At 64.5% G+C, this 56,852-nt stretch carries 55 protein-coding genes and 1 tRNA gene (2 of these 56 cut by a window edge); 32 read left to right on the top strand and 24 right to left on the bottom strand.

What is annotated here, in order from left to right:
- The 8 genes from murG to lpxC form a co-directional block, all read left to right on the top strand.
- On the top strand, positions 1-549 hold the 3' portion of the coding sequence (murG, locus tag HDG32_RS11875) for an undecaprenyldiphospho-muramoylpentapeptide beta-N-acetylglucosaminyltransferase (protein WP_184022864.1). Its footprint begins 576 nt before the window's first position; 549 of the gene's 1,125 nt are visible here — the last part of the coding sequence; its start codon lies off the left edge, out of view; its stop codon occupies positions 547-549.
- A complete protein-coding gene (gene murC / locus HDG32_RS11870) occupies positions 546-1,949 on the top strand; it encodes a UDP-N-acetylmuramate--L-alanine ligase (RefSeq protein WP_184066906.1) in 1,404 nt (467 codons plus the stop codon). The genes murG and murC overlap by 4 nt, the downstream gene beginning before the upstream one ends.
- 1 nt (position 1,950) lies before the next feature.
- Positions 1,951-2,892 carry a D-alanine--D-alanine ligase gene (locus tag HDG32_RS11865; protein ID WP_090801962.1) on the top strand — a complete coding sequence of 314 codons (942 nt, stop codon included), beginning with the start codon at positions 1,951-1,953 and terminating at the stop codon, positions 2,890-2,892.
- 23 nt (positions 2,893-2,915) lie between these two features.
- Positions 2,916-3,668: a cell division protein FtsQ/DivIB gene (locus tag HDG32_RS11860; RefSeq protein WP_184066903.1), complete on the top strand. Its 753-nt coding sequence runs from the start codon at positions 2,916-2,918 to the stop codon at positions 3,666-3,668.
- 27 nt (positions 3,669-3,695) lie between these two features.
- Complete coding sequence (gene ftsA / locus HDG32_RS11855; protein ID WP_008921172.1) at positions 3,696-4,928, top strand: cell division protein FtsA; 1,233 nt, start codon at positions 3,696-3,698, stop codon at positions 4,926-4,928.
- A gap of 116 nt (positions 4,929-5,044) precedes the next feature.
- The gene (gene ftsZ, locus HDG32_RS11850; RefSeq protein ID WP_184006597.1) at positions 5,045-6,247 is read left to right on the top strand and encodes a cell division protein FtsZ; all 1,203 of its coding nucleotides are present in this window, start codon (positions 5,045-5,047) and stop codon (positions 6,245-6,247) included.
- 265 nt (positions 6,248-6,512) lie between these two features.
- Positions 6,513-7,016 carry a peroxiredoxin gene (locus HDG32_RS11845; RefSeq protein WP_184051040.1) on the top strand — a complete coding sequence of 168 codons (504 nt, stop codon included), beginning with the start codon at positions 6,513-6,515 and terminating at the stop codon, positions 7,014-7,016.
- 286 nt (positions 7,017-7,302) lie between these two features.
- Positions 7,303-8,220, top strand: coding sequence for a UDP-3-O-acyl-N-acetylglucosamine deacetylase (lpxC, locus tag HDG32_RS11840; protein WP_090801955.1), 918 nt, complete (start codon positions 7,303-7,305; stop codon positions 8,218-8,220).
- A gap of 65 nt (positions 8,221-8,285) precedes the next feature.
- Here lpxC and HDG32_RS11835 read toward each other — a convergent pair whose 3' ends face one another.
- A complete protein-coding gene (locus HDG32_RS11835; RefSeq protein WP_090801953.1) occupies positions 8,286-8,768 on the bottom strand; it encodes a DciA family protein in 483 nt (160 codons plus the stop codon).
- A 285-nt stretch (positions 8,769-9,053) separates the two neighbouring features.
- On the opposite strand from HDG32_RS11835, the gene secA reads away from it, so the two are divergent.
- From secA to HDG32_RS11815, 4 genes are all read left to right on the top strand, one after another.
- A complete protein-coding gene (gene secA / locus HDG32_RS11830; RefSeq protein ID WP_184066900.1) occupies positions 9,054-11,870 on the top strand; it encodes a preprotein translocase subunit SecA in 2,817 nt (938 codons plus the stop codon).
- A gap of 153 nt (positions 11,871-12,023) precedes the next feature.
- Positions 12,024-13,265, top strand: a complete 1,242-nt coding sequence (argJ, locus tag HDG32_RS11825) for a bifunctional glutamate N-acetyltransferase/amino-acid acetyltransferase ArgJ (protein WP_184022870.1) — start codon at positions 12,024-12,026, stop codon at positions 13,263-13,265.
- Between the two features lie 37 nt (positions 13,266-13,302).
- Positions 13,303-14,172 carry an ATP-binding protein gene (locus tag HDG32_RS11820; protein ID WP_184058562.1) on the top strand — a complete coding sequence of 290 codons (870 nt, stop codon included), beginning with the start codon at positions 13,303-13,305 and terminating at the stop codon, positions 14,170-14,172.
- Positions 14,169-14,615, top strand: a complete 447-nt coding sequence (locus HDG32_RS11815) for an NUDIX domain-containing protein (RefSeq protein ID WP_184066897.1) — start codon at positions 14,169-14,171, stop codon at positions 14,613-14,615. The genes HDG32_RS11820 and HDG32_RS11815 overlap by 4 nt, the downstream gene beginning before the upstream one ends.
- 87 nt (positions 14,616-14,702) lie before the next feature.
- On the opposite strand, the gene yacG is transcribed toward HDG32_RS11815, so the two are convergent.
- The 7 genes from yacG to HDG32_RS11780 all read right to left on the bottom strand — a co-directional run bounded on the left by yacG (position 14,703) and on the right by HDG32_RS11780 (position 21,411).
- Positions 14,703-14,906 carry a DNA gyrase inhibitor YacG gene (gene yacG / locus HDG32_RS11810; RefSeq protein WP_090801947.1) on the bottom strand — a complete coding sequence of 68 codons (204 nt, stop codon included), beginning with the start codon at positions 14,904-14,906 and terminating at the stop codon, positions 14,703-14,705.
- Positions 14,907-15,029: 123 nt separating this feature from the next.
- The gene (zapD, locus tag HDG32_RS11805) at positions 15,030-15,785 is read right to left on the bottom strand and encodes a cell division protein ZapD (RefSeq protein WP_008921182.1); all 756 of its coding nucleotides are present in this window, start codon (positions 15,783-15,785) and stop codon (positions 15,030-15,032) included.
- 188 nt (positions 15,786-15,973) lie between these two features.
- Positions 15,974-16,588 (bottom strand): dephospho-CoA kinase, encoded by a 615-nt coding sequence (gene coaE / locus HDG32_RS11800; RefSeq protein ID WP_184066894.1) that lies wholly within the window; start codon positions 16,586-16,588, stop codon positions 15,974-15,976.
- A gap of 3 nt (positions 16,589-16,591) precedes the next feature.
- Positions 16,592-17,533, bottom strand: coding sequence for an A24 family peptidase (locus HDG32_RS11795; RefSeq protein ID WP_184066891.1), 942 nt, complete (start codon positions 17,531-17,533; stop codon positions 16,592-16,594).
- 27 nt (positions 17,534-17,560) lie between these two features.
- The gene (locus HDG32_RS11790; RefSeq protein WP_184066888.1) at positions 17,561-18,799 is read right to left on the bottom strand and encodes a type II secretion system F family protein; all 1,239 of its coding nucleotides are present in this window, start codon (positions 18,797-18,799) and stop codon (positions 17,561-17,563) included.
- Positions 18,796-20,052 (bottom strand): GspE/PulE family protein, encoded by a 1,257-nt coding sequence (locus tag HDG32_RS11785; protein WP_184066885.1) that lies wholly within the window; start codon positions 20,050-20,052, stop codon positions 18,796-18,798. Before HDG32_RS11785 ends, HDG32_RS11790 begins: the two co-directional genes overlap by 4 nt.
- Positions 20,053-20,199: 147 nt before the next feature.
- Positions 20,200-21,411 (bottom strand): HlyC/CorC family transporter, encoded by a 1,212-nt coding sequence (locus tag HDG32_RS11780; protein WP_409340022.1) that lies wholly within the window; start codon positions 21,409-21,411, stop codon positions 20,200-20,202.
- 199 nt (positions 21,412-21,610) lie between these two features.
- Here HDG32_RS11780 and HDG32_RS37230 point away from each other — a divergent pair, with 199 nt between their 5' ends.
- On the top strand, positions 21,611-21,724 hold the full coding sequence (locus HDG32_RS37230; RefSeq protein WP_409340021.1) for a hypothetical protein: 114 nt from the start codon (positions 21,611-21,613) through the stop codon (positions 21,722-21,724).
- Positions 21,725-21,741: 17 nt separating this feature from the next.
- Here HDG32_RS37230 and HDG32_RS11775 read toward each other — a convergent pair.
- Together HDG32_RS11775 and HDG32_RS11770 are read right to left on the bottom strand one after the other, a co-directional pair.
- Positions 21,742-21,818 (bottom strand) — tRNA-Pro (locus HDG32_RS11775).
- 49 nt (positions 21,819-21,867) lie between these two features.
- On the bottom strand, positions 21,868-22,860 hold the full coding sequence (locus HDG32_RS11770; RefSeq protein ID WP_184066879.1) for a polyprenyl synthetase family protein: 993 nt from the start codon (positions 22,858-22,860) through the stop codon (positions 21,868-21,870).
- Positions 22,861-23,145: 285 nt separating this feature from the next.
- On the opposite strand from HDG32_RS11770, the gene rplU reads away from it, so the two are divergent.
- From rplU to proB, 4 genes are all read left to right on the top strand, one after another.
- Positions 23,146-23,457, top strand: coding sequence for a 50S ribosomal protein L21 (rplU, locus tag HDG32_RS11765; protein WP_007180329.1), 312 nt, complete (start codon positions 23,146-23,148; stop codon positions 23,455-23,457).
- Positions 23,458-23,482: 25 nt separating this feature from the next.
- Positions 23,483-23,743, top strand: coding sequence for a 50S ribosomal protein L27 (gene rpmA, locus HDG32_RS11760; protein ID WP_008923994.1), 261 nt, complete (start codon positions 23,483-23,485; stop codon positions 23,741-23,743).
- Between the two features lie 237 nt (positions 23,744-23,980).
- The gene (cgtA, locus tag HDG32_RS11755; RefSeq protein ID WP_184051016.1) at positions 23,981-25,102 is read left to right on the top strand and encodes an Obg family GTPase CgtA; all 1,122 of its coding nucleotides are present in this window, start codon (positions 23,981-23,983) and stop codon (positions 25,100-25,102) included.
- Positions 25,103-25,171: 69 nt separating this feature from the next.
- The gene (gene proB / locus HDG32_RS11750; protein WP_184066875.1) at positions 25,172-26,290 is read left to right on the top strand and encodes a glutamate 5-kinase; all 1,119 of its coding nucleotides are present in this window, start codon (positions 25,172-25,174) and stop codon (positions 26,288-26,290) included.
- Positions 26,291-26,423: 133 nt separating this feature from the next.
- Here proB and HDG32_RS11745 read toward each other — a convergent pair whose 3' ends face one another.
- The gene (locus HDG32_RS11745; protein ID WP_184058542.1) at positions 26,424-26,981 is read right to left on the bottom strand and encodes a CNP1-like family protein; all 558 of its coding nucleotides are present in this window, start codon (positions 26,979-26,981) and stop codon (positions 26,424-26,426) included.
- A 76-nt stretch (positions 26,982-27,057) separates the two neighbouring features.
- On the bottom strand, positions 27,058-27,807 hold the full coding sequence (locus HDG32_RS11740) for an RNA pyrophosphohydrolase (protein ID WP_184066873.1): 750 nt from the start codon (positions 27,805-27,807) through the stop codon (positions 27,058-27,060).
- Positions 27,808-28,107: 300 nt separating this feature from the next.
- Here HDG32_RS11740 and HDG32_RS11735 point away from each other — a divergent pair, with 300 nt between their 5' ends.
- Both HDG32_RS11735 and HDG32_RS11730 read left to right on the top strand, forming a co-directional pair.
- Positions 28,108-29,844, top strand: coding sequence for a proline--tRNA ligase (locus tag HDG32_RS11735; protein ID WP_184066870.1), 1,737 nt, complete (start codon positions 28,108-28,110; stop codon positions 29,842-29,844).
- A 12-nt stretch (positions 29,845-29,856) separates the two neighbouring features.
- Positions 29,857-30,456, top strand: coding sequence for a MarC family protein (locus tag HDG32_RS11730; protein WP_184066867.1), 600 nt, complete (start codon positions 29,857-29,859; stop codon positions 30,454-30,456).
- A 96-nt stretch (positions 30,457-30,552) separates the two neighbouring features.
- Here HDG32_RS11730 and HDG32_RS11725 read toward each other — a convergent pair whose 3' ends face one another.
- Both HDG32_RS11725 and ffh read right to left on the bottom strand, forming a co-directional pair.
- On the bottom strand, positions 30,553-31,104 hold the full coding sequence (locus tag HDG32_RS11725; protein WP_008923084.1) for a hypoxanthine-guanine phosphoribosyltransferase: 552 nt from the start codon (positions 31,102-31,104) through the stop codon (positions 30,553-30,555).
- 157 nt (positions 31,105-31,261) lie between these two features.
- Entirely contained in the window at positions 31,262-32,629 is a 1,368-nt protein-coding gene (gene ffh / locus HDG32_RS11720; RefSeq protein ID WP_090801921.1) for a signal recognition particle protein, read from the bottom strand.
- A gap of 81 nt (positions 32,630-32,710) precedes the next feature.
- On the opposite strand from ffh, the gene HDG32_RS11715 reads away from it, so the two are divergent.
- The 7 genes from HDG32_RS11715 (at position 32,711) to HDG32_RS11685 (ending at position 40,991) form a co-directional block, all read left to right on the top strand.
- Positions 32,711-33,634, top strand: coding sequence for an inner membrane protein YpjD (locus HDG32_RS11715; protein ID WP_184066863.1), 924 nt, complete (start codon positions 32,711-32,713; stop codon positions 33,632-33,634).
- 8 nt (positions 33,635-33,642) lie between these two features.
- Positions 33,643-33,954, top strand: a complete 312-nt coding sequence (locus tag HDG32_RS11710) for a PP0621 family protein (protein ID WP_090801917.1) — start codon at positions 33,643-33,645, stop codon at positions 33,952-33,954.
- On the top strand, positions 33,951-34,547 hold the full coding sequence (gene ampD, locus HDG32_RS11705; RefSeq protein WP_184066860.1) for a 1,6-anhydro-N-acetylmuramyl-L-alanine amidase AmpD: 597 nt from the start codon (positions 33,951-33,953) through the stop codon (positions 34,545-34,547). The genes HDG32_RS11710 and ampD overlap by 4 nt, the downstream gene beginning before the upstream one ends.
- A 533-nt stretch (positions 34,548-35,080) precedes the next feature.
- The gene (locus HDG32_RS11700) at positions 35,081-38,104 is read left to right on the top strand and encodes a ribonucleoside-diphosphate reductase subunit alpha (RefSeq protein ID WP_184066857.1); all 3,024 of its coding nucleotides are present in this window, start codon (positions 35,081-35,083) and stop codon (positions 38,102-38,104) included.
- 590 nt (positions 38,105-38,694) lie between these two features.
- The gene (locus HDG32_RS11695; protein WP_090805471.1) at positions 38,695-39,930 is read left to right on the top strand and encodes a ribonucleotide-diphosphate reductase subunit beta; all 1,236 of its coding nucleotides are present in this window, start codon (positions 38,695-38,697) and stop codon (positions 39,928-39,930) included.
- A gap of 87 nt (positions 39,931-40,017) precedes the next feature.
- Positions 40,018-40,335, top strand: coding sequence for a hypothetical protein (locus HDG32_RS11690; RefSeq protein WP_184066854.1), 318 nt, complete (start codon positions 40,018-40,020; stop codon positions 40,333-40,335).
- 29 nt (positions 40,336-40,364) lie between these two features.
- The gene (locus HDG32_RS11685; protein ID WP_184066851.1) at positions 40,365-40,991 is read left to right on the top strand and encodes a histone H1-like DNA-binding protein; all 627 of its coding nucleotides are present in this window, start codon (positions 40,365-40,367) and stop codon (positions 40,989-40,991) included.
- 224 nt (positions 40,992-41,215) lie between these two features.
- Here HDG32_RS11685 and HDG32_RS11680 read toward each other — a convergent pair whose 3' ends face one another.
- The 10 genes from HDG32_RS11680 to HDG32_RS11635 all read right to left on the bottom strand — a co-directional run bounded on the left by HDG32_RS11680 (position 41,216) and on the right by HDG32_RS11635 (position 49,588).
- The gene (locus tag HDG32_RS11680) at positions 41,216-41,692 is read right to left on the bottom strand and encodes a glycine zipper 2TM domain-containing protein (RefSeq protein ID WP_184006573.1); all 477 of its coding nucleotides are present in this window, start codon (positions 41,690-41,692) and stop codon (positions 41,216-41,218) included.
- A gap of 25 nt (positions 41,693-41,717) precedes the next feature.
- The gene (locus HDG32_RS11675) at positions 41,718-42,656 is read right to left on the bottom strand and encodes a carbohydrate kinase family protein (protein WP_090801910.1); all 939 of its coding nucleotides are present in this window, start codon (positions 42,654-42,656) and stop codon (positions 41,718-41,720) included.
- A gap of 95 nt (positions 42,657-42,751) precedes the next feature.
- Complete coding sequence (gene tpx, locus HDG32_RS11670; RefSeq protein WP_090801909.1) at positions 42,752-43,252, bottom strand: thiol peroxidase; 501 nt, start codon at positions 43,250-43,252, stop codon at positions 42,752-42,754.
- Positions 43,253-43,324: 72 nt separating this feature from the next.
- The gene (locus HDG32_RS11665; RefSeq protein WP_184066847.1) at positions 43,325-44,707 is read right to left on the bottom strand and encodes a zinc-ribbon and DUF3426 domain-containing protein; all 1,383 of its coding nucleotides are present in this window, start codon (positions 44,705-44,707) and stop codon (positions 43,325-43,327) included.
- 47 nt (positions 44,708-44,754) lie between these two features.
- Positions 44,755-45,657: a 50S ribosomal protein L11 methyltransferase gene (prmA, locus tag HDG32_RS11660; protein ID WP_184066844.1), complete on the bottom strand. Its 903-nt coding sequence runs from the start codon at positions 45,655-45,657 to the stop codon at positions 44,755-44,757.
- Between the two features lie 3 nt (positions 45,658-45,660).
- Positions 45,661-47,025, bottom strand: coding sequence for an acetyl-CoA carboxylase biotin carboxylase subunit (gene accC, locus HDG32_RS11655; protein WP_184006568.1), 1,365 nt, complete (start codon positions 47,023-47,025; stop codon positions 45,661-45,663).
- Positions 47,026-47,141: 116 nt separating this feature from the next.
- Positions 47,142-47,615, bottom strand: coding sequence for an acetyl-CoA carboxylase biotin carboxyl carrier protein (gene accB, locus HDG32_RS11650; RefSeq protein WP_090801903.1), 474 nt, complete (start codon positions 47,613-47,615; stop codon positions 47,142-47,144).
- Positions 47,616-47,693: 78 nt separating this feature from the next.
- Positions 47,694-48,149, bottom strand: a complete 456-nt coding sequence (gene aroQ, locus HDG32_RS11645; protein ID WP_090801901.1) for a type II 3-dehydroquinate dehydratase — start codon at positions 48,147-48,149, stop codon at positions 47,694-47,696.
- Positions 48,150-48,357: 208 nt separating this feature from the next.
- On the bottom strand, positions 48,358-48,918 hold the full coding sequence (locus HDG32_RS11640) for a TlpA disulfide reductase family protein (protein WP_184066840.1): 561 nt from the start codon (positions 48,916-48,918) through the stop codon (positions 48,358-48,360).
- 19 nt (positions 48,919-48,937) lie between these two features.
- On the bottom strand, positions 48,938-49,588 hold the full coding sequence (locus HDG32_RS11635; protein ID WP_184066837.1) for a UDP-N-acetylmuramate--alanine ligase: 651 nt from the start codon (positions 49,586-49,588) through the stop codon (positions 48,938-48,940).
- A 188-nt stretch (positions 49,589-49,776) separates the two neighbouring features.
- On the opposite strand from HDG32_RS11635, the gene mpl reads away from it, so the two are divergent.
- The 6 genes from mpl to HDG32_RS11605 all read left to right on the top strand — a co-directional run.
- Positions 49,777-51,171 (top strand): UDP-N-acetylmuramate:L-alanyl-gamma-D-glutamyl-meso-diaminopimelate ligase, encoded by a 1,395-nt coding sequence (gene mpl, locus HDG32_RS11630; protein ID WP_184066834.1) that lies wholly within the window; start codon positions 49,777-49,779, stop codon positions 51,169-51,171.
- Complete coding sequence (locus HDG32_RS11625; RefSeq protein ID WP_184066831.1) at positions 51,168-51,782, top strand: YqiA/YcfP family alpha/beta fold hydrolase; 615 nt, start codon at positions 51,168-51,170, stop codon at positions 51,780-51,782. The genes mpl and HDG32_RS11625 overlap by 4 nt, the downstream gene beginning before the upstream one ends.
- Before the next feature lie 216 nt (positions 51,783-51,998).
- On the top strand, positions 51,999-54,131 hold the full coding sequence (locus HDG32_RS11620) for a ribonuclease catalytic domain-containing protein (RefSeq protein WP_184066828.1): 2,133 nt from the start codon (positions 51,999-52,001) through the stop codon (positions 54,129-54,131).
- Entirely contained in the window at positions 54,128-54,991 is an 864-nt protein-coding gene (gene aroE, locus HDG32_RS11615) for a shikimate dehydrogenase (protein ID WP_184022896.1), read from the top strand. Before HDG32_RS11620 ends, aroE begins: the two co-directional genes overlap by 4 nt.
- Positions 54,992-55,016: 25 nt before the next feature.
- Positions 55,017-55,751 (top strand): monofunctional biosynthetic peptidoglycan transglycosylase, encoded by a 735-nt coding sequence (mtgA, locus tag HDG32_RS11610; RefSeq protein ID WP_184022897.1) that lies wholly within the window; start codon positions 55,017-55,019, stop codon positions 55,749-55,751.
- Positions 55,752-56,114: 363 nt separating this feature from the next.
- On the top strand, positions 56,115-56,852 hold the 5' portion of the coding sequence (locus HDG32_RS11605) for an IclR family transcriptional regulator (protein ID WP_184066825.1). Its footprint extends 291 nt past the window's final position; the window shows 738 of its 1,029 coding nt (coding positions 1-738); its start codon is at positions 56,115-56,117; its stop codon lies off the right edge, out of view.

Raw genomic sequence — 56,852 nt, 5'->3', positions numbered from 1 at the left:
CTCGGCGCCGCGGCGTTGAACGAAGTCGTGCCGCGCGCGCTCGCGCTGCTTGGCTCCAACGAGAGACCGCGCATCGTGCATCAGGCGGGCGCGAAGCATATCGACGCTCTGCGCGAGAACTACGCGGCGGCTGGTTTGCAGGCTGGTGCGGATGTCTCGCTCGTGCCGTTCATCGACGACATGACGAGCGCCTACGAAGCAGCCGATCTGGTGATCTGCCGCTCGGGCGCGATGACCGTGTCGGAGATCTCGGCGGTCGGCGTCGCGGCGCTGTTCGTGCCGTTCCCGTACGCGGTCGACGATCACCAGACCACTAATGCAGCGTTCCTCGCCGACAACGGCGCGGCGCTGGTCGTGCAACAACGCGATCTGTCGGCGGAAAAGCTCGCCGACTGGTTGCGCAGCCAGACGCGGGAAAGTCTCGCGGAAATGGCGGAGCGTTCGCGCTCGCTCGCGAAACCGGATGCCACCGAACAGGTCGCGCAGATCTGCGCGACGGTGGCGGCTGCGGGTTCGATGGCGGGCGTGAGCCCAGAAGGAAAGCAATGAAACACATCGTCAAACACATTCATTTCGTCGGCATCGGCGGCGTGGGCATGAGCGGCATCGCCGAAGTGCTCGTCAATCTCGGCTATCAGGTGAGCGGCTCGGACCTGTCGGGCAACGCGGTCACCGAGCGCCTCGCCGGGCTCGGCGCGCGCATTTCGATCGGGCACGCGGCGGAGAACATCGAAGGCGCGAACGCGGTGGTGGTGTCGACCGCGGTGCGCAGCGACAACCCGGAAGTGCTGGCCGCGCGTCATCGCCGCATTCCGATCGTGCCGCGCGCGGTGATGCTCGCGGAGTTGATGCGTCTGAAGCAGGGCATCGCGATTGCCGGCACGCACGGCAAGACCACGACCACGTCGCTGGTCGCGAGCGTGCTCGCCGCGGGCGGGCTCGATCCGACCTTCGTGATCGGCGGCCGGCTGATCAGCGCGGGCGCGAATGCGCGCCTCGGCACCGGCGACTTCATCGTCGCCGAGGCGGACGAATCGGACGCGTCGTTCCTGAACCTGTTCCCGGTGATCGAGGTCATCACGAACATCGATGCCGATCATATGGACACCTATGGTCACGACTTCGCGCGTCTGAAGCAGGCCTTCATCGAATTCACGCACCGTTTGCCGTTCTACGGCATCGCGGTGCTGTGCGTCGACGATCCGAACGTGAAGGAGATCCTGCCGTTCGTGTCGAAGCCGATCATCCGCTACGGTTTCGCGGCCGATGCGCAGGTGCGCGCGGTCAACGTCGAAGCTCGCGAAGGCCGCATGCATTTCACCGTGATGCGCGAAGACGCGGCGCCGCTCGACGTCACGTTGAACCTGCCGGGCGAGCACAACGTGCAGAACGCGTTGGCCGCAATTGCAATTGCGACTGAACTTGAAGTGAAAGATGCCGATATCCAGCGAGCGCTCGCGGATTTCAACGGCGTCGGCCGACGCTTCCAACGCTATGGCGAAGTGCCGGTTCTCAGCGACGGCCAGGCCGCGGGCTCCTACACGCTGGTGGACGACTACGGTCACCACCCGGTCGAAATGGCCGCCACGTTGGCGGCGGCGCGCGGCGCATTTCCGGGCCGGCGTCTGGTGCTGGCGTTCCAGCCGCACCGCTTCACGCGCACGCGTGATTGCTTCGAGGATTTCGTGAAAGTGCTGTCGACCGTCGACGCGCTCGTGCTGACCGAAGTCTATGCGGCCGGCGAAGCGCCGATCGTCGCCGCCGACGGCCGCGCATTGGCGCGCGCGCTGCGCGTCGCGGGCAAGGTCGAGCCGGTGTTTGTCGATACGGTGGATGAAGTGCCGGACGCGCTGTCCACGGTGGTGCGCGACGGCGACGTGGTGATTACGATGGGCGCGGGTTCGATCGGCGGTGTGCCGGTTCGACTCGCTCAGGAACAGAAGGTGTGAGATGAGCAGTATCGACCCTAAACAATTCGGCAAGGTGGCAGTGCTGCTCGGCGGTAATTCCGCCGAGCGCGAGGTGTCGCTCAATTCCGGGCGCCTGGTGTTGCAAGGCCTGCGTGACGCGGGCGTCGACGCGCATCCGTTCGATCCGGCCGAGCGTCCGCTGTCCGCGTTGAAGGATGAAGGCTTCGTGCGCGCGTTCAACGCGCTGCATGGCGGCTACGGCGAGAACGGCCAGATCCAGGGCGCGCTGGATTTCTATGGCATCCGTTACACCGGTAGCGGCGTGCTCGGCTCGGCGCTCGGTCTCGACAAGTTCCGCACCAAGCTCGTGTGGCAGCAGCTCGGCATTCCGACTCCGCCGTTCGAAGCGGTGCTGCGCGGTGACGACTACGAAGCGCGCGCCAAGGAGATCGTCGCGAAGCTCGGTCTGCCGCTGTTCGTGAAGCCGGCGAGCGAAGGTTCGAGTGTCGCCGTGATCAAGGTGAAGAGCGCGGACGCGCTGCCGGCCGCGTTGATCGAAGCCGTGAAGCACGACCGTATCGTCGTGGTCGAGAAGAGCATCGAAGGCGGCGGCGAGTACACCGCGTGCATCGCCGGCAATCTGGACCTGCCGGTGATCCGCATCGTGCCGGCCGGCGAGTTCTACGACTACCACGCGAAGTACGTCGCCAACGACACGCAGTATCTGATTCCGTGCGGTCTCGGCGCCGAAGAGGAAGCGCGCCTGAAGGTGCTCGCGCGCCGCGCGTTCGATGTGCTCGGCTGCACCGACTGGGGCCGCGCGGACTTCATGCTCGACGGCGAAGGCAAGCCGTACTTCCTCGAAGTGAACACGGCGCCCGGCATGACCGATCACTCGCTGCCGCCGAAAGCGGCGCGCGCGGTCGGCATCAGCTATCAGGAACTGGTGGTCGGCGTGTTGGCGCTGACGCTGCAGGATTAACCAAGGCAACCGCAAGCGACACCATGTGGAACAACGTTCGCCAGCTCAATCTCACCACCAACGCGTTGCACGCGTTGCTGGTGCTCGTGCTGCTGGCGGCGGGCGCTTACTGGCTGATCCAGCGCCCGAATTTCGCGCTGCGCGAGATCCGGATCGACGGCGATACCGAGCACATCAATTCGCCGACGGTACGCGCCGGCGTGGTGGGGCGACTGAAGGGCAACTACTTCACGGTCGATCTCGACGCCGCACGGCAGGCGTTCGAGCAGATGCCGTGGGTGCGTCACGCGAGCGTACGGCGCGTGTGGCCGAATGCACTGGCTGTCACGCTCGAGGAGTACAAGCCGCTTGGGACGTGGGGCAGCGATCAGCTGGTGAGCGTCGACGGCGAACTGTTCACCGCGAACCAGGGCGAGCTCGACGGAGACCTGCCGGCGTTCGACGGCCCGGACGGTACGGCGAAGGAAGTCGTCGCGCGTTATCACGACTTCCAGAAGTGGTTCGCGGCGATCCACGAGACGCCCGAGGAAGTGACGCTGTCGCCGCGCTACGCGTGGACGGTGAAGCTGTCGAACGGCACGCAGGTGGAGTTGGGCCGCGAACGCAATCAGGACACGCTGGCCGATCGCAGCAAGCGCCTGACCGCGGCATGGAGCGCGGTGACGCAACGTTGGGGAAAGGATATCGAGAATGCGGACTTGCGCTATCCGAACGGTTTCGCGATTCGTGCCACTGGCATGCGCTTCATCAGCGAACCCGACAAGGGCAAGAAGTAAACGGACATCACACGCACTGAGCACGCTATGAGTAAAGACTATAAAGATCTGCTGGTCGCCCTCGACATCGGAACGTCGAAGGTAGTGGCCATCGTCGCCGAGTTGAAGGGCGAGGGTCACTACGAGGTGATCGGTCTCGGCCAGAGCGAATCGAAGGGGCTCAAGAAGGGCGTGGTGGTGAATATCGAAGCCACCGTGCAGTCGATTCAGCGCGCGCTCGAGGAAGCCGAGCTGATGGCCGACTGCAAGATCACGAACGTGTTCACCGGGATCGCCGGCAGCCATATCCGCAGCTTCAATTCGAGCGGCATGGTCGCGATCAAGGAGAAGGAAGTCACGCAGGCCGATGTCGCGCGCGTAATCGAAACCGCGAAGGCGATCAACATTCCGACCGACCAGCAGGTGCTGCATATCCTCACGCAGGAATTCATCATCGACGGTCAGGAAGACGTGCGCGAGCCGATCGGCATGAGCGGCATCCGCCTCGAAGTGAAGGTGCATATCGTGACCGGTGCCGTGAGCGCGGCACAGAACATCGTCAAGTGCGTGCGTCGCTGCGGCCTCGAAGTGAACGACCTGATTCTGCAGCCGCTCGCGTCGTCGCTTGCGGTGCTGACGGAAGACGAAAAGGAACTGGGCGTGGTGCTGGTCGATATCGGCGGCGGCACGACGGACATCGCGATCTTCAGCGAAGGCGCGATTCGCCACACGGCCGTGATTCCGATCGCCGGCGACCAGATCACGAGCGACATCGCGATGGCGCTGCGAACGCCGACGCCGGATGCCGAGGACATCAAGGTTGACTACGGCATCGCCAAGCAGGCGCTCGCCGATCCGGACGAGATGATCGAAGTGCCGGGTCTCGGCGAGCGCGGGCCGCGCACGCTGTCGCGCCAGGCATTGGCGGCCGTGATCGAGCCGCGCGTCGAAGAACTGTTTTCGCTCGTGCAGCAAGTGGTGCGCGAGTCGGGTTACGAGGAACTGCTGAGCTCGGGCGTCGTGCTGACGGGCGGCGCGTCGATGATGATCGGCATGGTCGAGCTCGGTGAGGACATTTTCCTGAAACCGGTGCGCATCGGCGTGCCGGAGTATGCGGGCGGTCTCGCCGACGTCGTGCGCAATCCGCGCTATTCGACGGCGATGGGTCTGCTCGTCGAAGGACGCTCGCAGCGTATGCGCGGGCGCAAGGTTGCGGTGCAGTCGGGGTCGATGGGACAGGTGTTCTCGCGCATGAAGGACTGGTTCCTCGGCAACTTCTGACTACGGGTTTCGAGAAATTCGCGCTGGTGCCGGCGGCCGGCGCGTGACAGGGGGTTGCCCGATCTCCTGCCGGATAACGCCGAGTGGCGGTAACTTTTTATCTTGACGGAGGCAACATGGAATTCCAGATGCTGGAAACCGAAACGAGCGGCACGATCATCAAGGTCGTCGGAGTCGGTGGCGCTGGCGGCAATGCCGTTCAGCACATGATCAACAAAGGCGTGCAAGGCGTCGACTTCATCGTGATGAACACGGACGCGCAGGCGCTGTCGCGTTCGCGTGCCACCGCGGTGATCCAGCTCGGCAACACGGGTCTGGGCGCGGGCGCCAAGCCGGAAATGGGCCGCGCCGCCGCTGAAGAAGCACGCGAGCGTATCGCCGACGCACTGCGCGGCGCGCACATGGTGTTCATCACCGCCGGCATGGGTGGCGGTACCGGCACGGGCGCGGCACCGGTCGTCGCGCAGATCGCGAAGGAAATGGGTATTTTGACCGTTGGCGTCGTCAGCAAGCCGTTCGAATTCGAAGGCGGCAAGCGTATGCGCGTGGCGGAAGCCGGTTCGCAGCAACTGGAGGATCACGTCGACTCGCTGATCGTCGTGCTGAACGACAAGCTGTTCGAGGTGATGGGCGACGACGCCGAGATGGACAAGTGCTTCCAGTGCGCTGACGACGTTCTGAACAACGCGGTCGCAGGCATTGCGGAAATCATCAACGTCGACGGTCTCGTCAACGTCGACTTCGAAGACGTGAAGACCGTGATGGGCGAGCAGGGCAAGGCGATGATGGGCACGGCGACGGTTGCCGGCGTCGATCGCGCGCGTCTTGCGGCCGAACAGGCCGTCGCGAGCCCGCTGCTGGAAGGCGTCGATCTGTCGGGCGCGCGTGGCGTGCTGGTCAACATCACGTCGAGCCGCTCGCTGCGTCTGTCGGAAACGCGCGAAGTGATGAACACGATCAAGAGCTATGCCGCGGAAGATGCCACGGTGATCTTCGGCGCCGTGTACGACGACGCGATGGGCGACGCGCTGCGCGTGACGGTCGTTGCGACGGGCCTCGGCCGCGCGGCGAAGAAGCAGCAATCTGCACCGATGACGCTGCTGCGCACCGGCACCGACAACCAGCCGATCGGCGCGATGGCGCATGCGGCGTACGCACCGGCGGCAGGCCACGCCAGCACGGCCGACTACGGCGCGCTCGATACGCCGGCAGTGTGGCGCACCTCGCGCGACACGGCGGCCTCGCACGTGCAGGCGCTGCAGGAAAAGGGCGTCGATACGTACGACATTCCGGCATTCCTGCGCAAGCAGGCGGACTGAGCGCACGGGCAGGCTTCGTTGCCGCGTTGCGAGTAAGGTCGCAGATGCAGCGCTGGCGGACGAATGCACGAGCGTGGCGGGTGAACGGCAAGCAGGTCGCTTATCGTCTGATTCGCGGCAGGGGCAACTGCCCTCTGCGGATTCGCGAAGCGGACGAAGTGGCTGCCGCCGAACGGCGTTGGCTTATAGCTGAATGGGCCGAACCGAAATTCACTGCGACACGAGGACGTGCGAGCGTGCTTCGCATCGATGCAAAGGACTGAGCATGATCAAGGAAGGTGAAAAGCTGCCCGACGCGACGCTCTTCGAGTACGTCGAAGACGACCGGGCGGGCTGCACGATCGGACCGAACAGTTTCGACGTGCACGAGCAGACGGCGGGCAAGCGCGTGGTGATCTTCGGATTGCCCGGCGCGTTCACGCCGACCTGTTCGGCCAAACATGTACCGGGCTATGTCGAGCATGCCGAGCAGTTGCGCGCTGCCGGCATCGACGAAATCTGGTGCGTGTCCGTCAACGACGCGTTCGTCATGGGCGCGTGGGGACGCGATCAGCACACCTCGGGCAAGGTGCGCATGATGGCGGACGGTAGTGCGGCTTTCACACGGGCGCTTGGTCTGGAGCAGGATCTGTCGGCGCGCGGCATGGGGATCCGTTCCCTGCGCTACGCGATGGTGATCGACGACGGCGTGGTCAAGACGCTGAACGTTGAGGCTTCCGGCAAATTCGAAGTCAGCGATGCAGCGAGTATTCTCGCCACGTTGAGCTAGTTGCTGACGTCGCACCTTCGTCGCGACCCTGCGCTTATGCCGCGTGGCGTTACGGCAACGGTGATTACGACGCTTTTGTGACAGGCCGTTACGCGGGCCGATGACCGGAAACGCCTCCGTTCCGGGGCATCGGCCCGTCACGCTTTCCCTCGCTGAGCTCAGTGGGTAATGCAGCGAAACAGATTGTCACGTTCCCCGCAAAGACGCTGGTCTGGGGATTGGAGTATAATTCGTGCTATGGAATAAAAAATCCTGATTAGGATTTTCAATCGAACAGAATGCCACCATGTTGAAGCAGCGCACAATTAAATCGATCGTCAAGACTGTCGGCATCGGGCTGCACTCCGGCCGTAAAGTCAATCTGACGCTCCGCCCGGCGGCGCCGGGCACTGGCATCGTGTTTTCGCGCGTGGATTTGCCCACGCCGGTGGACATTCCCGCGTCCGCGCTGGCGATTGGCGATACGCGTCTGGCTTCCGTGTTGCAGAAAGACGGCGCGCGCGTGTCGACCATCGAGCATCTGATGTCCGCCTGCGCCGGTCTTGGCATCGACAATCTTTACGTCGACGTCACCGCCGAGGAAATCCCGATCATGGACGGCAGCGCGGGTTCGTTCGTGTTCCTGATCCAGTCGGCGGGTATCGAAGAGCAGAACGCGCCGAAGAAATTCATCAAGGTCACGAAGCCGGTCGAAATCCGTGACGGCGACAAGTTCGCGCGCCTCGATCCGTACTTCGGTTTCAAGCTCAAATTCACGATCGACTTCCGTCACCCGGCCGTGGACAAAACCGGTCAGGCGTTGGAAGTGGATTTCGCCAACACGTCGTACGTGCGCGAAATCGCGCGTGCCCGCACGTTCGGCTTCGCGCATGAAGTGGAAATGATGCGTGAGCTCGGCCTCGCGCGCGGCGGCAGCATGGACAACGCGATCGTGCTCGACGAGTACCGCATCCTGAACAACGACGGCTTGCGTTACGACGACGAATTCGTCAAGCACAAAATGCTCGACGCCATCGGCGACCTGTACGTGGTCGGCCACCCGCTGCTCGCGTCGTACACCGCGTACAAGTCGGGCCACGGTCTGAACAACGCGTTGCTGCGTGAGCTGCTCGCGCACGAGGACTCGTACGAAATCGTCACTTTCGACGACACGCAGAAGGCCCCGCGCGGCTTCGCGTACGAGACGCAGACTGCGTTCGCATAAAGCCAGCGTAACAGGCAAGCAAATGAAAAACGGCCCCTCGGGGCTGTTTTTTTTTCGCCGAGCGTTCAGCGATTGCGCCGATGCCGCGCGGCCATGCGCGCGAGCGCCTCCTGCAACGGCGAAGGCTCAAGCGATTCGCTCAAGGCCTGCAGCGCGGCGGCGCCGGCCGGCGTCATGCGCGCCTGTTTTACGGGCGGCGGTTCTTTCAGCGGCTGCGGCCGCACGCGAATCTTCAGCGCCTGCACGGGCCAGCCGCGCTGCTGCAAATCCGCCAGCAGCCGCGGCTCCAGATGCCGCAGACGCGCCGCGAGCGCGTTGTGCGCGGCGAACAGGGCCAGCACGCCCTCCTTGATGAAGCCAGGCTCGACGCTCGTCGCCAGATAATCGGGCAGCAGCTCGCGCAGATCCTTCTCGAGCGCGGCGATCTGCTCGACGCCTGCGCGCAGCGCAGCGAACGCGTCCGTGCGGCCGAGTACCTCGGCAAGCGGTTGCGGACGGCGCCGATCGAACTGCTTCGGCGGCCTTGAAAAGGACGAAAAACGGCTCATGTTTGGGATTGACGACGTGAGCTCGCCCCATGCGCGCTCACGCCGCGATTGTACCGCGCGGGCAGCTTGCGAAGTCGGTCCGCGCCGCGCCGGAGGTTGCCGGGCGGGGCTGGCGGAGGCCGGCGCCGTCACGCCTGCGACACGAGCGCGGCCGGAGGCGCGTGCTAAAATGCCCGATTCGAATTCACTCTTGGACTAAGCCGCCGAGGACTTTCCGACCCAGGCGCGGTATGCGCATAGTGCATACCGCGAGCCAGCCGAAGCCGCGACGCAGACACCGATCCGATGACCACCGGTTTTCTACAGAAGATTTTTGGCAGCCGTAATCAGCGGCTAGTCAAGCAATATCAAAGGACCGTCGCGGCGATCAATGCGCTCGAGCCGCAGATCGAGCAATTGACGGATGACCAACTGCGCGCGAAAACGGGTGAATTCCGCCAGCGCGTCGCGAGCGGCGAATCGCTCGACAAGATCCTGCCGGAAGCGTTCGCGGTCTGCCGCGAGGCCAGCAAGCGGGTGCTGAAGATGCGCCACTTCGACGTGCAGCTGATCGGCGGTATGGCGCTGCACTACGGCAAGATCAGCGAAATGCGCACCGGCGAGGGCAAGACGCTCGTCGCGACGCTGCCGGTCTACCTGAACGCGCTGTCGGGCCGCGGCGTCCACGTGGTCACGGTCAACGACTACCTCGCGCAGCGCGACGCCGAATGGATGGCGCGTCTCTACAACTTCCTCGGTCTGTCGGTCGGTATCAACCTGTCGCAAATGGAGCACACGGCGAAGCAGCAAGCCTACGCCGCCGACATCACCTACGGCACCAACAACGAATTCGGCTTCGACTACCTGCGCGACAACATGGTCTACGAGACCGACGCGCGCGTGCAGCGTAGCCTGAACTTCGCGGTCGTCGACGAGGTGGACTCGATCCTGATCGACGAAGCGCGTACGCCGCTGATCATCTCCGGCCAGGCCGAAGATCACACCGAACTCTACGTGCGCATGAACGCGCTGCCGCCGCTGCTCGAGCGCCAGATCGGCGAAGAGAAGGCGGACGGCACCGGCGTCGAGAAGCCGGGCGACTACACGCTGGACGAAAAAGGCCGTCAGGTCTTCCTGACCGAGTCGGGCCACGAAAAGGCCGAGCGCCTGCTCTCCGAGTGGGGCCTGATCGGCGACGGCGAAAGCCTGTACGCGCCGCAGAACATCACGCTGATGCACCACGTGTACGCGGCGTTGCGCGCGCACACGCTGTTCTTCAAGGATCAGCACTACGTCGTGCAGAACGGCGAAGTGATCATCGTCGACGAATTTACCGGCCGTCTGATGGCCGGCCGCCGTTGGTCTGACGGTCTGCACCAGGCGGTCGAGGCGAAGGAACACGTGAAGATCCAGAGCGAGAACCAGACGCTCGCATCGATCACGTTCCAGAACTACTTCCGCATGTACGCGAAGCTGGCCGGCATGACCGGCACGGCCGACACCGAAGCGTACGAATTCAACGAGATCTACGGTCTCGAAACGGTCGTGATCCCGACCAACCGTCCGCCGAAGCGGATCGACAAGCAAGATCAGATCTACAAGACCGCGAAGGAACGCTACGACGCGGTGATCCGCGACATTCGCGAGTGCTTCGAACGAGGTCAGCCGGTGCTGGTTGGCACGACGTCGATCGAGAACTCGGAGCTGCTGTCGCATCTGCTGAAGCAGGTCAGCTTGCCGCACGAAGTGCTGAACGCGAAGCAGCACGCGCGCGAAGCGGAGATCGTCGCCGAAGCGGGCCGTCCGCAGCGCATCACGATCGCGACCAACATGGCCGGCCGTGGTACGGACATCGTGCTCGGCGGCAACGCGGAGAAGCAGGCGTCGTTCATCGAGCAGGACGAAACGCTCGCCGCCGACGAAAAGCAGCGCCGCATCCAGAAGCTGCACGACGAATGGCAGACGCTGCACGATCAGGTGAAAGCCGCGGGTGGTCTGCACATCATCGGCACCGAGCGTCACGAGTCGCGCCGGATCGACAACCAGCTGCGCGGCCGTGCGGGTCGTCAGGGCGACCCGGGTTCGTCGCGCTTCTATCTGTCGCTGGAAGATCCGCTGCTGCGCATTTTCGCGGGCGACCGCGTGCGCGCGATCATGGACCGCCTGAAGATGCCGGAAGGCGAGGCGATCGAAGCGGGCATCGTGTCGCGCTCGATTGAATCGGCGCAACGCAAGGTCGAGGCGCGCAACTTCGATATTCGTAAGCAATTGCTCGAATACGACGACGTATCGAACGACCAGCGCAAGGTGATCTACCAGCAGCGCAACGAACTGCTCGAAGCGAACGACATCACCGAGACCATCAGCGCGATGCGTCACGGCGTGGTCGGCGACATCGTGCATCAGTTCGTGCCGGTGGGCAGCATCGAAGAGCAGTGGGACGTGCCCGAACTCGAGGAAGTGCTGCGCAACGAATGGCAGCTCGACCTCGCGATTCAGGAAATGATCAACGAGTCGAACTCGATCAGCGCGGAAGAGATTCTCGAAGCGGTCGAGGCCGCCGCGGACGAAGGGTACGAGGCGAAGGTCCAGCTGGTCGGCCGCGAATCGTTCAGCGCGTTCGAGCGCTCGATCATGCTGCAGACGCTCGACCGCGCGTGGCGCGAGCATCTGGCCGCGCTCGATCATCTGCGTCAGGGCATCCATCTGCGCGGCTATGCGCAGAAGAACCCGAAGCAGGAATACAAGCGCGAGGCGTTCGAACTGTTCGCCGCGATGCTCGACGCCGTGAAGCTCGAAGTCACGCGCATCGTGATGAACGTGCAGATCCAGTCGCCGGAGCAGCTCGAAGCGGCCGCGGAGCAGATGGAAGAGCAGGGCGGTCATCTGGAGAACGTCGAGTTCCGTCATGCCGAGTTCGCGGAAGCCGGCGCCGCCGCGCCGGTCGCGGCCGAAGCGGCCACCGCCGCGATGATCGGCGACGCGATGAGCCACGGCCACGGCGCAGCGCCGCAGGCGGCCGTGCACATGAATGCCGACAACGTGCCGAAGGTCGGCCGCAACGACCCGTGCCCGTGCGGCAGCGGCAAGAAGTACAAGCAGTGCCACGGCAAGATCGCCTGATGGCGATGCGGCGCGCTTCCGGGCGCGCCGTGTCGTTTTTAAGCGCCGTTTGGCCGTTTTGATTTCGCGGGTGACCCGGCAACACACCCGGGTCATCAGTTCCGTTTCCCCGATGCCGGCGTCCGCCGGCATTTTCTTCGACAGGTCGCGACCATGGCTGTCAACTTTCCCTCGATCGATCCCGCTCAACTCCACCCCGTCGCCGGCGTCACGCTAGGCTGGGCGGAAGCGAATATCCGCAAACCGAACCGCAAGGACGTGCTCGTCATTTCCGTCGACGAAGGCGCGACGGTAGGCGGCGTGTTCACGCAGAACCGCTTCTGCGCGGCGCCCGTCACGGTCTGCCGCGAGAACCTGCAGCGCGTGCGCGCGGGCGGCAAGCCGATTCGCGCGCTGGTGATCAACACCGGCAACGCGAACGCGGGCACCGGTGAGCCGGGCCTCGCGGCGACGCGCGAAACCTGCGCGGAACTCGCGCGTCTCGCCGACATCGTGCCCGAGCAGGTGCTGCCGTTCTCGACGGGCGTGATTCTCGAACCGCTGCCGGTCGATCGTCTGAAGGCGGGCTTGCCGGCCGCGCTCGCGAACCGCAAGGAAGCGAACTGGTACGACGCGGCGCAGTCGATCATGACGACCGACACGCTGCCGAAGGCGAGCTCGCGCCAGGTCACGATCGGCGGTCATACCGTCACGCTGACCGGCATTAGCAAGGGCGCCGGCATGATCAAGCCGAACATGGCGACCATGCTCGGCTTCCTCGCGTTCGACGCAGCCGTCGCGCAGCCGGTCCTCGACGAGCTCGTGAAGCACGTCGCGGATCGCTCGTTCAACTGCATCACGATCGATGGCGATACGTCGACCAACGATTCGTTCATCCTGATCGCGTCGGGCAAATCGAGCCTGCCCGCGATCACGTCCACCGATTCGCCCGCTTATGCAGCGCTGCGCGACGCGGTGACCGAGGTCGCGCAGAACCTCGCGCAACTGATCGTGCGCGACGGCGAGGGCGCGACCAAATTCATGACCGTGCATGTCGAAGGCGGCTCGAGCGTCGGCGAATGCCGCCAGATCGCCTACGCGATCGGCCACTCGCCGCTCGTCAAGACGGCCTTCTATGCATCGGACCCGAACCTCGGCCGTATTCTTGCGGCCATCGGCTATGCCGGCGTTGACGATCTCGACGTCGGCAAGATCGATCTGTATCTGGACGACGTGCTGGTCGCGACTGCCGGCGGCCGCAACCCGGCCTACCGCGAAGAAGACGGCCAGCGCGTGATGAAAAAAAGCGAGATCGGCATTCGCGTCGTGCTCGGCCGCGGTAATGCGCAAGCCACGATCTGGACCTGCGATCTGTCGCACGACTACGTGAGCATCAACGCCGACTACCGCTCGTAATCAGCTTCAAAGCGCGGCCACGGGCCGCCTACTCACCATGGACAAACTCGAACAGTTTCTGAACCGGGCCGAAGCCGTGCTCGGCCGCCTGGAAGCGATGCTTCCGCCCGCCGCGCCGGAGATCGACTGGTCGGCCGCGGTCGCTTTCCGCTGGCGCAAGCGCCAGGGTCGCGGCTACTTGCAGCCGGTGCATGCCATTTCGCCGATCACGCTCGACGACCTGCAGAACATCGATCGTCAGAAGGGGTTGATCGAACAGAACACGCGCCAGTTCGTGCGCGGTCAGCCGGCCAACAACGTGCTGCTGACGGGCGCGCGCGGTACCGGCAAGTCGTCGCTGATCAAGGCGTGCCTGAACGCGTATGCGAAAGACGGCCTGCGCCTGATCGAAGTGGACAAGGACGATCTGCACGACCTCGGCGACATCGTCGATCTGATCGCGAAGCGGCCGGAGCGCTTCGTCGTGTTCTGCGACGACCTGTCGTTCGAAGAAGGCGAGTCGGGCTACAAGGCGCTGAAGGTCGCGCTCGACGGCTCGGTGGCCGCGCAGTCCGACAACGTACTGATCTATGCGACGTCGAACCGCCGCCATCTGCTGCCCGAGTACATGAGCGACAACGAGACGTACAAGCACACTTCGGACGGCGAGATTCATCCGGGTGAACTGGTCGAAGAGAAGATTTCGCTGTCCGAGCGTTTCGGGCTGTGGGTCAGCTTCTATCCGTTCAAGCAGGACGACTACCTGACGATCATCGCGCACTGGCTGCGCCATTTCGGTTGCGACGACGCCGAGATCGAATCGGCGCGCGGCGATGCGCTCGTGTGGGCGCTCGAACGTGGCTCGCGCTCGGGACGGGTCGCATGGCAGTTCGCGCGCGACTGGTCCGGCCGTAAGACGCCGGCATGAGCGCCGCTAACAAAAGCGCCGGCAATAGCGTCGGCGCCAACGGCGCTGGCCGTCCGGTCACCGAAGTCGCGGTCGGCGTGCTGGTGCAGCCGGATGGGCGGTATCTGCTCGCGCAGCGTCCGACGGGCAAGCCGTACGAGGGCTACTGGGAGTTTCCGGGCGGCAAGCTCGAAGCGGGCGAATCGGTCGAGGCCGCGCTCGCGCGCGAGCTGCACGAGGAGCTGGGAATCGAGGTCGAGGCGAGCCATCTGTGGCATACGCTCGAACACGATTATCCGCACGCCTATGTGCGCCTCTTCTTCTGCAAGGTGACGCACTGGTCGGGCGAGCCGCACGGGCGTGAAGGCCAGGCCTTCGTCTGGCAGAGCTTGCCTGCGGATGTCTCGCCGTTGCTGCCGGCCACGATCCCGGTGCTGGAGTGGCTCGCGGCTGAGAAGAAGTGATTGATTGAAGGCAAGGACTGAAAAAGCCACGCGGTAGCGGGCGCTGTATCGGCAGCGCCGGTTCGCGTGGCTTTTTTACTGACTCGCTCAGTGCGGGTTGTAGTCGCCGCGCGGCGTTTCCTCTTCGGACGAAGATCCTTCCTGTTCGTTGCCGCCAATCCTGTATTTTTCGGCGGCCCATGCGCCCAGATCGATCTGTTTGCAGCGCTCGGAGCAGAACGGACGGAAGCGGCTCTCGGAGGTCCAGCGGACATCTTTACCGCAGGTAGGACATTTGACGACGGTAGGCATACGGTCGGACGGTCAATCGCAAACGGAACAAGTAACGAATATAGGGCTATTTCGCGCCGGTTCAAAGGCGCGTTCGGTCAAATCCGGTGTGCGCTGCTCAATGCGGCGGTGATTGACAGGCGATTACAGGCTGCAGAGCGTGAGTTGGAACGGCACGTCGACGTCGACCGCGCGCGGCCGCAGATCGCCGTCCTGCACCGTAAAGCGCACCCACAGCATGTACTTGTTGGCGCTCGCTTCGGGAATCACGCGCAATTCGGGAGCGACGCGAACCTGCATCAATTGATACGAGCGGCCCGACAGCATTTGCTGATAGCTGCCTTGCATCGCCATCACCTTCGACGCCTGGCCCGACTCACGCGCGAGCCGCAGCACGATGGTGGCCGCGTCGCGCAGCGGCAAAAGCGGTGTCACCCACTTGGCGATGTCCTGGCGACGCTGATCGGGATGCAACTGTTGCCACGCGTAATACGAGGGCAGGTCGAATTTGCAGGTACCACCGGGGATGATTGCGCGGCTGCGAATGCTCGCGAGCCACTCGTTGTCTGCAAGATGCTGGCCGGTCTTGCCTTGCATCTGCGTGAGCCCCGCAAGCGTCTGCTCGATTTCGCCGAGCACCGCTTCGAGCGCGTTCTGCTCGATGCCCGGATTGCCGCGAAATGGCGCGAGCGTTTGCCGCTGCCGCTCGAGCTCTTTCATCAGATCCGATTTCAGATCCGCGCGGCCCGCCACTTCGGAGATTTCGAACAGCGTTGTCAGTGCGACGTGATGTTCCCGCGCGTCTTCCTGAGTCAGAAAGAACGTGAAGCGCTCGAACAGATCTTCGAGCCGCAACAGCGTCCGGATTCGCTCATTGAAGGGGTACTCGTAAAGGATCAAGCGGGCTCGCCTCGGGCGTGGTCGGTGACAGGAATGCAAAACATTCTAATGCCGTGGGACTACCCAGGCAATCACGCACTTTTTCTGCGCGCTTTCGCAACTTTTTTGTGAGTTCCGGGTGTTATGAGCGCTTCGGCTCCCGCGTGCGCGCAAAGTTCAATGTGCCGGTGACGACGCGTCTGCGCGCGCTACAACTCGGCATCGCCCTTCGCCAGCGACAGATAGGCTTGATGGTGAGCGTCCACCTGCGCCTCGAGTTCTTCGAGCGGCGCATTGTCATTGACGATCACGTCGTCGGCGGCGGCGAGCCGCGCTTCGCGCGTGGCCTGGCGCGTAATGATTGCGAGCACCTGCTCACGGCTGAAGCCGTTGCGGCTCATCACACGCGCGATCTGCGTGTCGACGCTGCAATCGACGGTGAGCACGCGATTCACGCGGTTCTTCCAGGTCCCGGACTCGACCAGCAACGGCACCACGACGATCACATACGGTCCTTTCGCTTCGCGCTCTTCGCGCTCGGTTTCCGCGCGAATCAGCGGATGCGTGATGCCTTCGAGACGTTTGCGCGCGATCTCGTCGCTGAACACGAGCGTGCGCATGCGCGCGCGATCGAGGGAGCCGTCGGCGGCGACGAATTGCGCGCCGAATGCGGCGGCGATGTGCGGCATTGCGAGGCCATGCGGCGCGGTGATGCGATGCGCGATCACGTCCGTGTCGACGAGCGGCACGCCGCGCGCGGCGAACAGATCGGCCACCGTCGATTTGCCGCTGCCGATGCCGCCAGTGAGTCCCACAACGAACATGGTTCAGCCCCCCAGAGCCAGATAAAGCGGCGTGCCGGCAAACAGCGTCAACACACCGCCCGCCGCGAGAAACGGCCCGAACGGCAGCGGCTCCTCGAAGCGCATTCGGCCGCGCCACGTCGCCGCGAGGCCGATCACGGCACCGGCCACCGCGGCGACCAGCACGATCTGCGGCAGCGCGGGCCAGCCGAGCCACGCACCGAGCGCGGCGAGCAGCTTGAAGTCGCCATAGCCCATGCCTTCGATACCACGCACGAGCTTGAACGCCCAATGCACGGCCCACAACGCCAGATATCCGAAGATAGCGCCGAGCACCGCATCATGCAGATTCGTGAACATGCCGTTGAAATTGACGATCAGGCCGGCCCACAACAGCGGCAGCGTCAAGGAGTCGGGCAGCAAATGCGTGTCGACGTCGATCGCGCTCATCGCGAGCAACGTCGCGCACAGGCCGAACGCGGCGAGTGCCATCAGCGTCGGGCCGAACGCTATCAGTGCGCCTGCCGCGAAAGCGGCGCTCGCGATTTCGAGCAGCGGATAGCGTGCGCTGATATGCGTGCCGCACGCGGAACAACGGCCGCGTAACAGCAGGTAGCTCAGCACCGGCAAGTTTTCCCACGCGCTCAGCACATGGCCGCAATGCGGGCACGCGCTGCGCGGCACCCACAGGTTGTAGCGCGCGGGCAGTCCGTGGTCGGGCGGCGGCACGTCGGTGGTCTCGCTGATTTCGGCGCGCCATGCACGCTCGAGCATGATCGGCAATCGATGCACGACCACGTTCAGGAAGCTGCCAATCACGAGGCCAAGCACGATCGCGAATGCGATCTGCACGCCGGCGGGCAGGCTCGCGAGCGCGAGGCCGATGTCGCTGGCAAAGCGGCCCGGCAGTAAGCCCGCGAGCAGGCTGGAGGAAGTTGGTGACACGAGCGGAAGAGGAGCCTGCATGGTGACGAAGTGGATTCGGCTGCGATGCTACACCACGTTGCCGAGTTGAATAATGGGAAGATACATCGCGATGACGAGGCCGCCGACCAGTGTGCCGAGCACGACGATCACGAGCGGTTCACACAGGCTCGATAGCGTGCCGATCCTGTCGTCGACCTGGCGATCCGCAAGCGACGCGACATCGAGCAGCATGCTGTCGAGCGCGCCGGATTCCTCCGCGACCGCAACGGGCTGCACGACTTCGGGAGGAAAGCAGCGGGCCGCGAGCATAGCCGCGGCGAGCCGTTCGCCGCGCCGCAATCTGATGGCGATGCTTGCCGTCGCGCGATCGAAGAAGGCATTGCCGGTCGCCTGAGTGAGCGAATCGAATGCGTCGGCGAGCGGCGTGCCGGCGGACAGCAAGGTGCCAAGCGCGCGACTCCAGCGCGCCGCGCACAGCGTGCGCAGCAGCGGGCCGGCCACCGGCAGGTCGAGCGACAGGCGCGCGAAGCGGATGCGCGCGCTTACCGAACGACGCAGCACGAGCGTGATGGCCGAGCTCATTGCGAGCATCAGTATGAACAGCGGCACACTCCAGCGCGCGGCGGCCGCCGAGAGCGCCAGCACGAACTGCGTCGGCGCGGGCAGCTTCGCGCCGAAGCCATCGAAGATCTGCTTGAACGTCGGCACGACCCACACCAGCAATGCGGCAGTTATCACGAGCGCGAGCAGCAGGATCGCGGCTGGATAGGTGAGAGCCGCGCGCACCTTGGCGCGCTGCGCAGCGGCGCGTTCGCGATCGTCGGCGAGGCGGGCGAGCACGGTGACGAGCGCGCCCGCAGCTTCGCCCACCTCGACGAGCTGGCAATACAGCGCATTGAACTGCGCCGGGTGCCGCTGCAAGGCCGCCGAAAACCGCAGGCCGGCGGTGATGTCGCGCGCGATAGTGCCGACGATGCGCGGCATGCCTTGCCGCTGACCCGACGTCGACGCCTGCGCGAGTAGTTCGAGCGCGGGCGCGAGCGGCAAACCGGCACGCAGCAGACTGGACAGTTGTCGCGTGAACAGCGTGACAGCGGCCGCGCTGGTCTTCGGGCGTGGCGCCGGCCCTTGCGTTGCGAGTTCGACGATAAAGAGGTTGTCGCGTTTGAGCATCGTGCGTGCGGCGCTCGCGTCGGGCGCGATCAGCGTGCCGCTTTGGCGCGTGCCGTCCGCGTCGACGCCGCGCCATCTGAAGCGTAGGTCGGCTGAGACGGACCGGGTTGGTGACAGCGCGGCGGTACTCATGCGACCTCCGTGGCGGCGAGCGCTTCGGCGAGACTCGTGGTGCCGTCGCGCACGCGCGCAAGCGCCGCGTCGCGTAACGTCGCGACCTGTTCCATCTGCGCGAGGCGGGCCAGCTCGTGCGCGCCCGCGCTTGCGACGATCTGCTCACGCATCGCGTCGGAGACGGGCATCACCTGATGAATGCCGACGCGCCCCCGATAGCCGATGCCATGACAAACCGCGCAGCCGGTCGCCGCATACGGTTGCCAGCCGTCGAGCTCATGTTCGGCAAAGCCCGCGGCGAGGAGTGCCGCCGGCGAATGCGGCGCGGGCGCGCGGCATGCGACGCACAGTCGCCGCACCAGCCGCTGCGCGGTCACCATGCGCAGCGCGGCGGCAAGGTTGTACGCCTCGACACCGATGTCGATGAGCCGCGCGATGGCCGCGGGCGCGTCGTTCGTATGCAGCGTGGACAGCACGAGGTGACCGGTTTGGGCGGCCTTCACTGCAACGTCGGCGGTTTCGTTGTCGCGGATTTCGCCAACCATGATCACGTCCGGGTCCTGACGCAGAAAAGCCCGCAGCGCGACCGCGAAAGTCAGTCCGGCTTTTTCGCGCACGCTGACCTGGTTGATGCCGGCCAGCTGGATCTCGGCTGGGTCTTCCACCGAGCAGAGGTTGCGTGCCTCGCCATTCAGCAGGTTCAGGAAGCAGTACAGCGATAGTGTCTTGCCGCTGCCCGTCGGTCCGGTGACGAGCATCAGACCGTGCGGCGCGCGGATCGCGGCGTCGACGGCTTCGCGCTGCCGCGGATCGAGGCCGAGCGAATCGAGCGAAAGATCGGTGGGCAACGCGTCGAGCCGTCGTAGCACGAGCTTTTCGCCGAACAGTGTCGGCAGCGAATTGACGCGGTAATCCTCGAGCCGCCCTGGCGACGTCGCTAGGCGTAGCCGGCCGTCCTGCGGCACGCGTCGCTCGGCGATGTCCATGCGCGCGAGCACTTTCACACGCGTGACGAACGCGTCGCGCAGATGGGCGGGCGGCCGCGGGATTTCATGCAGCACGCCGTCGATACGCAGGCGCACACGCCAGCCATGCTCGGCCGGCTCGATGTGGATATCCGACGCATTGCGCCGCGTCGCTTCGTGCAACGTGTCGGTCAACAGACGCACGGCTGGGGCGTTGTCGGGATCGTTCAGACTCGTTGTGCTGGATTCGCCGTCGATAGCGAGTGGGCGCGGCAATGCCGCGGCGGTGGCAAAGGGTGTTTGCATGAGAGACCGGTGATGAACCGCCTTTAGAACATGACGGCTTCATCTTCCGGTTGCGGGCGTCCGAATGCCATTCGGCCATTCGGCTAATGGCGCGTTTCGCGAGCCTGTGCGATGCTGACCGTAAATCAGCGTGCGGCGGCGCGAAGTTCAGCCTGACCTTGCTTTACCGGCCTTCGTGCGCGACGGCGGTTTGAAAAGCTTGACGGTGCGGATCGCCTGATCGTCGCTGCGCATCACTTCGAGCTTGGTGTCTCCGATGCGCACGCAGACGTCGCCGTCGGGGATGTCTTCGAGGATTTCGAGAATCAGGCCGTTCAGCGTTTTGGGGCCATCGGTGGGCAGCCCGAGTTGCAGCCAGCGGTTCAGCTCGCGCAACGGCATGCTTCCCGCGACGATGCATTCGCCCGCCTCGTTCCAGCCGCCGCGCGAGCTGGCGCTACGCGGAATCGACGTGGTGAATTCGCCGATCAGTTCCTCGATGATGTCTTCCGGTGTGACGAGGCCTTGCAGTTCGCCGTATTCGTTGACGACGAGCGCGATGCGTTGCCGGCTCTCCTGAAAGTATTGCAGCTGCTGGAACACCGGCGTGCCGCTTGGCACGAAGTACGGCTCGGCGAGCAGCTCGCGCAAGGTATCGCGCTCGAGCTCCTGGTTGTGCAGCGCTGAGAGCGTCTTGCGCACGTGCAGCACACCGAGCACGCGGTCGATGTCGCCCTGGTAGACGATCAGCTTGTTGTGATAGCAGGTCTCCAGTTGATGCAGGATCTGTTCGAACGGGGCATTGAAGTCGAGGGCCTCGATACGGCGACGCGGGATCATCACGTCATCGACGGAGATGTTTTCGAGGTCGAACAGGTTCAGCAGGATGCTGCGGTGCTTGGTGGGCATGAAGCTTCCCGACTCGAGCACGATGGTGCGCAGTTCTTCGGTGGACAGCCGCTGGTCGCGCGCGCCCTTCGTGTTGATGTGCAGCACGCGCAGGATGCCGGTCGCGAACAGGTTGACAAACCAGATCAGTGGTCTCGCGACGCGCATCAACGGCGCGATCAGCAGGCTCGCGGGCAGCGCGATTTTCTCGGGAAACGTCGCGCCGACGATCTTCGGTGTGATCTCCGCGAACACGATAATGAGGAACGCGACGATACCGGTCGCGATCGACAGCACGAGGCTATTGCGGCCGAACGTATGCAGCGCGAGCGATGTCGTCAGTACCGGAATGATCGTGTTGAACAGGTTGTTGCCGATGAGGATCACGCTGAGCAGCTGATCGGTTGTTGCGAGCAGGCCCTGAGTCGTCTTTGCGCCGAGCGTGTTCTTGCTGGCGAGATGTTTGAGGCGATGACGATTGAGCGCCATCATCGCTGTCTCGGAAATGGAAAAGAAGGCGGAGCAGACAAGCAGCAGAAGGACGGCGCCGATCTGCGCCCATAAGGGAAGTTGTTCCACGCGTCGTGAAAAATAAGGGAAAGGATGGAGAGAATATAGCAGAGGGGGCCGCGCGCTCCGGTGTGGACGACGGCTGACGTCGCCAGGACGACAACGTGGCAACGTACGCGCTGTGCCTGACGAGCCGGAGGAAAGAAAGCGGCGAAGGGCAGCACGAGAGCAACGAAAAAAGCGCCGCGCAAAACAAAAAACCGCCCAGCAACGCTGCGGCGGTTTTGAACCTTGAGCTAACAAGGAGAAATCTGGTCGGGGTGAGAGGATTCGAACCTCCGGCCTCTACGTCCCGAACGTAGCGCTCTACCAGGCTAAGCTACACCCCGATTGGGTACTGCTGACTCGATTCAGACTAATTCGGTGTTCCAGTCTCGTTCAAGACTGTCTTGCCGTCGAGTAAGAGCATAATTCTAGCAGGCTCTCCTTGAAAAGGGAATGGGGAAATGACGAAATTGCTGCCGCGGCTGCCTGCGCCTCCTGTTTCGCGCACTCGAGCGTGTGATCCAGCGCGCCCGAGCGCGTGATCGCGTCGAAAATGGTATCGAAACGGTCGGTGCCACCTTGCTCGATGGCTTCGCGCGCGAGCGCCGACTGCTCGGGCGTGCCGCGTTCGATCAGATAGATGAGCGGAAGCGTCGGTTTGCCTTCGCGCAGATCGTCGCCGGCGTTCTTGCCCATCGACTCGGCCGTGCCCGTGTAGTCGAGCCAGTCGTCCATGATCTGGAACGCGGTGCCGATGCGACGACCGTACTCGGCGGCGGCGGCTTCGGTTTTCGCGTCCGCGCCGGCCAGCACCGCGCCGAGCTGGGCGGCCGCCTCGAACAACTTTGCGGTCTTGTAGCGGATCACCTGCATGTAACGGGCTTCGTCGACGTCGGCATCGTGCATGTTCAACAGCTGCAGCACTTCGCCTTCAGAGATGATGTTGGTCGCCTCCGACAGAATTTCCATCACGCGCATCTTGCCCACGCCGACCATCATCTGGAACGACCGTGAGTAAAGAAAGTCACCGACCAGCACGCTCGCCGCGTTGCCGAACAGCGCATTGGCGGTCTGGCGGCCGCGCCTCAGGTCGGACTCGTCGACCACGTCGTCATGCAGCAGCGTGGCCGTGTGGATGAATTCGACGACCGCTGCCAGCTCGTGCCGGTGCCCCGTCGTATCGCCCAGCGCGCCCGCCACCAGCAACAGCAGCGCGGGCCGCAGCCGCTTGCCGCCGGCGCTGATGATGTACTCGGAAATCTGATTGATCAGCATCACGTCCGACGCAAGACGTTGCCGGATGACGCGATTGACCTGCTGCATGTCTTCGGCGATCGGAGCAAGCAGGCTGGCGACGTTGGGGGAGGTGGTGGCAGTCGACGACATGATGGCTGAATTGGGTAGTGCCGCGAATTATAAGGCGATCGGGGCGCTTCTGGGTCGTCGGCTGCGGCGTGGATGCGGTCCGCATGGCGCGCGGGGCGCCTGCCAAGGCCGTCTGCGGGGCGCCGCGCGTTACAGGTTTGCCATCTGCGAGCGCCTGCGAGGGAGGGCGAAGCCGGACCGTAGACGGTTTGGTAAGCAGGTTTTGACCGAGCAGCTAACTCTATGTATAATTGAGGGTTTCCGCGCGCGGTGCGTGGGAAAAATGAATACAGAGTGAGGTTCTCAATGTACGCGGTCATAAAAACCGGTGGCAAGCAGTACAAGGTTGCCGTCGGCGAAAAACTTAAAGTAGAACAGATACCGGCAGACATTGACGCTGAAATCACGCTCGACCAGGTTCTCGCAGTGGGCGAAGGCGAATCGATTAAGTTCGGTACGCCGCTGGTCAGTGGGGCTTCCGTCAAGGCTACCGTCGTGTCGCAAGGTCGTCACGCCAAAGTGACGATCTTCAAGATGCGTCGCCGGAAGCACTACCAGAAGCATGGCGGCCACCGCCAGAACTATACCGAACTGCGCATCGACGCGATCAACGCGTAAGCGCACCGGTTAAGGAGCAAATCAAATGGCACACAAAAAGGCAGGCGGATCGTCCCGGAACGGCCGCGACTCCGAATCGAAGCGCCTCGGCGTTAAGGTTTACGGCGGCCAGGCTATCAACGCTGGTGGCATCATCGTGCGTCAGCGCGGTACGCGCATGCACGCTGGCGAGAACGTCGGCATGGGCAAGGATCACACCCTGTTCGCTCTGAAGGACGGCCACGTCCAGTTCTCGACGAAGGGCGCGGCGAAGAAGCACACCGTTTCTGTCGTCCCGGCAGCCTGAGTTTAATCAGGCACGGGCTTCAGGACCGGAAAAAGGCCCCGCGAAGTTCGCGGGGCTTTTTTTATTGCGGCGCCTCTTTAGCTTGGCGCCGAAGCCGCGCAGCCGACCGCTCCTCATCGGCGGACTATGCCGTTCGGTCGATTGATCAACGCGCGGCGCGCGCGGCAAAATAGCAGCATCCAATCAGTATCAACCCCTGCATCGAATCGGGCAGTACACCACGGGACGGAGTAACACATGAAGTTCATTGACGAAGCGAGGATTGAAGTCATCGCCGGCGACGGAGGGGATGGCAGCGCGTCGATGCGCCGCGAGAAGTTCGTCCCGTTCGGCGGCCCCGATGGCGGTGACGGCGGCCGGGGCGGCAGCGTGATCGCGGTGGCTGACCGCAACATCAACACGCTGATCGATTACCGCTACGCGAAAAAACATCTGGCGCGCAACGGCGAAAACGGCCGCGGCTCGGATTGCTACGGCAAGGGCGGTGATGACATCACGCTGCGCATGCCGGTCGGCACCACCATCACGGACATGGAAACCGGCGAGCTGATCGCCGATCTGACCGAGCACAACCAGAGCGTGCAAATCGCGCAAGGGGGAGCCGGCGGCCTCGGCAACCTCCATTTCAAGTCCAGCACGAACCGCGCGCCGCGTCAGAAGACCGACGGCAAGCCGGGCGAGCGCCGCATGGTCCGCCTCGAACTGAAAGTGCTGGCCGACGTCGGTCTGCTCGGCATGCCGAATGCGGGCAAGTCGACGTTTATCTCGTCGGTGTCGAACGCGAAGCCGAAAATCGCCGATTACCCGTTCACCACGCTCGCGCCGAACCTCGGCGTCGTGCGCGTCGGGCCGAGCCGCAGCTTCGTGATTGCCGACATTCCGGGGCTGATCGAAGGCGCGGCGGAAGGCGCCGGCCTAGGCCATCAATTCCTGCGTCACCTGCAGCGCACCGGGCTGCTGCTGCACATCGTCGACATCGCACCGTTCGATGAATCGATCGATCCGGTCGCGGAAGCGAAGGCGATCGTCAACGAACTGCGCAAGTACGACGAAGAGCTTTATCAGAAGCCGCGCTGGCTTGTGCTGAACAAGCTGGACATGGTGCCTGAGGACGATCGCGAAGCGCGCGTGGCGGCGTTCCTCGAAGGCTTCGGCTGGGACGGTCCGGTGTTCGAGATCTCGGCGCTGACTGGCCAGGGCTGTGAAAATCTTTGCTACGCCGTGTTCGACTACCTCGCCGAGCACTCCGACGCGCAACGCGCGGCCGAAGCCGAAGACCTGGCCTCCGACGTGCGTTTCCGCGACGGGACGCAAGTACCGGCCGCGACCCGCGAAGCCGGCACCGATCCGCAGGAATAACAACTCGAGCGCCGGCGCCAGCGGCGGGTGCCGGTATGCATCACGCGTCATCTTGGGAGACAGCGCACAATGCGTTCCGTCATCGCAGATTCACGGCGATTGGTCGTCAAAGTCGGTTCGAGTCTCGTCACGAACGACGGGCGCGGCCTCGATCATGCGGCGATCGGCCGCTGGGCCGCGCAAATTGCCGCACTGCGCGCGCAAGGCAAGGAAGTCGTGCTGGTCAGCTCGGGCGCGATCGCCGAGGGCATGCAGCGGCTCGGCTGGACGAAGCGGCCGCGTGAAATCGATGAGCTGCAGGCGGCCGCGGCGGTCGGTCAGATGGGTCTCGCGCAAGTGTACGAAAGCCGCTTCGCCGAACATTCCATCCAGACTGCGCAGATCCTGCTTACTCACGCTGACCTTGCTGATCGCGAGCGCTATCTGAACGCTCGCTCCACGCTGCTCACGCTGCTGGGGCTCGGAGTTGTACCGATCATCAACGAGAACGACACGGTCGTCACCGACGAAATCAAGTTCGGCGACAACGACACGCTCGGCGCGCTGGTTGCCAATCTGATCGAGGGCGACGCGCTGATCATTCTGACGGACCAGCAAGGCCTCTTCACCGCAGATCCGCGCAAGGACCCGACCGCGACACTCGTCCAGCATGCCGACGCCGGCGCGCCCGAGCTCGAGGCGATGGCGGGCGGTGCGGGCTCGAGCCTCGGCCGCGGCGGCATGCTGACCAAGATTCTCGCTGCGAAGCGTGCGGCCCATAGCGGCGCCAATACGGTGATCGCGAGTGGGCGCGAGTCGGACGTGCTGGTGAGACTGGCGGCCGGCGAGGCGATCGGCACCCAACTGATCGCGCGCACCGCGCGCATGGCGGCGCGCAAGCAATGGATGGCCGATCACCTGCAGGTGCGCGGCCACGTCGTGATCGATGACGGCGCGGTCGAAAAACTGACCGCCGGCGGCAAGAGCTTGCTGCCGATCGGCATCGTCGGTGTGCAGGGTGCATTCGCGCGCGGCGAGGTGATCGCGTGTCTGAGCGCGTCAGGCCGCGAGGTCGCACGTGGTTTGACGAACTACAGCAGCGCGGAAACCAAACTGATCCAGCGGCGTCCGAGCGGCGAAATTGAGTCAGTGCTCGGCTATATGCTCGAGCCCGAACTGATTCATCGCGACAATCTCGTGGTGCTTTGATCTGCGCGGCGGCGCGCATATCGCGCGTATGAAGAGCCAACAATTAAGCCGTTCCAGCGCAGGCTGGAACGGCTTTTTAATCGTCACGGGTAAGCAACGGCGCCTGAGTCGGGCGCGCGCCGCGCAACCGGCCTCAATGAATCTGCGACGTCTGCGTGCGCTTGTAACGAATGTTCTCGACGATGTGCTGCGCGCTGCCGGTCGGAATCTTGTTTGCGCACATATAGTCCTGATACAACGCGGCCTGGTACGCATTCAGCGCGCCGTTTTCTATCCGCGAAAACGGGTTTGCGACCGTCGTGTCCCAGCCGTCGTGATCGGCGTTCAGGCCCGCATACTGACGCCATTCATACGTGTCGCAACGGATGCCCTCGTAATTGACGTTGCGCGCACCGCCCGGGCTCGTGACGACCACCGTGTAACGCACCACGCCGTCGTCGCCGACGCTGACGGACTTCGGGTCGATCGCAAATTGCAGCGGCGTATTGCCGGAGACTTCGAACGGCAGCAGGTTCGCGTCGGAGGGCAGCGGCGGCAACGTGTCGACCTTGTTTTCAACCCAGTTGCTCTTGCGATCCAGCAGATAGGTGAACTCGCTGTCGTCTTTGTTGGTCGGTTTGCCGGCGCTCGAACAGCCTGCCAGCAGGGCGCCTGTGGCGACGCACGCCACGGCGAATGCAAGTGCTTTCAATCTGTTTCCCTCGAGAGACAGACGCGGCTCGAAAGCCGCGCCAGAGAGAGGCGGCGCGAGCCGCCGCCTGGAATGGTTAATCGCGCACGCCTCGTCGTACTAACGGGGCGACGGCCTCGTCGGCTTCGGCCGTTTCGCGCTCATCCTCCGATCTCATGTTGGCATCCAGTGAGCCGGGACCGCAATCCGGCGCGACCAGCACGTGCGTCGAAGTTTCGACGCTGACCGAAGTTACGGTCGTGACGGTGGTGACCACCGTGCTTACCGTGGAATCCGGCGGGCTTTGCATCGACGACGCTATCCGGGGATAACGCGACCCATGATGCCCGCCAGGTTTTTCCGCACGCGGCGCAGGCCGGCGCATGAAACGGGACAGCTCCGTTAGCGCCAACTGATACACATCCCGCTTGAACTCGATCACACAGTCGAGCGGCACCCAATACTCGTTCCAACGCCACGCATCGAACTCAGGGTGGTCGGTGGCGCGCAAACAGATGTCGCAGTCGCGTCCTACCATCCGGAGCAAAAACCAGATTTGTTTCTGGCCGCGGTAATGACCGCGTACTTCGCGCTTGATGAACTTGTCAGGCACCTCATAACGCAACCAGTCGCGCGTGCGACCGATCACCTTGACGTGCTCAGGAAGCAGCCCGGTCTCTTCGTGTAACTCCCGATACATCGCTTGCACGGGGGTCTCACCATATTTGATGCCCCCTTGCGGAAACTGCCAGGAATGTTCACGGAGTCGTTTGCCCCAAAACACCTCGTTGTGCGCGTTCAAGAGGATGATGCCGACGTTCGGGCGAAAGCCTTCACGATCCAGCATACAACCACCTTCGAATCCTTTAAAATTGCTTTGATTATAAACAGATAACGGACCCTACGCACCGAATCGCATAAGAATGGAGCGATTCGCCGCAATAGGCCCGGGTTTGCGGTAGCCTGTCGGTTTTCCGTGCCTATCCCTTGTGAGAGAGGCTTTGCGCGGCGGTTTCGGCGCCGCACGGGGGCAGGGCGCCGCCAGTCGGGCGAACCCTGCCGGCTTCGCCGCGGATCTGTGTCGATTTCCCTCATTTTCCCCTTTTCTGGCGGTCCTACCGGAAGCCGCCGCTTTTGGACACCTTGAATGAAAGCTTCCCGTTTCTTTATCGGCACTCTCAAAGAAGCGCCCGCCGACGCCGAAATCATCAGCCACAAGCTCATGGTGCGCGCGGGCATGATCCGTCGCGTCGCGGGCGGTATCTATAACTACCTGCCGGTCGGCCTGCGTTCGATCCGCAAGGTGGAAGCGATCGTGCGTGACGAAATGAACCGGGCGGGCGCCATCGAGCTGTTGATGCCGGCCGTGCAGCCGGCCGAACTGTGGCAGGAATCGGGGCGCTGGGAGAAGTACGGTCCCGAGCTGCTGCGCTTCAAGGACCGCAAGCAGGCCGATTTCGTGATGGGCCCGACGCACGAGGAAGTGGTCACCGACATCGCGCGCAATCAGATCAAGAGCTATCGCCAACTGCCGGTCAACTTCTATCAGATCCAGACGAAGTTCCGCGACGAGATCCGTCCGCGTTTCGGCGTGATGCGCGGCCGCGAGTTCATCATGAAAGACGCGTACTCGTTCGACAAGGACGCGCAGGGTCTGCGCGAGTCGTATCGCAAGATGTACGACGCGTACGTGCGCATCTTCACGCGCCTCGGTCTGGACTTCCGCGCGGTGGCGGCCGACAACGGCTCGATCGGCGGCAGCGGCTCGCATGAGTTCCATGTGATCGCCGACACCGGTGAAGACGACATCGCGTATTGCCCGACCTCCGATTTCGCCGCGAACGTCGAGGCGGCCGAAGCGCTACCGCTGATCGCAGAGCGCGCGGCGCCGGCAGAAGAGATGAAGAAGACCGCGACGCCCGGCAAGGCGAAGTGCGAGGCGGTTGCCGAACTGCTGAACATTCCGCTCGAACGCACGATCAAGTCGGTCGTGCTCGCCACCGAGAACGAAGGCGCCGAGCCGACGATCTGGCTGCTGATGCTGCGTGGCGATCATGATCTGAACGAGATCAAGGCGGCCAAGCTTCCGGGCCTCGGTAATTTCCGCATGGCGACGGAAGCCGAGATCGTCGAGACGTTCGGCACACCGCCGGGCTATCTCGGTCCGATCAACACGAAGAAGCCGGTCAAGGTGATTGCGGACCGCACGGTCGCGAACATGAGCGACTTCGTGGTCGGCTCGAACGACGTCGACTATCACACCACCGGCGTGAACTGGGGCCGCGACCTGCCGGAGCCGGTCGTCGCCGACATCCGCAATGTGAAGAAGGGCGATCCGTCGCCGGACGGCAGGGGCGTGCTCGACATCTGCCGCGGCATCGAAGTGGGCCACGTGTTCCAGCTCGGCACCAAGTATTCCGAAGCGATGAACGCGGCCTGTCTCGACGAAACCGGAAAGCCTCGGCCGATGGAAATGGGCTGCTACGGCATCGGCGTCACGCGGATTCTCGGCGCCGCGATCGAACAGAATTTCGACGACAAGGGCATCATCTGGCCGGAGTCGATTGCGCCGTTCGAAGTCGTGCTGTGCCCGATGGGCTATGACCGCAGCGACGCGGTGCGTGAGCAGGCCGACAAGCTGTACGCGGAACTCGTCGCGGCCGGTATCGACGTGATCCTCGACGATCGCGGCGAGCGGCCGGGCGTGATGTTCGCCGACTGGGAACTGATCGGCGTGCCGCATCGACTGGTGATCGGCGACCGTGGTCTGAAGGACGGCAAGATCGAGTATCAGGGCCGTCGCGAGGCCGAAGCGACGCTGCTGCCGGTCGCGGACGCCGCGCAGACCGTGATCGACAAAGTGCGCGCGGCGCTGGCGAACTAAGCGGAGCGGGCGGTGGAGTACAACTTCCTGTCAGCGACGGTGCTGCTGATCCTGATCACCGATCCGCTCGGCAACATCCCGATCTTCGTCAGCTGTCTGCGCGATGTGTCGCCGGAGCGTCGCACGGTCGTGATCCTGCGCGAGGTCGCGATCGCGTTTGCGATCCTGCTGGTGTTCATGGTGCTCGGGCAGAGCTTTCTGCGCATGATGAGCCTCAGCGACCAGTCGTTGCGGATCGGCGGCGGCATCGTGCTGTTTCTGATTGCGCTGCGCATGGTGTTTCCGCATCCGGACGGTCCGTTCGGCGGCGACGCGCGCGGCGGCGAGCCGCTGATCGTGCCGCTCGCGATTCCTGCGCTAGCGGGTCCGTCGGCGTTGGCGACGGTCATGCTGCTGACCTCGCAGGCGCCGGGCAAGACGTTCGAGTGGGTCGGCGCGCTGACCGTCACGATGATCATCTGTGCGATCGTGCTGATGCTCGCCGAGCGCATTCAGGCGTGGCTCGGTGAACGTGTGATGGCGGCGTTCGAGCGGCTGATGGGGCTCGTGCTCGTCGCGATTTCAGTCGAGATGATGCTCGGTGGAATCCGCTCTTTCGTGCACAAGCTGTGAAACGCGAGCCGGTGCGCGCATTGCCACCGTCGCAGCCATAAAAAAGCAGCCAGGCAGGCTGCTTTTTTTCGCCGGTAGGGCGGGCGGATGCCCCGCTCACGCTCCCTCGGTCAACGCCCGAATGGTCGGCAGGTTGCGCCAGTAGCCCTTCGCATCCATCCCGCAGCCGAACACGTACCGGTCCGGCACTTCGAAGCCGCAGTAATCGGGGCGCAGCGGTTTCGCCTTCGGAATGATCTTCTCGCACAGCACCGCGGACAGGAAGCGCTTCGCGCCCATCGCGAGGATGCGGTCACGGATTGCGGCCATCGTCTCGCCTTCGTCGAGGATGTCGTCGAGCACGAGCACCACGCGATCCTTGACCGACTCCGCCGGCGCGACGCGCCATTGCATCTCGTTGCTGCCCTTCGTCGTATTGCGGTAGCGCGTCAGGTGGATGTAGTCGAACTCGAGCGGGAAATCGAGGTGCGGCAGCAGCATGCCGGTGAATACCGCGGCGCCGCCCATCACCGACAGCACGAGCGGGAAGTCCTCGCTCATCTCGTCGCGGATGGCAGCCGCCATGCGGGCGATCGACGCAGTGACGTCCGAGGCCGAAACTATCTCTTCGGAGTGTTGAAAAATATGGAGGGCTTCTTCGCGGTTCATGACGTCTGACGGACGGTAACTGTATACATAGTGTGAGTGGCAACGTCCCGAGGGACGTTCCCGCGAGGGACGGCGCAATGCGCTACAGAATAAACCCGCACGATGCCGAAGTCAGCCGCGCCGCATTCGGCGCGAGCGCGCGCCGGTCCCATCAAGCTTAGCGCATGCCGGGCATCATGCCCTTCATGCCGCGCATCATCTTCTGCAGGTTGCCGCCCTTGAGCTTCTTCATCATCGTGCGCATCTGTTCGTACTGGTTCAGCATGCGGTTGACTTCCTGCACCTGCACGCCCGCACCCGCGGCGATGCGGCGCTTGCGGGTCGCCTTGATCAGTTCGGGCTTGGCGCGCTCGGCCGGCGTCATCGAGTTGATGATGCCTTCCATGCGGCGCATCTGCTTCTCGGCCTGACTCATGTCGGCGCCGGCCGCGGCTTGCTGAAACTGCGCGGGCAGCTTGTCCATCAGCGACGACAGGCCGCCCATGCCCTTCATTTGCGTGAGCTGGGCGCGGAAATCGTTGAGGTCGAAGTCGCCGCCTTTCTTGACCTTGTCGGCGAGCTTCTGCGCGGCCTGCACGTCGACGCCGCGCTGCGCTTCCTCCACCAGCGCGAGAATGTCGCCCATGCCGAGAATCCGGCTCGCCATGCGGTCCGGGTGGAACACTTCGAGGCCGTCGAGTTTTTCGGCGACGCCCACGAACTTGACCGGCTTGCCCGTCACGTGACGCACCGAGAGCGCCGCGCCACCGCGCGAATCACCGTCGAGCTTGGTGAGCACGACGCCGGTGAGCGGCAGCGCGTCGCTGAACGCCTTCGCGGTGTTGACCGCGTCCTGGCCGAGCATCGCGTCGACGACGAACAGCGTTTCCGCCGGCTTCAGCTCGGCGTGCAGCGCGGTGATTTCGTTCATCATCACCTCGTCGATACCGAGACGGCCGGCCGTGTCGACGAGCAGCACGTCGTGATAATGGCGCTTGGCCCAGTCGAGCGCGGCGCGGGCAATGTCGACCGGCTTCTGGTTCAGCTCCGACGGGAAGAAGTCCGCGCCGACCTGCTCGGTCACCGTTTTCAGCTGCGCGATGGCGGCGGGACGATAGACGTCGCACGAAACGGTCAGCACCTTCTTCTTGTACTTCTCGCGCAGCAGCTTGGCGAGCTTGCCGACCGTGGTCGTTTTGCCGGCGCCCTGCAGACCCGCCATCAGGATGATCGCGGGCGGCGCGACGGCGAGATTGAGCTCGGAGGCCTTGCCTTCGTAATCGCCGCCGATCACCGCGGTCAGTTCGCGCTGCACGACGCCGACGAGCGCCTGACCCGGCGACAGGCTGGAGATCACTTCTTCGCCGAGCGCCTTCTCCTTGACCTTCGCGATGAACTCGCGCACGACGGGCAGCGCCACGTCGGCCTCGAGCAGTGCGAGACGCACCTCGCGCAGCATTTCCTGGGTGTTCGCCTCGGTGAGCCGGGCTTCGCCGCGCAGCGTCTTGACGACGCGCGCCATCCGTTGAGTCAGATTGTCGAGCATGGGGAGCGATGAACGGTGGGGCCCGCGCAGCGCGCGAAGCGCAAGACGTCGCGGAGTAGGGCCCTAGTGTAAACTTCGAATATGGATATTGTACTGTATGCCCTCACCGCGCTTCTCTATGGCGGTCTTGCCGTGGCCGGCTGGCGCTCGCACCGGCACGCGGCCGTGCGGCCGCTGCTCGAGAGCGTGCCGCCGCTGCCCGGTCATGCCGCCAACGCGGGCGCTCTGGTGGCCTCCGGCATGAGCGCGCCCGGGCGCGCGCTGCTGTTCGTCGCGCTGCTCGCTCACGGCGTGCTGCTCCATACCACGATCTTCCCGCAGAACGCGATGGTGTTCGGCTTCGCGTTCGCGCTGTCGGCGATGTTCTGGCTCGGCGCCGGCATCTACTGGATCGAGAGTTTCTTTTTCCCGCTCGACGGACTGCGCCTGCTGGTGTTGCCACTCGCGTGCGTCGCGTCGCTGCTGCCGCTCGCGTTCGGCGGCGTGCGCGTGCTGCCGTATGCGGCCGCGCCGATGTTCAAGCTGCACTTCCTGATTGCGAATATCGCGTACGGTCTGTTCGCGATCGCGGCGCTGCACGCGGTGCTGATGCTGGCGGTCGAGCGGCGTCTGCATTCGATGCGCGGTGGTCTCGCGCAAAGGCACGCGGCGGCGGACAATGGCTGGTGGTCGAGTTGGCTCGACGCGCTGCCGCCGCTGCTCACGCTCGAGAAGCTGCTGTTCCGTCTGATCGGCGCCGGCTTCGTGCTGCTCACGCTGACGCTGCTGTCGGGCATCCTGTTCAGCGAGCAGCTGGTCGACCGCGCGTTGCGGCTCGATCACAAGACCGTGTTCGCGATTCTTTCGTGGGTGATGTTCGGCGCGCTGCTGACCGCGCGCAAGGTGTCCGGCTGGCGCGGCCGTGCGGCATTGCGCTGGGTGCTGGCCTCGTTCGTCGCGCTGTTGCTCGCGTACGTCGGCAGCCGTTTTGTTTTCGAGGTGCTGTTGCACCGGCCCGTGGTGTGAGTGTCCCCATGCGACAAATCTTTTTGCTGATTCTGCTGTTCATCGTCGGTCAATGGCTCGTGAAGGCGCTGCGCCGCCACGACGCGCAATCCGCGCAACGCACCGGTGCCGGCGGCGCCAACGCTGCCGGCACCGCGAATGGCGGCGCGCGTTCTTCGAATGGGCAACAGCCGCAGCTTGCCGAGCCGATGATCCGCTGCGTCGAGTGCGGCGTGCACGCACCGAAGAGCGACTCGGTCAGCGTCGCGGGGCAGGCGTTCTGCTGCGCCGCGCACGCGCAGCGCCACGGCGCGCGTCCGAGCGGCCGCGACGCCCGATGAGCGGCGCGTACACCGTCGATGCCGACGGTTGGGTTCCTGCCGCACGCAAGCTTGCCTCGCCAAACTTCGAAGCGCGGCCGCAAGGCGCGCTGCCGACGCTGATCGTCGTTCACAACATCAGCCTGCCGCCGAACCAGTTCGGCGGCACCGCGATTGCCGAGCTGTTCCAGAACGCGCTCGACTGCAACACTCACCCGTACTACGACACGCATCTGCGCGGCGTGCGCGTGTCCGCGCATTTCGTGATTCATCGCGATGGCGCACTCGAGCAGTTCGTGTCGTGCAACGAGCGCGCGTGGCACGCGGGGCCGTCGAATTTTTTCGGCCGCGAGCGCTGCAATGATTTCTCGATCGGCATCGAGCTCGAAGGCAGCGACACCACCGCCTTCGAAGCGACGCAATACCGCACGCTCGCCGCGCTCGTCAGAGCACTGACGGCACGCTATCCGATCGACGCGCTTGCCGGCCACTCCGACATCGCACCCGGTCGCAAGACCGATCCCGGTCCGTATTTCGAGTGGCCGCGACTGCAGCGCGACACGTTGCTCGACGGTCGGTATTTCCCCTATCTCAAGTTTCCCGAAACGCGGTAACCCCTTCGCACGATCTTGCGTGATCCACGGAGAACGAGGCGCAGCCTGCTTCTCCGGGGAGCTTCTGCGCGCCGCGTGAAGCAAAAGTCAAGACTGCGAGCGCAAATAAAACCTTTTGACCTGTCTCGAAACTCCACTATACTTGGTGCCGACAACTGAGTTTCGCACTATATCTTGTGTTGTGCTGTGAATAACCATGTGCATAACCGAGTGAATAAGAGTGGATAAGTCTGCGGCGTCCCGCTCCCCGAGCATGGCACCGCAAGCATTCCAGACAGCGAAAAAAATTCCTGGGGCGCAGCCGGTAGGGGATCTCCGGCCGCATCCAGAAGCATTCAGGAAAGGACCAGCCAGTGATCGCGACCGACCCGATGAAGACCGTCATCAAATCGAACCAGGCTTCCTCGCAGATGCATCCCACCAACCGGCGTCGCCGGCCTTCCTGCACCTCATCGCACGCGCACGCGGCGGCGCGGCGTTCGATTTAATCCGCGGCACTCGCCGCAATATTTCCAAGACCAGGAGCTTTGCACATGCAAACCACCGACAACGTGACGACCCGTTACGAGGGCTCACCGACTGGCCAGACCTTCGGCCAGACCCAAGGCGCGCAGGCGCTCGCGCCGCAAGCGAATTACGCCGACTACAAGGTGATCCGCCGCAACGGCAGCGTGGTGTCGTTCGAGCCGTCGAAAATCGCGATCGCCGTGACGAAGGCGTTCCTCGCCGTCAACGGTGGTCAGGGCGCGGCGTCGGCACGGGTGCGCGAACTGGTCGAGCAACTCACGCTGAACGTGGTGCGCGCGCTGGTGCGCAGCCGTCCGAACGGCGGCACGTTCCATATCGAAGACATTCAGGATCAGGTCGAACTCGCGCTGATGCGCGGCGGCGAACACAACGTCGCGCGTGCTTACGTGCTGTATCGCGAGAAGCGCAACCAGGTGCGCGCGCATGACGCCCATGAAGGTCAGACAGCGGAAAGCGCCAGCACCCCGGACCTGAACGTGACCGACAACGGCATCACGCGTCCGCTGGACATGGCTGCGCTGCGCGGCATCATCGAGTCCGCGTGCGCGAACCTCGGCGACGCCGTAAGCGCCGAGCCGATCGTCGCGGAAACGGTGAAGAACCTGTACGACGGCGTGCCGATGAGCCAGGTGTACGACTCGGCGATCCTCGCTGCCCGCACGATGATCGAAAAGGACCCGGCCTACAGCCAGGTCACCGCGCGCATCCTGCTGCATACGATCCGCCGCGAGATTCTCGAAGAGGAAGTCACGCAAGCCGAGATGGGCGAGCGCTACGCCGAGTACTTCCCGCAGTTCATCAAGCGCGGCGTGCAAGCCGAGCTGCTCGACGACAAGCTGCTGCAGTTCGACCTGAAGCGCCTCGGGGCCGCGCTCGATGCGAACCGCGACCTGCAGTTCGGCTACCTCGGTCTGCAGACGCTGTACGACCGCTACTTCCTGCATCACGACAACGTGCGTATCGAAATGCCTCAGGCATTCTTTATGCGTGTCGCGATGGGTCTGTCGCTGAACGAGATCGACCGCGAAGCGCGCGCGATCGAGTTCTACAACGTGCTGTCGAGCTTCGACTTCATGAGTTCGACGCCGACGCTGTTCAACTCCGGCACGCGCCGCTCGCAGCTGTCGTCTTGCTACCTGACCACGGTCGACGACGACCTCGACGGCATCTACGAAGCGCTGAAGGAAAACGCGCTGCTGTCGAAGTTCGCCGGCGGCCTCGGCAACGACTGGACCCGTGTGCGCGCGCTCGGCTCGCACATCAAGGGCACCAACGGCAAGTCGCAGGGCGTGGTGCCGTTCCTGAAGGTCGTCAACGACACGGCGGTCGCCGTGAACCAGGGCGGCAAGCGCAAGGGCGCGGTGTGCGCGTACCTCGAATCGTGGCACCTCGACATCGAGGAATTCCTCGAGCTGCGCAAGAACACCGGCGACGACCGTCGTCGCACGCACGACATGAACACCGCGAACTGGATTCCCGATCTGTTCATGAAGCGCGTGATGGAAGGCGGCGACTGGACGCTGTTCTCGCCGTCCACCTGCCCGGACCTGCACGACAAGTTCGGCGCCGAGTTCGAAACGGCTTACACGGCTTACGAAGACAAGGTCGCGCGCGGCGAGATCAAGCTGTTCAAGAAGATCCCGGCGGCGCAGCTGTGGCGCAAGATGCTGGGCATGCTGTTCGAAACCGGCCATCCGTGGATCACGTTCAAGGATCCGTGCAACGTGCGCTCGCCGCAGCAGCACGTCGGCGTCGTCCACTCGTCGAACCTGTGCACGGAAATCACGCTGAACACGAGCGACGCCGAAATCGCCGTCTGTAACCTCGGCTCGGTGAACCTCGTCGCGCACCTGAAGGAGCAGGCCGACGGCACGCTCGCGCTCGACCACGACAAGCTGAAGCGCACGGTCAGCGTCGCGATGCGCATGCTCGACAACGTGATCGACATCAACTACTACGCGGTCGCCAAGGCGCGTAACTCGAACCTGAAGCACCGTCCGGTCGGCCTCGGCATCATGGGCTTCCAGGACTGCCTGCACGTGCTGCGCACGCCGTACGCGTCGCAGGAAGCGGTCGAGTTCGCCGATCGCTCGATGGAAGCGGTTTGCTACTACGCGTACTACGCGTCGACCGAGCTGGCCGAAGAACGCGGCCGCTACGCGAGCTACCGCGGTTCGCTGTGGGATCGCGGCATCCTCCCGCAGGATTCGGTGGCGCTGCTTGCCGAGGCGCGCGGCGGTTATGTCGAGGTCGATTCGAGCGAGTCGATGGACTGGCCCGCGCTGCGCTCGCGTATCTCGACCTACGGCATGCGCAACTCGAACTGCGTGGCGATCGCGCCGACCGCGACGATCTCGAACATCATCGGCGTGTCGGCGTGCATCGAGCCGACCTATCAGAACCTGTACGTGAAGTCGAACCTGTCGGGCGAGTTCACGGTGGTCAACGACTACCTGGTGCGCGACCTGAAGGCGCGCGGCCTGTGGGACGAAGTGATGGTCGCCGACCTGAAGTACTTCGACGGCACGCTGTCGCGCATCGACCGCATCCCGGCCGACCTGCGCGCGATCTACGCGACCGCGTTCGAAGTCGATCCGGTGTGGCTCGTCGAGTCGGCTTCGCGTCGTCAGAAGTGGATCGACCAGGCGCAGTCGCTGAACATCTACATGGCGGGCGCATCGGGCAAGAAGCTCGACGAGATCTACAAGCTCGCATGGCTGCGCGGACTGAAGACCACCTACTACCTGCGCACGATGGCGGCGACGCACGTCGAGAAGTCGACGGTCGCGCACGGCGCGCTGAACGCGGTGAGTTCGGGTCATGACGGCTCGGGTGGCGCAGGCGGCGCGGCAGGCGGCTTCGGCGTGGGCGGCGGCGCGGCGGGTGGTGTGGGCGGCGGCTTGCAGGCTGCTGCAGCGCTCGCAGCGACTGCCGCGGTCGCGGTCGACGCGGCACCCGAAGCGGATGGTCCGGTCTGCATGATGCGTCCGGGCGATCCTGGCTTCGACGAGTGCGAGGCTTGCCAGTAAAGATTGGCAAGCAGCGGGAGCGATGCTTGCTAACTGCACGCGAGGGTCGTAGGTGGTGATCCGCAGGCGGTGAGCGACGCGCCCCGTCGATGAAGTAGAAAGCAGGTCGACGAGCGGTGAGCAGTATCGAAGTCTCACCGCTCGTCGATGCAGTGAAGCAACCCAGCCGTTGGCAACACCAGACGATCGCACGACATGGCATCGCACCTCGACCGCCAACGCTGACGCAACACGCTCGACACGGCTCACCGCCGACTCTCGCGATGCGCGGCTCGTGCGGCATCGATCAGTCGATCAGTCGATCAGTCCATCGATCAGTCGGCGGATGCCGTGAACGCACTGCGCAATACATATAGATAGAGCAACGAAACGTCGTGTCGAAACGTTGCTCTTCGAGTTCGCGAAGGACCTCGGCAACACATGTTGAACTCGCGTTCATCACGCGTCACTGGATGGGTCACACGCAGCATGTCGAACAAAGTGTTGTATGAACGTAGCAACGCGAATCGAAAACAGGAATTTTCGCGAGTGAACTCTTTTATCGCTCGTGAAAAGATGGTACAAACCGTTCTAAATTGATGGTGACATTTATGCTCAACTGGGATGACGAGATCACTGCCGTAACTCCCTCGAGCGCGACGCAACCGAACGTGTTGCGCAACGCTGCGGGGTCGGCTGTGGATTCGCAAATCGGAACGCGTTCCGCGCCGCATGCTCCCTCCGCTCAAGAAGTCTTCGCGAACGACGTCGCTGTCGCTCCCGTCGCTCATATTGGCAACGCGGTTGCCAACGCGGCGGCCGCTTCCGAAGCGCGCGTCAATGTCGCCGACAAGCGCATCATCAACGGCCAGACTGACGTCAATCAGTTGGTGCCGTTCAAGTACAAGTGGGCTTGGGAAAAGTATCTGGCGGGTTGCGCCAACCACTGGATGCCGCAGGAAGTGAACATGTCGCGCGACATCGCCCTGTGGAAAGACCCGAACGGGCTGACCGAAGACGAGCGCCGCGTCGTCAAGCGCAACCTGGGTTTCTTCGTGACGGCAGATTCGCTCGCCGCCAACAACATCGTGCTGGGCACCTACCGCCACATCACGGCGCCCGAATGCCGCCAGTTCCTGCTGCGCCAGGCGTTCGAAGAGGCGATCCACACGCACGCTTACCAGTACATCGTCGAGTCGCTCGGTCTGGACGAGGGCGAAATCTTCAACGCGTATCACGAGGTTCCATCGATCCGCGCGAAAGACGAATTCCTGATTCCGTACATCCACGTGCTGACCGACCCGGCCTTCAAGACCGGTACGCTCGAAGCAGACCAGACGCTGCTGCGCTCGCTGATCGTGTTCGCCTGTGTGATGGAAGGCCTGTTCTTCTACGTCGGCTTTACGCAAATCCTGGCGCTCGGCCGCCAGAACAAGATGACCGGCGCGGCGGAGCAGTACCAGTACATCCTGCGTGACGAGTCGATGCACTGCAACTTCGGCATCGACCTGATCAACCAGATCAAACTCGAAAACCCGCACCTGTGGACGGCCGAATTCCGCGCCGAAATTCGCGCGATCTTCCAGCAGGCGGTCGAGCTCGAATACCGCTACGCCGAAGATACGATGCCGCGCGGCGTGCTCGGCCTCAACGCGTCGATGTTCAAGAGCTATCTGCGCTTCATTTGCAACCGCCGTTGCCAGCAGATCGGTCTCGATCCGCTCTACCCGAACGAGGAAAACCCGTTCCCGTGGATGAGCGAGATGATCGATCTGAAGAAGGAACGCAATTTCTTCGAGACGCGAGTGATCGAATATCAGACTGGCGGTGCGCTTTCCTGGGAGTAAGCCGGGATTCGTATCGCGGATGTATTCATTGATGGGGATGCCGCCGCCTGTGGCCGCGGCGCCCCGGGTTAGGAGCAGAACGGCCTGATGCAAAGCGTGCCCGGTGCCTTGACGGCCCACCAACATGACAGGCACTTTGCGGACCCTTCAGTGGGATGGGCAAACTTCCCCCCGGAAAAAGCCGCTGGCGTCGCTGCCGGCGGCCCGATCAAGCAATTGCCGGCGTCGCCTTGCGACGCCGACCAGATTTGGCGCGCGGTGCCTTCGGGCACGGCGCGCCTTACCGCATTCATTAGCGTAAGCGCGCCGCACCTGCGTACGCCGATGAATAGCCCGCTTCGTAGCGCGCGCCCTGAGAAGCGTCCGCGGGAAGCGGGTTTTGACGAAGGGTGTAGTTTGAACTGACCTCATCTGAAAACCTGAAGGAGAAAATGATGGCAACTGCAAAGAAGGCCGCGGCCAAGAAGCCCGCAGCAAAGAAGACCGCAGCAAAGAAGGCTGCTCCCGCTAAGAAGGCTGCTCCGGCCAAGAAGGTCGCCGCGAAGAAGGTCGCAGTGAAGAAGGTCGCCGCGAAGAAGGTTGCAGCGAAGAAGGTCGCGGCGAAGAAGGCAGCACCGGCGAAGAAAGCCGCAGTGAAGAAGGTCGCGGCGAAGAAGGTTGCAGCCAAGAAGGTCGCGGCGAAGAAGGCAGCACCGGCGAAGAAAGCCGCGGTGAAGAAGGTCGCAGCGAAGAAGGTCGCAGCGAAGAAGGCAGCACCGGCGAAGAAGGCCGCAGCGAAGAAGGCAGCACCGGCGAAGAAGGTCGCGGCGAAGAAGGCCGCTGCCAAGAAGGCGGCGCCTGCCAAAAAGGCTGCAGCCAAGAAAGCTGCACCTGCCAAGAAGGCTGCCGCGAAGAAGGCCGCTGCGCCTGCGAAGAAGGCTGCCCCTGCGAAGAAGGCTGTCGCCAAGAAGGCCGCGCCTGCTCCCGCTGCGCCTGCTGTCTCGAGCGCACCGGCGGCGACGGTGAAGACCGCGCTGAACCCGGCAGCGGCATGGCCGTTCCCGACGGGCAGCCGTCCGTAAGCAGTAGCAGTAAGTCGACACATCGTACGATGTGTCGGATGACCGGGTGGTGCTCGATTTCTTGCGGGCGCCACCCGGTCAATGACCCGTTACCGGTGTGCTGGTGGCGGGTTTTTTTTGCCCGTCGTCCCGAAAAGAAAAAACACGCATGGACCCGTGAGGACCCATGCGTGTGAAGTCGTCGTCGCGGCGCTGAACTACGCGCCGCCGCGCGGGAGGTGCGCTTAGTGTGTGACGCGCGTGACGCCGCCGCTCGACAGCAGCCTCACGCGATCGCCGGCGCGGAAGATTTCGCCGGTAGCAGTTTGGGTGACGGCGCGCATGTCGCCGTTGTCGAGGCGCACGGTGATTTCGATACCGTCGCGCATGGCGACGCGGTTTTCGATTGCATTGCCGGCGACCGCACCGCCGATGCCGCCGACGATACCCGTCGCGACCGAGCCACGTCCGCCGCCGATCGTGCTGCCGGCGAGCGCGCCGAGCGCCGCGCCGCCGAGTGCGCCGATGCCGATCGGCTGACCGTCGTTCGTGCTGATCCGCACCGCGCGCACGCTCTCCACCGTGGCCATGCGAACCGTCTGTTCACGCTGCGCCTGCGAGGCGGTGAAAACGTCGGGAGAGCTGCTGTTGACCGCACACCCCGACATGGCCAGCGAACCGGCGATCAAGGTGACGACGATCAGGCGACTCGATGTTCTCATTCCCAAACTCCCATAGCACGCGATATCAGTGCAGGTCGTATCCGAAGGCCTGCTTGAACCGCTCGTTGATTTCCGCCCGACTGGGCGCGTAGTTTTGCGGGCCTTGATGCTCGATCTTCAGTGCGCCCATCAGGCTGGCGAGACGGCCGGTCGTGGCCCACCCGAGACCCTTCTCGATACCGTAGAGCAAGCCACCGCGAAACGCGTCGCCGCAGCCGGTGGGATCGAGCACCTGCCTGGCCGTTACCGCCGGAATCTCTTCGATACCGCCGCCGTGATGGATCTGCGCACCCTTCTCGCCGAGCGTGATGATCAGCGCGTCGACCTTGCCGGCGATCTGTTCGATCGACCAGCCGGTCTTGTTGCTCACCAGCGCGGCTTCGTAATCGTTGACCGCTACATAAGTAGCAAGTTCAATGATGCGCCGCAGCGTCTCGCCGTCGAATAGCGGCAAGCCCTGGCCCGGATCGAAGATGAACGGCACGCCTGCGGCGGCAAGCTGTTCGGAGTGCTGGACCATGCCGTCATAGCCGTCCGGCGCGACGATGCCGAGCGTCAGGCCCGCCACTTCGTCGGCGCGGTTCTGATGCGACTGCATCATCGCGCCCGGATGGAAAGCGGTGATCTGGTTGTTCTCGAGGTCGGTCGTGATCATCGCCTGCGCCGAGTAGGTGTCGGGCACGACGAGCACGTTTTCCGTCGACAGGCCGAGCTGCGCGAGCCGGTCCAGATAGAGCTGTGCGTCGACGGCGCCGATCGCGCCCATGATGCGTGCGTCGCCGCCGAGCAGATTCAGCGCATAGGCGATGTTGCCCGCGCAGCCGCCGAACTCGCGACGCATGGTCGGCACGAGAAAGCTTACGTTCAGGATGTGGACCTGCTCCGGCAGGATGTGCTCCCGAAAGCGGCCTTCGAAGGTCATGATGTTGTCGTACGCGAGCGAGCCGCAGATGAGCGTAGCCAAGGCGAGCGTTCCTGTATGAAAGCGGTGGGAAGAGACGCGCCGCGCCGACAGCGCCGCGCGCGAGGCGCGGCGCCGTGGTTCGCGCGCGAGAGGGCTTACTTCAGCGCGGCGAGCGCTGCGTCGTAGTTCGGCTCGTTCTTGATCTCGCCGACCAGCTCGGCGTGCACGACCTTGTCGTTTTCGTCGAGCACGACGACCGCGCGCGCGGTCAGGCCGGTCAGCGGACCGCTCGTCACGTCGACGCCGTACGCTTGCGCGAACTCATGGCCGCGGAACGTCGACGCGGTCACCACGTTCTCGATGCCCTCGGTCGTGCAGAAGCGCGACGCCGCGAACGGCAGGTCGCCCGACACGACGATCACGGCCGTGTTGCTGAGCTTCGCGGCGGCTTCGTTGAACTTGCGCGTCGACGTCGCGCAGGTCGGCGTGTCGAGACTCGGGACGATGTTGAGCACCTTGCGCTTGCCGGCGAAGTCGGCGAGCGTCAGCGGCTTCAGGTCTCGGCCGATCAGCGAGAATGCGGCGGCCTGCTGGCCGACCGACGGGAACGTGCCGCTTACTTCGATCGGGTTGCCACCCAGCGTGACTTGACTCATGTGTTGTGCTCCGAAAAGGGCGTCAGTGATGACAATGATGCGCCCGCTCGGGAGCGGGCGCGCGAGGGTGCGTTACGGATAAAAAATCTGTACGCGAAAATTGGAGGCAATCGCGCTGCCGGTGTCGAGGTGCACGATCATCGTCTGCGTCGCGTGCGCGGGCAGGCCGGACGCGATCACGGTGCCGGGCGGCACGTAATCCTGCGGCCACAGCACGCGCCGCACGGCGACGTTGTTCTGATCGTCGAGCAGCGTGAGTTCGATCGCGGGGTAGGCGAGCGCGATGTTCAGGCGGTTGTGCAGCGGCATCTTCAACTCGAGCTTGTGCGGGCCGTCGATCTGCCGCAGATCGGAGGGCTCGACCAGCAGGCCTTCGATATCGTGCGGCGGCGTCAGCTGACAGCCGAGATGCGCGCAGGCCTGCGCGTACAGGATCTGCGAGCGCGGCAGGTTGACCATCACGGTCTCGCGTTGCCACCACGCGAGTTGCGCGAGCAGCGCAATGACGAGCAGCGCGGCGAGCACCACACCGGCGACGATCCAGCCGACGCGTCTGGCGTCCACCGGGCGGGTTTCGCGCACGACCGGGAACGGATCGTCGCCATCGCTGACGGGCGGATTGACCGAGAATGGCTCGCCGCTCGATGGGGCGAGCGACGGACCGCCCGGCGGGCGCGGGCCGCCGGGACCGCCGGCGCCCGAAGCACCTGCGGCACCCATGCCTGCGGCGGCGCCGAAGCCGCCCATGCCCCCACCGACCGGGCCGAAGTGCGGCTCGTTGTCGGGCATGCCATGCAGACTTGCTGGTTCGCGCAGCGCCGGTTCATCGAGCGTGGACGGCTCGGGGCGTTCGATCTTGTGCCAGACGCGCGGCGCTTCGTCTTCGACTCGCGGTGGGGAAGCAGGCGCGGTGGGCGGGACGACAGGCGGTTCATCGACCGCGTTGTCGGCGGGATAGGCGAAGGGTTCGAGCGGCGCGTCGGCCAGCGTCGGCTCATCGTCCGCGGGTAGCGGTGCCGTGAAAGCGCCGGCGCGCAATTCCGGTTCGGTCGCCTGGCGAGGAGTGCCCGATGTGACGGGTGCGTGCTCGTTGCCGCCAAGCGGCAACGGCGCGAGCGGCACGCTGCTCGCGTGGTCGCGCAAACGGGCATCGAGCGTGCTGCGGGAAATGCTGGTGGAGTCTTGTTCCGAAGCCGGCGCCCACGGGTCCCACGCGTCGCCGCTGAAGTCCGGGTTGGGTTGCCGCACACCCGACAGCGCTTCGATTGCCGCCGCGGCCGCAACCGGTTTGGCCGTGGAAAAATCGCCGCCTTCGGAGACGTCGAACAGACTGCTCGACGCGTCGAAGACTTCCTGGCAATGCCCGCACCGCACGAGGCCGCGGCGCTGCGCAAGCTGCGCCGGTTGCAGAAGGAAGACAGTTTCGCAGAAGGGGCAACGCGTTGCCAGGTGCATATCGAGCCGTTGAGCCTGAGGCCGTTAGGTTGACAATACGCCTTATTCTAATTGCTTTCGCGGCGCGTTCCGGCGAGGCACACCCAACCTTCATGTTCGCGCCACACGCTGATATCGATCCAGCGCGCGTAGACCTGCGCGACCTCCTCGGCCTGGCGGGCGAGAATGCCCGACAGCGCGATGTGGCCGCCCGGCTTCACCTTCGACGACAGCATCGATGCCATCAGCTTGAGCGGATTCGACAGGATGTTCGCGACCACGACGTCGAATTCGCCGGCCGGACAGGCGTCGGGCAGGCCATAGGTGACTTCGGCGTGATTGCGTTCGCTATTGTGACGCGCCGATTCGACCGCCTGCGGATCGATATCGATGCCGATCACCGGAGCGGCGCCGCACTTCTTCGCGAGAATCGCGAGGATGCCCGAGCCGCAGCCGTAGTCGAGCACGGACTGGCCGGGCTTGATCGACTGCTCGATCCACTCCATGCACAGACGCGTGGTGGGGTGGCTGCCGGTGCCGAACGCGAGACCCGGATCGAGTTCGAGCACGAGCGCGTCGGGGTCCGGCGCATCGTGCCACGACGGCACGACCCAGATGCGCTCGCCGATCTGGATCGGATCGAACTGCGACTGCGTGAGCCGCACCCAGTCCTGCTCCTCGACCTCGCGCACGGTATATGCCGGCGCGGCATCGAGTCCGATCTCGTTGGCCGCGGCGGTTAGCAGCACGGCCGGATCGTGTTCCGGCGCGAGCAGCGCGATCACGCGCGAATGCTGCCATGCCGTGCGATCCGGCGTGAGGCCGGGCTCGCCGAACAGCGGCTGCTCGTCGGGCGTGTCGGCGTCGGCGTCTTCGACCGACACCGACAACGCGCCCAGCTCGAGCAGCGCGTCGGACAACTCCTCCGCGTGCTCGCGCGCCAGTTCGGCAACCAGTTCCCGATAGCTCATGACTTACGCTTCTTCCGCGACCTGCTGACGCGCGGCCAGCCGGTTTTCGAGGTAGTGGATGCTGGTGCCGCCTTCGACGAACTTCGCGTCGAGCATCAGCTCACGGTGCAGCGGGATGTTGGTCTGAATACCTTCGACCACCATTTCCGACAGCGCGATGCGCATCCGCATGATCGCCTGTTCGCGCGTGGCGCCGTAAGCGATCAGCTTGCCGATCATCGAATCGTAGTTCGGCGGCACGAAATAACCATTGTAGGCGTGCGAATCGACGCGGATGCCGGGACCGCCCGGCATATGCCACGAGGTCAGGCGTCCCGGTGACGGCGTGAACTTGAACGGATCTTCGGCGTTGATCCGGCATTCGATCGCATGACCGCGGAACTGGATGTCGCGCTGACGGAACGTGAGCTTCTCGCCGGCCGCGATGCGGATCTGTTCCTGCACGATGTCGACACCGGTGATCAGTTCGGTCACCGGATGCTCGACCTGTACGCGCGTGTTCATCTCGATGAAGTAGAACTCGCCGTTTTCATACAGGAACTCGAAGGTGCCCGCGCCGAGATAGCCCATCTTCTTGCACGCGTCCGCGCAACGATCGCCGATACGGTCGATCAGACGACGCGCGATACCCGGCGCCGGCGCTTCCTCGATCACCTTCTGGTGACGGCGTTGCATCGAGCAGTCGCGCTCGCCGAGCCACACGGCGTTCTTGAACGAGTCGGCCAGCACCTGGATTTCGATGTGCCGCGGGTTCTCGAGGAATTTCTCCATGTAGACCTGCGGGTTGCCGAACGCGCGGCCGGCTTCCTCGCGGGTCATGATGACCGCGTTGACGAGCGCCGCTTCCGTGTGGACCACGCGCATGCCGCGGCCGCCGCCGCCGCCGGCCGCCTTGATGATGACCGGATAACCGATCTGGCGGGCGATCTTCACGATCTCCTTCGGATCGTCCGGCAGCGCGCCTTCCGAACCCGGCACGCAAGGCACGCCGGTCTTGATCATGGTCTGCTTGGCCGTGACCTTGTCGCCCATCATGCGGATCGTTTCCGGACGCGGGCCGATGAAGGTAAAGCCGGACTGCTCGACGCGCTCGGCGAAGTCGGCGTTCTCCGACAGGAAGCCGTAGCCGGGGTGGATCGCTTCGGCGTCGGTGACTTCGGCCGCGCTGATCAGCGCGGGCATGTTCAGATAGCTCAGATTCGACGGTGCCGGGCCGATGCAGACCGCCTCGTCGGCGAGCTTCACGTACTTGGCTTCCTTGTCGGCTTCCGAATAGACGACGACCGTCTTGACGCCGAGCTCGCGGCAGGCGCGCTGGATACGAAGCGCGATCTCGCCACGATTGGCAATGAGGATTTTTTCAAACATAGCGGGTTTTCGACTCATCAATGGGCGCCGGGTCGGTCACGACGCCGGCTGCCGCAGAGGATCGGTCGCGCGCCTCGGGACGAGCGGCGCGCGGGCGGCAAATAGTGCGTGCCGCGTTAGCCGACCACGAACAGCGGTTGGCCGTATTCGACCGCCTGGCCGTTTTCGACGAGGATTTCCTTGACCACGCCGGACTTGTCCGACTCGATCTCGTTGAGCAGCTTCATCGCTTCGATGATGCAGATGGTCTGGCCTTCCTTGACCGTGTCACCGACCTGCACGAACGGATCGGCGCCCGGCGACGGCGCGCGGTAGAACGTGCCGACCATCGGCGAGGTGACGACGTGACCCTGCGGTGCGGCGGCGGCCGGCGTGGCCGGAGCGCCCGCGGGGGCTGCCGGTGCTTCGACAGCGCCGAACGGTGCCGGTTGTGCGAATTGCGGTACGGCGTATGAGGCGGACGGTTGGACGTAAACCGGCGGCGCATTCTTGACGATGCGGACCTTGCCTTCGCCCTCGGTCACTTCGAGTTCGGAAATACCGGACTCCGAAACGAGGTCGATCAGAGTTTTGAGTTTACGTAGATCCATCAGGGTGCCCCTTTTCAATGCGTAGTGTGCCGGCGTGTGCAAGTCGCAGTAGCCGGCTCAAATTGGACGTGTTTGGATTCAGCCGCGCGACGACCCGGCCGCGAGCCGGTCGAGCGCGAATTCGAGCGCGTACAGATACCCCTTCCAGCCGAGGCCGCAAATGACGCCCTCAGCCTGGTCGGAGAAATACGAGTGATGCCGGAACGGTTCGCGGCGATGCACGTTCGACAGATGAATCTCGACGAACGGGATGCCGACCCCCGCCAGTGCGTCGCGAATGGCCACGCTCGTGTGTGTGTACGCGGCGGGATTGATCAGGATGAAATCGGTTTGCTCGGTGCGGGCCGCCTGAATACGGTCGACCAGTGCGCCTTCGTGATTGCTCTGAAACGACGCGAGTTCGACGCCTGCGTCGGCTGCGCGGTCCGCCAGCGCCTGATCGATCTGCGGCAGGGTCACGCGACCGTAGACCTCGGGTTCCCGGCTGCCGAGAAGATTGAGGTTGGGTCCGTGCAGTACCAGCAGTCGCGTCATGGTCGCTTCTTTTTCCGTGGAATTGCGCGCACTTTAGCGCTGATTAGAGAAACTTGTCTAGTTTCGCGCGCGTACGCGGCGACGGCCGGCGCGGGCCGCCGCGCAGCCTTGGGTCCAACTTCACTCAAATTCGGGAATTATCCGTGTATTTTTGCTCGTTCTGCACGGAATCGCATGCCAAAAAGCGCAGCGTGGGAAATCGGGAAATTTACAGCGCGTCGAGCGTCTGACGCAGCGCCGTCGGGTCGATCTGGCCCAATTTTGTCGAGCGGATGTTGCCTTTTGCGTCGATCACGACGGTAAACGGCAAACCGCCCGCATTGTTGCCGAACGCGCGCGCGAGGTCGGCGCCCCCGAAGCCGGTCACGTAGATGGGGTACGCGACCTTGACCTTCTGCAGGAAGGTCTGGATGTTCTTTTCCGAGTCGACGCCGAGGCCGACGAACTGGATGCCTTTCTTCGCATACTCGCGCTGGATCTGCGACAGCGCCGGCATTTCCTCGACGCACGGAGCGCACCACGACGCCCAGAAGTTGACGACGATCGGGTGGCCCTTGAGCAGGCTCAGCGACTGCGGTTTGCCGTCGACGTTCGTGACCGGCGCGGTCCACAGTTGCTGCACGGGACTCGCAGAGGTGGCAGGCTGCGCTCCGGCCTGCACCGCGTACGCAACGTCGGAACCGCGATTGAGCCAGTGATTGGCCAGTACGCCGCCGCCCGCGGCAATCAGCGCGACGACCGCGCCCGCCAGCATACGTCTCGTGTTCATCGTGCTCCGTTCTGTCTGATCAATTGGTGAAGGACGGCACTTCGTCGCCGTCGAGCAGCGCCTGCACCGCCGGCAAATTGGCCCGCGCCGTGCGGCCGCGCGCGTCGGCGCGTACCGCGCCACGCAGGTCGTCGGTTTCGTACAGCGCGACGTGGATGCCGACCGGCTCGGCGTTGCGCTCGCCCGCGGGGCGCCACAGAAAGCTCAGCGTCTCCACGTAGCCGCGGCCCGCGAAGTGGCGCGTTTCCGACACGTCGTACTGGATGTTTGCATTGAGCATGTAGATCGCGACTTCCTTCGGGTTGTCGCAAAACACCTGCAGATGCACATCCGAATGCTCGCCGGCCGTACCGCCGAGCACCGCGCCCGTCAGATACGGATTGAACGGCGCGAGCCGCTCCATCCAGTCGACCGCGATCATGCGCAGGCGCCGCAGCAACGCCGGTTGGCTGTCGCTCTGGAACAGCGACTGATATTCGCGGATTTCTTCTTCGATCTGATCGTTGTCCGGCAGCCATTCGCCGGCAACACGAGTCTCGCCGACGACCTGCCGGGCCGCCTTGCGCTTCGCGCTGGCGTAATCCAGGCCGTCTTCGGCAATCAGGCGTGCCGCCGCGATTGCGATTTCCTCGCGCAGGCGCTGCGGATCGAAATGTGATTTGCGGACCATCCTTGCATGATACTCGATCGAGCCTGCGACGCGGTTCGGCGGCCCGCACGGGGCGGCGCCGGGCGTGGCCGGCAGGGGGCAGCGCGCGTCGCGTCGGTTACAATAGGCGTCCTTTGCAGACGGTCGTTCCGACCGTCCTGTGGCTCTCTCATCCCTCGCAAGAAACGCCCCCGCGGCACGACAGGCTTATGCATATCCACATCCTCGGCATCTGCGGCACCTTCATGGGCGGTCTCGCGGTGCTCGCGCGCAATGCGGGCCACACGGTGACCGGCTGCGACGCCGGCGTCTATCCGCCGATGAGCACGCAGCTCGAGGCGCAAGGCATCGGTCTGATCGAGGGTTATGACGCGGACCAACTGAACGGCCTGAACGCGGATCTATTCGTGATCGGCAACGTGGTCACGCGCGGCAACCCGCTGATGGAAGCGATTCTGGACCGCGGCCTGCCGTACGTGTCCGGTCCGCAGTGGCTCGGCGAGCACGTGCTGAACGGCAAATGGGTGCTGGCCGTGGCCGGCACGCACGGCAAGACCACCACGAGCTCGATGCTGACCTGGCTGCTCGAAGATGCGGGCCTGAACCCGGGCTTCCTGATCGGCGGTGTGCCGCTGAATTTCGGCGTGTCGGCGCGGCTCACCGATTCGAGCTTCTTCGTGATCGAAGCCGACGAATACGACACCGCGTTCTTCGACAAACGCTCGAAGTTCGTCCATTACCGCCCGAAAACGGCGGTGCTGAACAATCTCGAATTCGATCACGCCGACATCTTTCCTGATCTCGCCGCGATCGAAACGCAGTTCCATCATCTGATCCGCACGGTGCCACGCCTCGGCCGCGTCGTCACGAACGGCCGCGAGGACGCGCTCGAGCGCGTACTGACGCGCGGCTGCTGGAGCGAGGTCGAGCGCTTCGGCGTCCAGGGCGGCTGGGAGATCCAGGCGGCGGAGCAGGGCGTGCCCGTCGACGAACGCTTCGCCGTCTATCACAACGGCGAACGCGTCGGCGTGGTCGACTGGCAGGTGCAGGGCGAGCATAACCGCCTGAACGCGCTCGCCGCGATCGCCGCCGCGCGCCATGTCGGCGTGCCGCCCGCGCAGGCCGCGAAGTCGCTGTCCGGATTTCGCAACGTGAAGCGCCGCATGGAAGTGCGTGGCAGCGTCGAGGGTGTGACCGTGTACGACGACTTCGCGCATCACCCCACCGCGATCGAGACGACGGTGGCCGGCCTGCGCGCGCGGGTCGGCCGCGACAACACGCGAATCCTTGCGGTGCTGGAACCACGCTCGAACACGATGAAGCTCGGCGTGATGAAAGCGCAACTGCCGGCGAGCCTCGCCGACGCCGATCTCGTGTTCGGCTACGGCGCGCCGAGCGGGCGCGACGCGCTCGGCTGGAACCTCGGCGAAGCGCTCGCGCCGCTCGACGGCAAGGCGCAGGCGTTCGACAACCTCGACGCGCTCGTGAAGGCGGTGGTCCACGCGGCGCGCCCCGGCGACCAGATTCTGGTGATGAGCAACGGCGGCTTCGGCGGCGTGCATCAGAAACTGCTCGACGGTCTTTCGACGCGAGGCGCGTCGTGATTCTGTATCTGCACGGTTTCCGTTCGTCGCCGAATTCGTTCAAGGCGCGCCTGCTCGCGGCGCGTCTCGCCGAGCTGGGTCGCGCCGACGAGTGGTGCTGCCCGATGCTGCCGGTGTCGCCGTTCGAAACCGTGGCGCTCGCCGAATCGCTGGTCGCCGACGCACGCGCGAAGGGCGATGCGCGGCAGGTGACCGTGATCGGCAGTTCGCTCGGCGGCTACTTCGCCACCCATCTGGCCGAGAAACACGGCTGGCCGGCCGTGTTGCTGAACCCGGCGGTCGTGCCGCAGCGCGACCTGAGCGCGTATCTCGGCGAGCAGCCGTTGTGGCACGGTGGCGGCAGCATCGTCGTCGAGCCGCATCATCTGGATGAATTGCGCGCGCTCGGCGTCGCGTCGATCACGCGGCCCGAACGCTATTATTTGATGGCAGCCACCGGCGACGAAGTGCTCGACTACCGCGAAATGCTCGCGCACTATCCGGGCGCGCGCACCACGCTGATCGAGGGCAGCGACCACGCGATCAGCGAGTTCGCGCAGTATCTCGACGACGTGCTGGCCTTTTGCGACGCCGAACACGTCGAGCCGCCGGCGCCGTGCGCGGCGGCCTGACGGCACGCAAGGGCGGCGGCACCGAAACCCTGCCAGGACGTCAGTCAGAGAGGCACACCGACCGCCACCGCTGGTCGCAAGATTCAACCCGCTGGCACGCGCAGTGCGCGCCGCGGATTCACTATCACGAACAGGTTGCCGTGCCGCGCATGCAGTGATCGATCGCCACAGGGCGTCGGGCGCGACGGCAGATGCAAGTCAGAACGAGAGTATTGAGTGAACGTTTTCTTCGAGGAATCGGGCAGTTTCAAGGCCGGCAGCGTGCTGTCGCGCCAGGGCGACGCGTTTCAGGTCGAGTTGCCGGGCGGGCGGCGCGCGAAGGTGCGCGCGAAGGATGTGCTGATCGAGTTCGAGAAGCCCAGCGCGGCCGAACTGATGCAGCAGGCCGACGCGTTGGCGCAAGAGATCGATCTGGACTTCCTGTGGGAATGCGCGCCGGACGATGAATTCCCGTTCGCGACGCTGGGCGCCGAGTACTTCGGCGCGAGCTTCGGCGCGATCGAGCGCGCGGCGCTGGTGCTGCGCATGCAGGGCTCGCCGGTGTACTTCCGCCGCAAGGGCCGCGGCATGTACCAGCGCGCGCCGCAGGAGCAGCTGAAGATGGCGCTCGCGGGCCTCGAGCGCAAGCGTCAGCAGGCGCTCGTGCAGGCGCAGTACGAGGAAGAGCTGAAGGCAGGCCGTCTGCCTGAAGCGTTCGCGGGCGGCAAGGGGCTCGCGCTCTTGACGAAGCCCGACAAGAACACCATCGAGTACAAGGCGCTCGAGGGCGCCGCGGCCGCGCGCGGCATCTCGCAGGCGCGGCTGATGCTCGAATGCGGCGCGATCGCGTCGCCGCGCGCGCTGCACGAAGCGAAGTTCCTGTCCGAGTTCTTCCCGCACGGCACCGGCTTCCCGTCCGTCGCGGCCGCGAACGTGCCCGACGATCTGCCGCAGGCCGACGTCGAGGCGTTCTCGATCGACGACATCACCACGACCGAAATCGACGACGCGTTCTCGGTCGAGCATCTGGCCGACGGCCGTGTGCGCATCGGCGTGCACATCGCCGCGCCGGCGCTCGGCATCCAGCGTGGCGACGAAGTCGATGCGATTGCGCGCGCGCGTCTGTCGACGGTCTACATGCCCGGCGACAAGATCACGATGCTGCCCGACAGCGTCGTCGACACCTTCACGCTTGCCGAGGGTGGGTATCGGCCGGCGCTGTCGCTGTACGTGATCGTCAATCGCGAGACGCAGGAGATCGTCGCGAGCGAAACGCGCGCCGAGCGCGTGTTCGTGAAGAACAATCTGCGCCACAACACGCTCGACGAAATCGTCACCGAGAAGGCGCTCGCCGAGGGCACCGGCGAGTATCCGCACAAGGACGATATCGCCGTGCTGTGGCCGTTCGCGCAAGCGCTGTTCGAAAAGCGCCAGACCGCGCGCGCCGGCTACGGCCTGCGCCGCGAAGTGCAGCGCAATACCGACTTCAATTTCTACGTCGACGGCGAGCATGTCACGATTACGCCGCGCCGGCGCGGCTCGCCGCTCGACACGATCGTCGCCGAGCTGGCGATTCTCGCGAACTCGTCGTGGGGCGGGTTCCTGCACGATCACGGCGTGCCGGGCATCTATCGCACGCAGCGCGCGTTCGGCGTGCCGAGCGGCCCGAAGCGCACGCGCATGCAGACCAACGCCGCGCCGCACGAAGGGCTCGGCGTCACGCAGTACGCGTGGAGCACGTCGCCGCTGCGCCGCTACGTCGACCTCGTGAATCAGTGGCAGCTGATCGCGTGCGTGCAGCATGGCGTGACCGCCAAGCTCGCCGCGCCGTTCAAGCCGAAGGACGCCGATCTGTTCGCGGTCGTGCAAGGCTTCGACGACACCTACACCGCGTACGCCGACTATCAGCGTCGCATGGAGTACTTCTGGTGTCTGCGCTGGCTCAGGCAGGAAAACCGCAAGCAGGTGGTCGCGTCGGTCGTGAAGGGCGATCTCGTGCGTCTCGAGGAAATTCCGCTGCTGCTGCACGTGCCGGGCCTCGGCGTGCATGCGCGCGGCACGCGTTTGCAGATGGAAGTCATGTCGATCGATGAGCTGACGATCGAAGCGTCGGTGCGTCTGTTGCACGTGCTCGATGCACCGACCGTGACGAGCGGCGGCGAAGCCGAAGAAGGCGAGGACGAGGGCGAGGAAGAGTTGCTCGAGGCATCCGACGACAGCGCCGAAAGCGAAGCCGAAGCTGAAGCGGAAGCCGACGGCGGCAATCCCAACGACAACCCCAGCGCAGACGAATCCGCGGCGACCGGCGACGGCAACAACGCCGCGAACAACGCCGACCGCGACCAACACATCACGGAGCCGGGACGATGAGCGGCAACCCAACGCGCGAGCGCTACGCGGTCATCGGCAACCCCGTCGGGCATAGCAAGTCGCCGTTCATCCACGGCCGCTTCGCCGCGCAAACCGGCGAGCCGGTCGAGTACGGTCATCTGCTCGCGCCGCTCGACGCGTTCGTGCCGCACGTGCGCGCGTTCATCGAAGCGGGCGGACGCGGCCTGAACGTGACGGTGCCGTTCAAGCTCGACGCGCATGCATTCGCGAACACGCTGTCGCCGCGCGCGGCGGCGGCCGGCGCGGTGAACACGCTGCGGGTCGACGCCGACGGCATCTACGGCGACAACACTGATGGCTTCGGCCTCGTGCGCGACATCGAGGTGAATCTCGGCGTGTCGCTGAAGGGCGCGCGCATCCTGCTGCTCGGCGCGGGCGGGGCCGCGCGCGGTGTCGTGCTGCCGATGCTCGAGCGCGCACCGCATACGCTGACGATCGTCAATCGCACGGCGCAGAAGGCCGAAGCGCTGGTCGACCAGTTCGCGCAGGCTGCCAGCGGCGCGCACTGCCGTCTGACCGGCGGCAGCGCCCGCGCGATCGAAGCGGGCCAGTACGACGTGATCGTCAACGCGACCGCGGGCAGCCTCGATGCGTCGCTGCCCGAGTGCGACGATCGCGCGTTCGGCAACGGCACGCTCGCCTACGACATGATGTACGGCGCGCATCCGACCATCTTCATGCAGCACGCGGCGAAACTCGGCGCGCGCGGCGCCGACGGACTCGGCATGCTGGTCGAGCAGGCCGCCGAATCGTTCCATGTGTGGCGCGGCGTGCGTCCGGACAGTGCGCCGGTGCTCGCCGAATTGCGCGCGCTGCTGACGGCGCCGTCGCCCGCGTAACGTCGGCGCGCGGATAGCACGCACCATGACAGCGACGCGGCGCGCCAGCGGTTCGCGCGGCCAGTCCGGCCCGCTGCGCTGGCTCGCCTGGTTGACCGCGGTCGTGGCCATCGCCTGGCTCGCGACGCAGGCGTACTACTTCGCGCAGATCGCAATCTGGAACGTCGTCAATCCGCGCTCGACCGCGTTCATGCGCTCGGACGCATGGCGTCTGTCGCAGGACCGGCCGGATCTGTCGGTGCAGCGAACGTGGGTGCCGTACGATCAGATTTCGCGCAACCTGAAGCGCGCGATCATCGCGTCCGAAGACGCGAACTTCGTCAACAACAAAGGCTACGAAACCGACGCGATCCTGCAGGCGTGGGAGCGCAACAAGGCGCAAGGCCGGATCGTGCGCGGCGGCTCGACGATCTCGCAGCAGCTTGCGCGCAACCTGTTTCTGTCGCGCGAGAAAAGCTATATCCGCAAAGGCCAGGAGCTGATCATCACGTGGATGCTCGAAACGCTGATGGACAAGCAGCGCATCTTCGAGATCTATCTGAACTCGGTCGAATGGGGCAGCGGCGTGTACGGCGCCGAGGCGGCCGCGCAGTACTACTTCAAGACCTCGGCGAGCAAACTCACGGCCGCGCAGTCGGCGCGGCTCGCGGTGATGCTGCCACGCCCCAGGTATTTCGATGAACACAGGAATTCGGCGTATCTCACGCAACGCGCGCGCGTGATTGCGCGGCGGATGGGCGCGGCTGAATTGCCGGATTGAAAGAGCCGTCGATCCCGTTGTCCTGCTTCGAAGCCCGCCTCGCGCGGGCTTTTTTGCGTCAGCAGACCGCGACCGCGACAGTTCGCTAAACACTCGATCGCCCACTAAAATCTCACTATATGGACTCAACATTCACATATTGGTGATTCTCAAAAGTCGCCCTACAATCCAAGCCAACATGCATCGCGAGTCGGCGCCCCAGCGCGCCGCAACAGCGAACTGCGACAGAAAAAAACCGGAGACGAGACCGACCATGTCTGGTAGCCAACCACAGCAGCCGCGCGAGCGCGGCGCCGCACCTGTTTCCGCCCTGTTCTCCGGCCCCGCGCGCTAAGCGCAGAAACCATCCGAAGGCGAATCGCCATGAACAAAGCGATGCCCACTCCCGCCGCCAGCGCGACCGAGGCCGCGCAGGGCTCGAACGGCGGGCCGAACAGCGCCGCGAATCCGGCGCCGAATTCCGCGCCGCGCGAGGCTTCAGCCGTCACCGCCAATGTCGCTGCCAGCGCGTCCGTTACCGCGAGGGCGTCGCGCCCGGTGGCGCGCGCGGCGACCGTCGACGGTCTCGGGCTGCCGGTCACGCTGCTGGAAATCACGCCGCAGCAGGCCGGCACGCAGACGCTGTTGCGCGGCCTTGCGATTCTCGAGGCGGCCGCGGCCGGTGTGCGCGATCTGCGCAGCTTCGGCGCCGCGCTCGGCACGACCCGCAGCACCACGCACCGGCTCGTCAGCAGCCTCGTGCAGGCGCGCTATCTGCGCCAGGTGCAGGGCGGCTATCTGCTCGGGCCGAAGCTGATCGAGCTCGGCACGATCGCGCTCGAACAGATGCCACTGACGGCCGTCGCGCGTCCGCACCTCGAGTCGCTGGCCGAGCAGACGCTCGACACGATCCACCTCGGCGTGCGCGACGGCGACGACGTGCTGTATATCGACAAGATCCCCGGCACGCGCGGCCTCGAAATGCGCTCGCGCGTCGGCCATCGGATGCCGCTCGCGTCGACCGGCATCGGCAAGGCGATGATGCTCGACCTCGCGCCGGACGCATGGCAGTCGCTGTTCGACGCGTCGCGCCGCGCGCTCGCGGGCGTCAGCTTCAAGCCG

Origin of the sequence: Paraburkholderia sp. CI2 (genome assembly GCF_014201055.1) — a bacterium.
In the GTDB taxonomy this organism is placed as follows: Bacteria; Pseudomonadota; Gammaproteobacteria; order Burkholderiales; family Burkholderiaceae; genus Paraburkholderia; species Paraburkholderia tuberum.
Note: the sequence above shows the minus strand (reverse complement) of the source record. Positions and strands in the feature narration are given on the sequence as shown.

Coding starts and splice junctions, on each gene's coding strand:
- HDG32_RS11790 (WP_184066888.1), bottom strand. CDS start 18,799: ATGAGTACCGCCGCGCTGTCACCAACCCGGTCCGTCTCAGCCGACCTA.
- aroE (WP_184022896.1), top strand. CDS start 54,128: ATGAGCGGCAACCCAACGCGCGAGCGCTACGCGGTCATCGGCAACCCC.
- HDG32_RS11820 (WP_184058562.1), top strand. CDS start 13,303: ATGGACAAACTCGAACAGTTTCTGAACCGGGCCGAAGCCGTGCTCGGC.
- HDG32_RS11715 (WP_184066863.1), top strand. CDS start 32,711: ATGGATATTGTACTGTATGCCCTCACCGCGCTTCTCTATGGCGGTCTT.
- HDG32_RS11710 (WP_090801917.1), top strand. CDS start 33,643: ATGCGACAAATCTTTTTGCTGATTCTGCTGTTCATCGTCGGTCAATGG.
- aroQ (WP_090801901.1), bottom strand. CDS start 48,149: ATGACGCGACTGCTGGTACTGCACGGACCCAACCTCAATCTTCTCGGC.
- lpxC (WP_090801955.1), top strand. CDS start 7,303: ATGTTGAAGCAGCGCACAATTAAATCGATCGTCAAGACTGTCGGCATC.
- prmA (WP_184066844.1), bottom strand. CDS start 45,657: ATGAGCTATCGGGAACTGGTTGCCGAACTGGCGCGCGAGCACGCGGAG.
- HDG32_RS11635 (WP_184066837.1), bottom strand. CDS start 49,588: ATGGTCCGCAAATCACATTTCGATCCGCAGCGCCTGCGCGAGGAAATC.
- mtgA (WP_184022897.1), top strand. CDS start 55,017: ATGACAGCGACGCGGCGCGCCAGCGGTTCGCGCGGCCAGTCCGGCCCG.
- HDG32_RS11740 (WP_184066873.1), bottom strand. CDS start 27,807: ATGCTGGATCGTGAAGGCTTTCGCCCGAACGTCGGCATCATCCTCTTG.
- HDG32_RS11695 (WP_090805471.1), top strand. CDS start 38,695: ATGCTCAACTGGGATGACGAGATCACTGCCGTAACTCCCTCGAGCGCG.
- ffh (WP_090801921.1), bottom strand. CDS start 32,629: ATGCTCGACAATCTGACTCAACGGATGGCGCGCGTCGTCAAGACGCTG.
- HDG32_RS11865 (WP_090801962.1), top strand. CDS start 1,951: ATGAGCAGTATCGACCCTAAACAATTCGGCAAGGTGGCAGTGCTGCTC.
- HDG32_RS11640 (WP_184066840.1), bottom strand. CDS start 48,918: ATGAACACGAGACGTATGCTGGCGGGCGCGGTCGTCGCGCTGATTGCC.
- HDG32_RS11680 (WP_184006573.1), bottom strand. CDS start 41,692: ATGAGAACATCGAGTCGCCTGATCGTCGTCACCTTGATCGCCGGTTCG.
- HDG32_RS11690 (WP_184066854.1), top strand. CDS start 40,018: ATGCAAAGCGTGCCCGGTGCCTTGACGGCCCACCAACATGACAGGCAC.
- accB (WP_090801903.1), bottom strand. CDS start 47,615: ATGGATCTACGTAAACTCAAAACTCTGATCGACCTCGTTTCGGAGTCC.
- cgtA (WP_184051016.1), top strand. CDS start 23,981: ATGAAGTTCATTGACGAAGCGAGGATTGAAGTCATCGCCGGCGACGGA.
- accC (WP_184006568.1), bottom strand. CDS start 47,025: ATGTTTGAAAAAATCCTCATTGCCAATCGTGGCGAGATCGCGCTTCGT.
- HDG32_RS11665 (WP_184066847.1), bottom strand. CDS start 44,707: ATGCACCTGGCAACGCGTTGCCCCTTCTGCGAAACTGTCTTCCTTCTG.
- HDG32_RS11860 (WP_184066903.1), top strand. CDS start 2,916: ATGTGGAACAACGTTCGCCAGCTCAATCTCACCACCAACGCGTTGCAC.
- HDG32_RS11770 (WP_184066879.1), bottom strand. CDS start 22,860: ATGTCGTCGACTGCCACCACCTCCCCCAACGTCGCCAGCCTGCTTGCT.
- tpx (WP_090801909.1), bottom strand. CDS start 43,252: ATGAGTCAAGTCACGCTGGGTGGCAACCCGATCGAAGTAAGCGGCACG.
- HDG32_RS11795 (WP_184066891.1), bottom strand. CDS start 17,533: ATGCAGGCTCCTCTTCCGCTCGTGTCACCAACTTCCTCCAGCCTGCTC.
- secA (WP_184066900.1), top strand. CDS start 9,054: ATGACCACCGGTTTTCTACAGAAGATTTTTGGCAGCCGTAATCAGCGG.
- HDG32_RS11835 (WP_090801953.1), bottom strand. CDS start 8,768: ATGAGCCGTTTTTCGTCCTTTTCAAGGCCGCCGAAGCAGTTCGATCGG.
- rpmA (WP_008923994.1), top strand. CDS start 23,483: ATGGCACACAAAAAGGCAGGCGGATCGTCCCGGAACGGCCGCGACTCC.
- HDG32_RS11815 (WP_184066897.1), top strand. CDS start 14,169: ATGAGCGCCGCTAACAAAAGCGCCGGCAATAGCGTCGGCGCCAACGGC.
- HDG32_RS11780 (WP_409340022.1), bottom strand. CDS start 21,411: ATGATGGCGCTCAATCGTCATCGCCTCAAACATCTCGCCAGCAAGAAC.
- ftsA (WP_008921172.1), top strand. CDS start 3,696: ATGAGTAAAGACTATAAAGATCTGCTGGTCGCCCTCGACATCGGAACG.
- HDG32_RS11735 (WP_184066870.1), top strand. CDS start 28,108: ATGAAAGCTTCCCGTTTCTTTATCGGCACTCTCAAAGAAGCGCCCGCC.
- HDG32_RS11700 (WP_184066857.1), top strand. CDS start 35,081: ATGCAAACCACCGACAACGTGACGACCCGTTACGAGGGCTCACCGACT.
- HDG32_RS11785 (WP_184066885.1), bottom strand. CDS start 20,052: ATGCAAACACCCTTTGCCACCGCCGCGGCATTGCCGCGCCCACTCGCT.
- coaE (WP_184066894.1), bottom strand. CDS start 16,588: ATGTTCGTTGTGGGACTCACTGGCGGCATCGGCAGCGGCAAATCGACG.
- HDG32_RS11845 (WP_184051040.1), top strand. CDS start 6,513: ATGATCAAGGAAGGTGAAAAGCTGCCCGACGCGACGCTCTTCGAGTAC.
- HDG32_RS11725 (WP_008923084.1), bottom strand. CDS start 31,104: ATGAACCGCGAAGAAGCCCTCCATATTTTTCAACACTCCGAAGAGATA.
- murC (WP_184066906.1), top strand. CDS start 546: ATGAAACACATCGTCAAACACATTCATTTCGTCGGCATCGGCGGCGTG.
- ampD (WP_184066860.1), top strand. CDS start 33,951: ATGAGCGGCGCGTACACCGTCGATGCCGACGGTTGGGTTCCTGCCGCA.
- mpl (WP_184066834.1), top strand. CDS start 49,777: ATGCATATCCACATCCTCGGCATCTGCGGCACCTTCATGGGCGGTCTC.
- HDG32_RS11685 (WP_184066851.1), top strand. CDS start 40,365: ATGGCAACTGCAAAGAAGGCCGCGGCCAAGAAGCCCGCAGCAAAGAAG.
- argJ (WP_184022870.1), top strand. CDS start 12,024: ATGGCTGTCAACTTTCCCTCGATCGATCCCGCTCAACTCCACCCCGTC.
- ftsZ (WP_184006597.1), top strand. CDS start 5,045: ATGGAATTCCAGATGCTGGAAACCGAAACGAGCGGCACGATCATCAAG.
- proB (WP_184066875.1), top strand. CDS start 25,172: ATGCGTTCCGTCATCGCAGATTCACGGCGATTGGTCGTCAAAGTCGGT.
- rplU (WP_007180329.1), top strand. CDS start 23,146: ATGTACGCGGTCATAAAAACCGGTGGCAAGCAGTACAAGGTTGCCGTC.
- yacG (WP_090801947.1), bottom strand. CDS start 14,906: ATGCCTACCGTCGTCAAATGTCCTACCTGCGGTAAAGATGTCCGCTGG.